This window comes from Caloramator quimbayensis (assembly GCF_900167605.1).
GTDB lineage: Bacteria > Bacillota > Clostridia > Clostridiales > Caloramatoraceae > Caloramator_B > Caloramator_B quimbayensis.
In genome coordinates this window covers 1-41,886 of sequence record NZ_FUYH01000023.1, presented here as the reverse complement: position 1 = coordinate 41,886, position 41,886 = coordinate 1, and the positions used below count along the sequence as shown (strand labels likewise).

Here is a 41,886-nt window from a genome sequence, read left to right as displayed (position 1 = left end):
TAATCATACTTTTGAGTGTTTTCAATAATTGGGAGCTTATCTACTTGGAGTTTTTGATATTCTTTCTTAACAGGTTCATCCAACTTTTTAGTAATGCTCTTACCTGTTAAGGCAATGAATAAATACATGACAACATGTTCTAAAAACTTAATGTACGTTAACAGATAAATATTAATTTCGCTCATAACTTGTACCTACCTTTCTTGTTTAGAAGTTTGTTTTTCAAGTTATAAATTACCTCAAAATAGGGAGGGGGTGCAAGTTATTATATAAAATTTAATCAAATCAAGGGGTTAAGGTAAAAGTTTAACTAAAAGCTTTTACAAAACCAGAAATTTATTAGGGGGGAGATTATGAAAAATGATTTTATACCTGATTGGTTCCATGAAGCACCACCAGAGGGTTCCTATAGGTCTATATTAAAGTGGGGAGATCCTAATGAATTTAAGCACCCAAATAAAAAGTTATATGAACTAATGAAAAATGTATTTAATATGACTGATGAAGATTTTACAAAAAAGCAAAAGATGGGCCTTGAAAAGGTATCCTATGATAAAAAAATAAACCTGACTCCAAATCAAATTGAAAAACTAACTAAAATAGTAGGTGAGGAAAATGTAAGGCTTGATGAATATTCGAGGCTTCAGGTTGCCTACGGAAAGACAATGATAGATTTAATGCGTCTTAGGGAAGGTATAGTTGAGAATGTTCCAGATATAGTTATTCATCCAAGAAGTAAAGAAGATATAAGAGAGATTGTAAAGTATTGCAATAATGAAAGGATACCTGTTTATGTTTATGGAGGAGGATCATCAGTAACAAGGGGTGTTGAGTGCGTAAAAGGCGGAGTATCCCTCGATATGAGGGTACATATGAAAAGGGTTTTAAAATTTAATGAAATAAATCAGACGATTACGGTAGAGCCTGGAATGTCAGGACCGGATCTTGAAAAGACTCTGAATAATGCCCAAAAGCTCTTTGGAGCAAAAAGAGCTTACACCTGCGGCCATTTTCCACAATCTTTTGAATATTCCTCTGTTGGAGGATGGGTTGTTACAAGAGGGGCAGGTCAAAATTCTACCTATTTTGGGAAGATTGAGGATATGGTAATTTGTCAGGAATATGTAACACCTGTTGGAGATATAGTAACCGATGAGTATCCTGCAGTTGCAACAGGACCTTCAATAGATGAGATAATGATGGGAAGTGAGGGAGCCTTTGGAATACTTGTATCTGTAACATTAAAGATTTTTAGATATATGCCTGAGAATCAAAGAAGGTTCAGCTATATATTCAAAAATTGGGAGGATGCTAAAAATGCTGCCCGAGAGATAATGCAGGGACAGTTTGGTTATCCATCGGTATTTAGACTATCTGATCCTGAAGAAACCGATGTTGTAATGAAACTTTACGGAGTTGAAGGAACAATAATTGATAAAATTATGACTCTAAGAGGATATAAACCTATGGAAAGATGCCTTCTTCTTGGTTTTACAGATGGAGAAGCTTTATTTACAAAGGTTGTAAAGAAAAATATACATAAGATATGTAAAAACTACGGAGCTATGTACACAACAGGATATGTAACAAAGGGATGGGAAAAGGGAAGGTTTAAAGATCCATATATGAGAGAAGATCTTCAGGATTTTGGAATTATGACAGATACGCTTGAGTGTGCAGTATCCTATGATAATATGCAGTATGTTTATGAGGGAGTAAGAAACTTTTGCAAGAGCAGGCCTAATACTGTATGTATGACACATATATCTCATTTTTATCCTCAGGGTGCTAATCTTTATTTTATATTTATAGCTAAAATTAATGAGATTCAGGAATATCTTGATTATCAATATGGAATTCTTGATAATATTCAAAAATACGGAGCAGCTATGAGCCATCATCATGGCATTGGCAAAATGACGGCACCCTGGCTTGAGGGACAGATAGGTAAAAATCAAATGGAGGTATTTAAAGTTTTAAAAAGACACTTTGACCCTAATAATATTATGAATCCTGGAGGAACATTAGGGCTTGATATTGATGAAGATAAAAAAAGGTTTTTAAAAAAATAATGCAGGATATTTCCTGCATTTAATTTTTTTGGCATATATATACTCCTGTGACTATAAGAAGTGCTGTTAAAAATTTTACTGGAGATATTGTCTCTCTAAGAATTAATGTTGAAAGTATTATAGAAAATATAGGAACTAGGTTAACGAATATTGCTGTTTTAGATGGCCCGATTTGCTTTATGGACATTTGCTGTACAAGGTAGCCTATAACCGATGGGAATATGCTCATGTATATGCTTGCAATATATGAATAGTAAGGGATTGTGCCTATAAGTCTCCAAGGAGCTTCATATATTACAAATGGTATTAAAAATATGCTGCAAAAAAGAAAGCTGTAATATGTAAGTATCAAAGGGGAATAGTATTGCATTACTTTTTTGCTGTAAACGGAATAGCTTGCCCACATCAAAACTGCAATAAGCATCAAAATATCGCCTTTATTAAAGGATAAATTTATTAATATTGACATATTTGCATTGGTTATTGTTAGAAATACTCCTACAAAGGAAAGTATAATACCAAATACCCTTTTTGAATTAATTTTGTCTTTTAAAAAAACGATACAAAGGATTGCTGTAACGAGAGGATTTGTTGCAGCGATAATAGAAGAATTTATGGCTGTTGTGTATTTTAGAGCGTTAAAAAAGAACACATGATATCCAAACATTCCAACAATGCCTGTAAAGGTGAAAACGGGGATGTCTTTTTTAGAGAGTTTAAATTGTGTGGGTTCCTTTTTTTTAACAACAAAATAAAGTATTAAGCTTGCAAGGGAAAACCTTAAAAAGGTTAAAGTAAAGGCAGGAATATATGGTGCTGAAAGCTTTCCGGCAATAAATGCTCCAGCCCAAAAGATGGTTGACATAATCATTAATAAATATATTTTTTTGTTATCCATTTTAACCCCCCCAAAAAACTATATAAGGAAATATAATTATGAATGTTATTTATATTTAGCTGCTATCATTCTCAAATCATAATTACTTATTATAATTATAAATCATATATAAATTAGTGCATATATTTGCATATGTATAAAAACATATGCAAATAATTCTATGTAAAGTTACTTTTATATAAACTTTATATTTTTGACTAAATTGTTTTGATAGTGGTAACTTTTAAACTGCAATTTATTAATATATTGTTAAAAAATAAAATGTGAATTATAGGCTGCTTTTTATATTTAAAAAATGCTTTAAATAGTTTACAAAAGCCAAGACGGCAGATACGAGAGTTAAATAAAGCAGGTATGTACCTAAAGTTTTGTTAAATATCAGCATAAAAATTGAAATATAAAAAAGTATAGTAGCGGTTTTACCGTAATGGTTTGCAGGTAAAACCCTTTCATATTTATAAAGGTTGATTCCTCCGATTACCATAATCAGCTCTTTTATTAAGAAAGGGAATACAATCCAGTGAGGTATTATATCTTTATATGCAAGGCAGAATAATACAGTAAGAGTCATGAATTTATCAGCAAGGGGATCTAAAACTGTGCCTATTTTTGTAACGAGGTCATATTTTCTTGCTATATAACCATCAAGCAAATCAGTAATACCTGCTATAAAGAATATTATCATAGATAAAAAAAATGAGTAATTCATATTTGAAAAGTAAATAATACAAAAAACGGGAATAAGGAGGAATCTAATTAGAGTTAAAAAATTAGGAACGTTCATATATACCTCCAAATTAAAATTATTAATACCATTATTATAAGGTATATTCATTAAATGTAAAAGAGTTTGAATTATGAACATGCTAATCATTTATCTTATTTTTAGCATTTTATATTTTTTTATAACAGTTATAAATTTTGTTTATATATAAAAGTTTTAGAAGAAATCTTTATATAGTTTTTTAGAGATAATATTATCTTCAAAATATGTTTCTATAATCAAAATCCGAAATAAATATTAAAATTTTAAATAAATGTTCGTAAAATATTTGACTGTAGGGATTAGCTTTGATAGTATAAATATGTGACCTTTGAAAGGAGGTATAGTATGGAAAAATATGATGTTATAATTGTAGGGGGAGGTCCCGCAGGAATTTTTACGGCTCTTGAGCTTATTCGTGAAAATCAAAATCTTAATATTCTTTTGCTTGAAAAGGGAAGAAGCATAATAAATAGAGGATGTCCAATAAATTCGAGCGATAAGAAATTAAAATGCCAGCACTGCGATCCCTGTGCTATAGTTTCTGGATGGGGAGGGGCAGGAGCTTTCAGCGATGGAAAGCTAACCCTTACAACGGAGTTTGGGGGAGTTCTTGATGAATATATCGATAAATCAGAACTTGAAAGTCTTATAGATTATGTTGATAAAATATATCTCGAATTTGGGGGACCGCAGGAAGTACATGGAGATATAACCCCTGAAGTTGAAAATATAATGAAAAAGGCTGCAGCTGCGGATTTGAAATTTATACCAGCGAGAATAAGACACCTTGGAACGGATAATTGTTTTAACATATTAAAGGATATGGAAGTATATCTTAGGGAAAGAATAGATGTAAAAACTCTTTGTGCTGTTAAAAAACTTATAGTTGAAAAGGGTGTTATATGCGGAGTAGAAACAGCTGATGGGGAAGTTTATAACTCTGACTATGTAGTTGTATGCCCAGGAAGAGAAGGCTCCGATTGGTTTTCAACTGAAGTTGAAAGGCTCAACATTGAAGTTACTACAAATCCGGTAGACATAGGAGTCAGGGTTGAGTGCCCTGCAATAGTAATGAAGGATATTACTGATGCAGTTTATGAATCAAAACTTATATACTATACAAAATCCTTTGATGATAGAGTCAGAACCTTTTGCATGAATCCCTATGGAGAAGTTGTTGTTGAAAATAACAGCGGCATCAATACAGTAAATGGTCACAGCTATGCAAACAAGAAGTCAAATAATACAAACTTTGCTCTTCTTGTAAGCAAGAACTTTACAAAACCTTTCCGCTCGCCAATAGATTACGGTAAGTATGTTGCAAGCCTTGCAAACATGCTTGGAGAGGGAGTTATAGTTCAAAGGCTTGGAGATCTTTTAGAGGGAAGAAGGACAACTGAAGAAAGACTAAAAAGAGGTCTTATTGAGCCTACCCTAAAGGATGCTACTCCGGGAGATTTAAGCCTTGTTCTTCCTTACAGGTTCTTAAAGGATATAATTGAAATGCTTGAAGCATTAGATAAGATTGCCCCAGGAATATATTCAAAGCACACTCTTTTATATGGAGTTGAAGTTAAGTTTTATTCAATGAGATTAAAGCTCTCTAATGTTCTTGAAACACAGATTAAAAATCTCTTTGCAGCCGGCGATGGAGCTGGAGTTACAAGAGGTCTTGCACAGGCATCGGTATCAGGTGTCATGATAGCAAGAGAAATATTAAGAAGAATTTGAGGTGGTAATATGTCAGGTGTTGTTGTAATAGGAGCTCAGTGGGGAGATGAAGGAAAGGGAAAAATAACCGATTTTTTAGCTGAAGGTGCTGAAGTTGTTGTAAGATATCAGGGTGGAAACAATGCAGGTCATACTGTTGAAGTTGAAGATAAAAAATATAAGCTTCATCTTGTGCCATCAGGAATACTTTATGATGATAAGCTTTGTATAATAGGTAATGGTGTTGTTATAGACCCTAAGGCCCTTCTTGAGGAAATAGAATATCTTGAAGGAGAAGGGGTAAAAGTTACTCCTGAAAAGCTTGTTATAAGTGACAGGGCTCATGTTATAATGCCATATCACAAAATAATCGACGGCCTTTCAGAGAAAAAAAGAGGAAAATCAGATATTGGAACTACAGGAAAAGGAATAGGACCTTGCTATACAGATAAACATGAACGTTCAGGAATCAGAATGTGCGATTTATATCATGAAGATGTTTTTAAAGAAAAGCTAAAACAGAATATAGAAGTTAAAAATAGAATTATATGTGAAATATATGATGGGGAACCTTTGAGCTTTGATAATATATATGATGAATATATGGAATATGCAAAAAGGCTTAAGGACTTTGTAGTAGATACTTCTGTTGTTTTATATGATTCTATAAAATCAGGTAAAAAGGTACTCTTTGAAGGAGCTCAGGGAACGCTTCTTGATATAGATTATGGAACATACCCCTATGTAACATCATCCCATCCAATATCAGGAGGGGTCTGCATAGGAGCAGGGGTTGGGCCTACAATGATAACTAATGCAGTTGGGGTATGTAAGGCATATACTACAAGAGTAGGTAAAGGACCATTTCCAACAGAATTGTTTGATGGGATGGGAGACTATATAAGAGAAAAGGGATTTGAGTATGGAACTACAACAGGAAGAGCAAGGAGATGCGGATGGCTTGACCTTGTTATTTTAAAATATGCTGCAAGAATATCAGGTCTTACAAGTCTTGCAATAACAAAACTTGATACTCTGTCAAATATTGATAAAATAAAGGTTTGCACAGGCTATGAACTTGATGGTAAAGTAATAGACTACTTCCCTGCATCCCTTGAAGATCTTGGCAGATGTAAGCCTGTATATGAGGAATTTGACGGATGGGACAGCTCAATAGAAAAGGCAAAAACCTTTGAGGACCTTCCGCAGAATTCTAAGATATATCTTAAAAAGATTGAGGAGTTTACAGGCGTTAAGGTTTCAATAGTTTCAGTAGGCCCTGCAAGGCATCAGACAATAGTTATTAATAAGATGTAAGGCAGCAAAAATCGCTGCCTTTTTCCATATATTTCTTAAAACAAATTTAATAAAAATGTATTGACAGTAAACTGTTTTTCTTGTATTATATAAAAGTGTCAGGCGCCAAAAGCCTGAAGAAATAATGTGGCCCCTTGGTCAAGTGGTTAAGACATCGCCCTTTCACGGCGGTAACATGGGTTCGAATCCCGTAGGGGTCACCACTTTGGGAGCATAGCTCAGCTGGGAGAGCATCTGCCTTACAAGCAGAGGGTCATAGGTTCGAGCCCTATTGTTCCCACCATATTGGCCCAGTAGCTCAGTTGGTTAGAGTGCCGGCCTGTCACGCCGGAGGTCGAGGGTTCGAGCCCCTTCTGGGTCGCCATTTGCCGGCTTAGCTCAATCGGTAGAGCAACTGACTTGTAATCAGTAGGTTATTGGTTCGATTCCGATAGCCGGCTCCAAAATTAAGACCTTGCAGTTTGCAAGGTCTTTTTCATTATCTTTTTCTATTTATATTTTTCATAATTCTTATATCATCACCAAAGAACTCAAATACAGTAAAAAGCCCGAAAATTCTTGAGGTTAGTCTGTCTGGATAGCATTGGTTAAAGCTTTCTATAGGTATGTTGGTCGATATTATCATCTTTTTCTTTTTAAGAAGTCTATTGTTTATTACGTTAAAAAGTTCAGTCTGTGCAAAGGATGTATTCTGTTCTGTTCCTAAATCATCGATTATTAAAAGATCGCAGTCAAAAAGCTCTTCAATAATATCAGAAGGGGTATTTTCATCGAAACGGGCACGTCTTAAAGTCTCTATAAGCTCAGCGGCTGTCTGATATATTACTACCTTGCCCATATCGAGAAGTTCCTTTGCAATGCAGTTTGACAAAAATGTCTTACCAAGTCCTGATTTACCGAAAAAGAACAGGTTCTCATAGGAAAAGTCAAAGTTTTTATAAAAGCTTATACATTTTGCATATATCTGCTGCATATTTTCTTGCGGGGAAATATCATGCTCGCTGTCCTTTTCTCTTGAATAAAGTGAAAAATCGAAGGTATCGAAGTTTTCGTATCTTAAAATATCCTTTAGGTTTGACTGTTTATAAAGGCTATCGATTAGTTTTTGCTTAAAGCATGAACATTTTTCATTTCCAACGTATCCTGTATCCTTGCATTTACTGCATTTATATTTTATTTCAAGATAGTCTACAGGATATCCGTTTTCAACGAGTATTTCAGCCTTTTCCATTTTAAGGTCTGTAATTTTTTTTCTCGATTCTGTAATGAGTCTGTCAGCATCTATACCCTTAAAAATAAGAGAAGCTAATTCAAAGCCTATTTTAGAAATTTCCTCATCGATTTCTTTTACCCTTTTGAATTTACTATATATTTCTTCCTGGCGTTTTCCTTGTTCTGACTTTGCCTTTTCTTGAAGGTGGTCGTATTCTTTAAATATTTCTGATATATATTTATTTTTCATTTGAACCTCCCCTTCCTAAAAGCTGTCTTTTAAGCTCAGCCATATCATATTGGCTCTCAAAGTTTTGGCCTTTATTAAAAGGCTGGGGCTTTTTCTTTGTTTTTTTAGAAACTTTATTTATATCTTCAATTTTTTTAATTCCGTTTTTATACCAATCTGAAAGTATAGCATCTATATAGCTGAAGTTTCCTTCGTTTATCCTCATAATGCATATCCTGCATGCCTCAAGGATTACATCCATAGAAAATCCCATTTTAAATATCCATTTTTCCATGAATTCTTCCTGAGGTTTTGATATATCCGAATCCTTAAGACCTATATAATTAGCTATTGTTCTATATTTACTCCACTTATCTTCATGGATTTTGATATGTTTTTGTGCATCTTCTATTGATTTTATGCCGCTGTCATGCCAGGCAATTGCTACTTTTTCTATATATCTTATGTCCGTTTTTTTTCTTGCTGTGCAGTACTCAACAAGAAGAATGACAACCTCGGGAGTAAAATTAAAATCCTCTAAAAAGCTCATATAGGTTATCATTTCCTTTGAATAAAGAGGTCTTCCTATCAGCTTTTCAATATGTTCGAACATATCCTTTGTAAAGCCATCGAAAAAAAGATTGCTGCCTTTGTTTGAGGTTGAGTTTTCATCTAAAAATTCAACACTTCCATCGTTTGATAAATGTAAAATACCTTTATCTTCCCAATACTCAAAAGCTTTGATTACATCTGTCTGAAGAAGGTTAAGCTTTGATGCTATATCTTCAAGACTTATTTCAATATTAGATAGAGCACATCTTAAACAAATAATATATACCTTTATGAATTCACCCTTAGCTTCAGGAAGATATTTATCTATAAATTTATTATCAATAGGAGTAAATTCCATTTTGGGTAAATTGAATTTTAAGTTTCCCATAATAACACTCCTTAAGAATCTGTATTATTATTATATCAAAAGGTGTATATACCCTCAACAATGGTACTTGTTATATTTATTTCAAAAGTCGAATATAATAATAACATACTTATACATGCTTGCAAAATAGAAGTTTTTAGTGTATAACTAAAATGTAGAATAAAAAAGGAGGCGATTGGGTGCAATTTAAAGCTAAATTTAATTATAGAGCATTTTTTGCCTATCTTGACAAAATTCGGCGAAATTTTAGTACTGCGGCATTAATAGGTATTATCTCTGGAATCCTTATTGCTATATGTACATACAATATATATCAGGTCAAAGCTTCTTCATATCTTATTAAGGTAAACAATAAATCTATAGGATATGTTAAAAAATTAAGCGATGTCAAAAGTATGCTTAATTCCATTAAATCCACCGAAGGAGAGGAAGCAATAAAATCTATAAATTATACTAAGACTTTAGAGCCGGTTAAAAGCCTTTTAGCTGCAAATGAAGCTGAAAAGGCTGTAAGGTATGCGTTAGGACTTAAAGTTCAAGCTGTTGCGATTTTTGCAAATGATATTGAAGTTGCAAAGGCCTATGACAAAAACTCAGCAGATAAGATTATTAAAAGTGTTAAAGAATATTATTATCCAAAGCTCTCAAATGGGACATGTGAGATACTCTCAAGCAATATAAAAGAGCAGATTACCTATAAAGATGTTTTAGCTGAGCCTAAAGAGATTTTAGATATAGATGATGCGGTTAAGAAAATAGTTAATGGAAGAGGGCTTGAAAAGACCTATACAGTAAAAAAAGGCGATACTATATGGGATATTGCTATAAAAAACAACATGATGCTTGAAGAATTAAAAGCGGCAAACCCTAATATTAATATTGATAAAATAGATATAGGTCAGGAAATAAAACTTGCGGTAAACCAGCCCTATGTAAATGTTGAGATAGTTGCAAAGATTAAGGATAGAGAAGAAATCCCTTTTGATACAAAGGAAGTTGAGGATAAGAATTTATCAAAGGGAGCAAGAAAGATAAAGGTTGAAGGGAAAAACGGACTTGCAGATTTAGAAAAAGTAGTTACGTTTTTAAACAGCGATACTTTAGATGAAGATATTGTAAAATCAACGATAATTGAGCAGTCAGTAGATGAGGTAGTTGCAGTTGGAACTAAGGTTTCAACTTATGTTGCAACAGGAAGATTTATAATGCCCTCAAGAGGATATATATCTTCAAGGTTTGGCTACAGATGGGGAAGGATGCATGAAGGAATAGATATAGCAGCACCTCGTGGAACTCCTATAATTGCATCAGATTCTGGGAAAGTTACCTTTGCTGGATGGAGAAGCGGATATGGTTATTGTGTTATGATAAATCATGGAAATGGTTATCAGACATTGTATGGGCATGCGAGCAAGCTTTATGCAAAGGTTGGACAATATGTTAAAAAAGGACAAAAGATTGCAGCGGTTGGAAGTACGGGGCGTTCAACAGGACCCCATGTTCACTTTGAAGTAAGACAAAACGGAGCTTGTAAAAATCCATTAAAATATATAAAATAGGACGGTTCCCGTCCTATTTTATTATCTTTTCAAATATGAATATCCCTTTTCCCTGAGAGTATTTATTGTCCCCAATGCTTAAAGAAGAAAGACAAAGAATTGATTTTAAATCTGATGGCGTAAGATTTGGAGTTTTTTCAAGAATGAGGGCGCACACCCCAGATATTAATGCGCAGGATATGGATGTTCCAGACATTGATGTATAGGGGTTTTTTATATCCATATCTGCTTTGCCTAAGGGAGTATAATGTGTATTTGAGGATAAGGATGTTATGTTTGAGCAGGGAGCAATAATATCCGGTTTTAAAGAACCATCGAGAAGGGGTCCTCTTCCTGAAAAGGAAGATACTGTGAAATTTTTTAATATATTATTGCTGCAGACTGCACCTCCAACAGTTATAACTTCCTTCATATTTCCGGGGAAATAAATGCTGTAAGGCTGAGGCCCAAGGTTTCCTGAGGGGGCAACAACAGTTATATTCATTTCTAAGGCTTTTTTGATTATGTCTTTTAAAGGATTTATTTTCATATCATTTAAATAAGGGAATTCAAAGGGAAGGCAGATAATCCTAAGGTTATATTTATCTTTAATAGAAAGCATAATATCTATTGCTTTTATTATATCTGACATAAAACCATGCCCTGATGAGTCAAAGGCTTTAATCATACATATTGATGAGTCAGGTGCGATTCCTGAGTAAAAATTATTTGACATAAATCCGCTTGATGCTATACATCCGCTTATGAATGTTCCATGGCCATTATCGTCATAGGGTTTTAAGCAGCCGTTTATAAGGTCATTAAAATAAGCAATTCTGTTTTTGCTGTTTATTAAATCAGGATGAGGGAAAACGCCGGTATCTATTATGCCAATACCGATTCCCTTGCCTGTTAGATTAAATTTTTTTGCATGATTTACTCCAAGGACATTGTTTGAGTTGTTAAGGCAGAGAGTGGCTTTATGATCAAAGCATATAAATGGTACTTCGGGCATTTCAGATAATTTATCAACAAAAGCAGGAGAAAGTTCACAGGAGATAGCTTTTACGTGTTTATATTCATATTTTATTTTGCCGCTGCCGTATATTATTTTGTTTTTTATTGATTTTGCATCATCTCTAAAACATACTATTACTGGTATTTTCTTTTTTGATAAGGTTCTCATGTAGGGCTTTATGATAGGATCAAATTTATTTATAAAACTAAACAGCTGCATTCTAACACCTCGAAGTATTTATGCATTATATATTATATGCCTGAAAAAATTTTTTGTTACAATATGATTTTAATTGGTTTTTGCCCTTGCTTAGATATAAATATGATATAATTAATATAAAAATGTTATATGTAATAAAATCTACTATGGAGGCGATAAAATGGCATTGATAGATTTTAAATGTAAAGAATGCGGAGAGGAATTTTTTGAAATAGTTAAAAATGAGGATGAAAATATAACTTGTCCGAAGTGCAGCTCTGATAAGGTTGAGAGGATATATAAGGGTAAGTTCTATGGAAAGGGAGGAAGCTGCAGCGGAAGTTGCAGCGGGTGCAGCGGATGCCATTAAAAAAAGCCCAAATGGGCTTTTTATTTTTCTGAAAAGGTTTCTATATGCTTTAAGAATTCCTTTGCTACTGGAGATAGCGGTCTTTTGTTATGAGTTACAACATAAATACCTCTTGTGATGTTTAAATCTTTTATTGAGTGTTCTGATAAAAGGCCTGTTTGAATATAATCCTTGCATGCGATTTGTGAAACTACTGAAACTCCTGCACCAGCCTTTACGAATTGAAGTACAGCTTCAAGACTGCTTACTTCAGCAAAGATTTTTATTTTGTCAAGTTCAATGCCAAGCTGAGATAGTGAATTTTCAAATACTGATCTTGTAGCAGAACCTCTTTCTCTTAGTATAAATCTTTGAGAAAGTAAAAGATCTATTGGTATAACATCAGGAAGGGACATATTGCTGCTTATTATAACAAGTTTGTCTTCATAAACCTTTGAATAGGTAAGTTTTGCATCCTTTACTATTTCACCGACAATTCCAACGTCTGCGTTTCCTAAAAGAATCATGTCCACAACTTCTTTTGTGCTTTCTTCTTTTATGTCATAGTTTACATTTGGATATTTATCATAAAAGGTTTTTAAAAGCTGTGGAAGCAGAAAACGGCATGGAGTTGTGCTCGAAGCAATGGTAAGGTTTCCGGTTATTTTTGTTCCAAGTTCTGAAAGCCTTGCAATTGCAATATTTCTAACGTTTGTTAGATTGATTGCATAATCTAAAAAAACGGCTCCAGCCTGTGTCAGGCGGATTTCCTTGCTGCTTCTGTCAAATAAAACTACTCCAAGTTCCGTCTCAAGAGATGCTATATGAGCGCTGACTGTCGGCTGAGATAAAAATATAGCTTCTGCTGCCTTTGAAAAACTTTTATATTTAGCTACATTTACGAAGGCTTCTATTTGTTTAAAATCCATAAAATCACCCAAACTAATGATACAATATTTTATTGAAATTATCAATATATATTATTATATATTTCTATATTTATTATATGGAAGATTGACAATTAAATACTAACAAAAAAAATAAACAATTTGTCGCATTAGTAGTTGTTAAGTGGTATAATATCAATTATGGATTATAATATGGAAATTTAGACTTTATATAAATTGTAATATGAATAGAAGGATGGGTGGCTAATGGAAAAATTATTGATAGAAGGTGGGAAAAGGCTTTTTGGCAATGTGGTTATAAGCGGTGCAAAAAATGCTGCAGTTGCAATACTCCCTGCAGCAATATTATCTGATGAAGGAATATGCAAAATTGATAATCTTCCTCAAATTGAAGATATATATTGTCTTGAAAAGATGCTTGCAGAAATTGGAGCTTCTATAAAGAAAGAAGGAAAAGACTGTATTATTATTGACCCATCAGGGATAAAATCTCACATTGCAACAGGAGAAGAAGTAAGAAAAATGAGGGCTTCCTATTATCTGATAGGTGCACTCCTATCTAAGTATGGAAAAGCCGAAGTAGTTTTTCCAGGGGGATGTCCTATAGGGGTAAGGCCAATAGATCAGCATATAAAAGGGTTTGAGGCTCTTGGGGCAAAGGTCTTAATAGAGCATGGAATAATAAAAGTATATGCAGAGGAAGGCCTGAAAGGAAGCAGCATATATCTTGACGTTGTAAGCGTTGGTGCAACTATTAATATAATGCTTGCTGCATGCAAGGCTAAAGGGACTACAATAATCGAAAATGCAGCAAAAGAGCCCCATGTGGTTGATGTTGCAAACTTTTTAAATGCTATGGGAGCTAATATTAAAGGTGCAGGTACTGATGTTATAAAGGTTACAGGAGTTGAGCACCTTAAGGGATGTGAATATTCCGTTGTTCCAGACCAGATTGAAGCAGGAACATATATGATAGCAGCGGCTGCAACAAAGGGAGATGTTACCCTTATTAATGTAATACCAAAGCATCTTGAATCAATTACAGCAAAGCTTATTGAAATGGGAGTGGATATTGAAGAAGGGGAGGATACCATAAGGGTTTCCTGTAAGGATAAAACACATGGCGTTAATGTAAAAACCCTTCCCTACCCAGGATTCCCAACAGACCTTCAACAGCCCTTATCTGTGCTTCTATCGATTTCTGAGGGAAGAAGCATAATAACTGAAAATATATGGGAAGCAAGATTTAAACATGTAGATGAGCTGAAAAGGATGGGGGCAAACATTAAAGTTGAAGGCAAAATCGCTCTTATTGAGGGAGTTGAAAAATTATCAGGTGCGGATGTTGTAGCTACGGATTTGAGGGCAGGAGCTGCTATGGTTATTGCAGGGCTTGTTGCAGAGGGATATACGACCATATCGAGTATAAGACATATAGACAGAGGTTATGAGAATATTGAAGATAAACTAAGAGGCCTTGGAGCGGAAATAAAGAGAATAAAAACAGATGAAAGGGAATTTGAGTGTGATTAGACCTGATATTCAGGTCTTTTTAATATTGTTATTTCTCTATGCAGAAAGGAGAATTTTATGGAATTTTGCTCAATATTTAGCGGTAGCAGCGGCAACTGCCTATATGTAGCTTCAGACAGGACAAAGATACTTGTTGATGCTGGGCTTTCAGGCAAGAAAATACAGGAAGGATTAAAAGAAATAGGTATAAATCCATGTGATATAGATGCTATTGTAATTACCCATGAACATGATGATCATATAAAATCAGCAGGAATTTTATCAAGAAGGTTTAATATTCCCATATATGCAAATACTAATACATGGGAAGCTATGATAGATAAATTAGGCGAAGTTAAAAGGGAGAATATAAAGATATTTGACGATTATAATTCCTTTGAAATAGGGGATGTATTTGTAATACCCTATGAAATTCCCCATGATGCTGTAAAGCCTTGCGGATACAGCTTTACAGATGGGAATGTTAAAATTTCAATAGCAACGGATATAGGATATGCAAGCGATAATGTTAAAGAAAATATTAAGGATTCTGACCTTATACTTTTAGAATCAAATCACGATGTTGAAATGTTAAAGGTAGGACCATATCCTTATCCTTTAAAGCTAAGAATATTAGGGGATAAGGGGCATCTTTCAAATGAAGCTGCAGGAAATACTATAGTTGATATATTGAACAGCAAAATAAAGAAAATAATTCTTGGGCATTTGAGTAAAACTAATAATTATCCTCAGCTTGCTTTAAGAACTGTACTTTCAATACTTGAGATGAACAATATAAGGGATGGCAGGGATGTTGATATCGATATTGCACTAAGAGATAAGGTGGGCAGGCTTCAAATAATAAAGTAGGAGGAAGCCCATGGAAAATAACGATTTCAATAATAAAAGGAAATCATCCATTTTGGGATATTTTTTTTCTGCACTATTTGGAGCAGTTATAGGAAGTTTCCTGCTGCTTACCTTTGGCCCTGAAACTATTTTTGGAAAGTTAAAGCAGGAAACAACGCAAATCCCTCAGGTTCAATTAAATACTCAGCAAAGCCAGCCTGAAACTGTAAGTATAAAGGGAAATGGAAGTATAAAATATGCAGCAGCAAAAATTATTCCTTCAGTTGTCGGCATTGTAACAACTAAAGTTCAGACGGATTATTTTTTAAGACCTAAAACTATACAGGGAGTTGGTTCAGGAGTTATTGTTGATAAACAGGGTTATATAATTACAAACAACCATGTGGCTGATATAAATTCTAAAAATATAAGAGTACTTTTATCTGATGGAAGAGAAACTCTTGGAAAAACTGTTTGGGCAGATCCCTATTTAGATCTTTCTGTTGTTAAAATAGAAAGTGAGGACTTAACGCCGGCCATATTAGGGGATTCAAAATCTGTAAGCATAGGAGATGAGGCCATTGCCGTCGGCAATCCCTTAGGGCTTAGATTTCAAAGGACCGTAACGGCAGGCATTATAAGCGCTGTAAATAGAACAATTCAAATGCAGGAGGGTTATTTTATGGAGGATTTAATTCAGACCGATGCCTCTATAAATCCTGGAAACAGCGGAGGTCCTCTTGTAAATGGAAATGGTGAAGTTGTTGGAGTTAATACTGTAAAGGTAAGCACTGCAGAAGGTATAGGCTTTGCAGTTCCTATAAACATTTTAAAACCTGTTATAAAAAGCATTGAGGAAAAGGGATATTTTATAACTCCAACCCTCGGAATAAAGGGATTTGATAGAGAAATAGCTTCATATTACGGGTATAATATAGACAGCGGAGTATACGTTTTTGATACGATTCCTAATGGCCCATCTGATAAAGCAAATATTAGGGAAGGGGATACTATAGTTACAATAAACGGGAAAACGATTTTATCTATGCTTGATTTAAAGGAAGCCATATATAACGCAGGGGTTGGGAATACTGTATCGGTAGGCCTTAAAACTCCTCTTGGGGAAAAGGTTGTAAATGTTACTTTAGAAAAAGCAGAATGAAGATTTAAATGTGCCTTTTACATCCGCTACAAAGCTTGATTTTAATTCAAGCTTATTTTTTATAGCGCCATATTCTATATAATTACTTTTAATATATTAAATAATAAAATAGGTAGTGTCAAAGTTTTATGAAAAATATTCTGACAACTTGTTATTAATCATCCTAATGAAAAATTATAAAACAAATCTTAAATTGATGTAAAGACTTAAATAAACAAGCTTTTAGCATGGTCTTTACATCAATTTAGATACGATTTTTGTGTAATTAAGAGGATACAAGTATAAATATACTACATAATTATAATTTAGTGGTGCTTAGGAATGGATATAATATATGCTTACAATGTATTGACAATACAAGGTTTGCGCATTTTTATATGTATTATCTTTGACAGTACCTTAAATTTAAGGGAGATAAAATTATGAATAATGTTAAGATAATTTGTGTTGGAAAGATTAAAGAAAAATACTTAAAGGAAGGAATAGATGAGTATCTAAAAAGATTATCAAAGTACTGCAGCATAGAGATAATAGAAGTTCCTGATGAAAAAGCTCCAGAGAACCTATCAGAAAAGCAAGAACAGCAGATAAAGATAAAAGAAGGACAAGGTATTTTAAAGCACATAAAGGAAAATACATATGTTATAGCCCTCGATATAAAGGGTAAAATGCTAACTTCTGTTGAGATGGCAGCTTTTATGGAGGATTTGGGAGTAAAAGGAATAAGCAATGCAGCCTTTATAATAGGCGGTTCCCTTGGACTTTCAAGTGAAGTTTTGCAAAGAGCGGACTATAAGCTCTCCTTTTCAAAGATGACCTTCCCTCATCAGCTAATGCGTCTAATACTTCTTGAGCAGATTTACAGGGGATTTAGGATAATGAAGGGCGAGCCGTATCATCGCTAATACATGACTCCGAAAATTCATGTGTTATGCTTAGAAGTAGGAAGACATAACACAGGACGGAGGGAGTCAATATGGGTAAGATTGCAATTTACACGAGAGTTTCATCTGCAAAACAAGCGGCAGAGGACAGATATTCATTGGCTGTTCAAAAAGAAAAATGCATTTATTATCTTAAATCGCAAGGTTACAAAGAAGAAGATATGATTTTTTTCGAGGATGCAGGAATAAGTGGAACCACGATAGAGCAGCGTGACGAACTAAAAGAACTACTTAGACAAATTCAAGAACCAGACAGCGATATAGAAGGTATTTGTTGTTACGATTTGTCAAGAATAAGCCGTTCAATAAGCCATACTTTGGATATTTTCAAACTTTTAAAAGAAAACCAATTAAAATTATACACAGTCGATGGGGCGTTTCAGGGAGATATCAATAGTCAAACATCAAAGATTATGATTTCTATTCATAGTATGTTAAACGAGTTATTCATAGACCAGTTGCGTGAGAGGGTAAAGGCAGGTTTAGAAAAATCAGTGCAAAACGGGAACTATTTTGGAGGCCCTGCACCATTGGGATATCGATACGAATTTTATTCTACAAATCAACAAGAAAATAAAGATTTTAAGGAAGATAAAAAGACAAGAAAAAAAGATATTAAGAAACGGCTTGTTGTAGATGAAAACGAAAAGCCAGTCATAGAACTAATTTTTCATCTTTTTACGAATGAAAAATACAGTATCAAAAATGTTGCACAGTATCTGAATTTGCATGGTTACAAGACAAGACAAAACAAACAATTTGCAACCGCTACCGTTCAAAAAATACTGGAAAATCCTATATACTGCGGGCGATTATTTTGGGCGAAAAGAAGACAAAAGAAAAAAACGGACAGGGGCGTAAGAATCTGGGAAAAAACGAGTATTTATGATATAAATTTTTATGATTTACCGCGGGGAAATCATCAGCCAATCATCAGTGAAGAATTTTTTCTTGAAACTCTTGAAAGGCTTCGTGGTAGGAGAAAAGTACGAAGGAATTTGAATATGGCAGAAGCCATGTCATCTATAACAAAACAAGAGTATTTCGATGCACATAAAAAAGTGTTTATTAATATACTTCGTTGCCCAAATTGCGGAGGTAAAATGACGTCAAGCCTGCAACCATCTCCTATCCTTTCAGATGGTACAAGAAAACCTGCAAAAGTTTATTACAAATGTTCAACATACAACGCAGGCAAAAATCTTTGTGATGGGTACTACAGTGTTCAGGAAGAAAAAGTTTTCAATTTAATAAAGGAAGATTTTTTTACAAGACTTAAAGAAGCGTTTACATTAGTTAAAGAATATCAAAATTATTTAAAGGAACAACATGGTGCTAATGAAGAAATGCTTTTCGATAAAGAAATAAATAAAATTAAAGATGAAATTAAAAATCTTGAAAAAAACGAAAGTAAACTTTTAACAAAATTAGATAACTTAATTAATATTCAATTAGAAGAAGAAAAAGGCTCTTTGAAATATAATCGTATAGAAAAAATGATAAAAGAAACAGAAAAAGAGATTGAAGAAGTGAAAGAATTTCAAGAGGAACTACAAAATAGGATAATTCAAGCAATAAAGCGAAGAGAAGCGTTACTTAGTGAGGCAAAAGAGCAAGAGGAATTTGAGAATATAGAAGAATATTTTAATTCGCTTCCACTTCTTCAAAAAAGGCAACTTTTAGAGAAAGTATATTCAAAAATAGTTATTGGCACTGTTTCAAATGCACGGTATGGTCCCAAGAGGCTAACATTAAAAGAGGTAGAGTATAACCAGTATTCTAATATATACGGATTATGCAAAGTATTAGGAGTTCAAGACTTTAAGTCATTTAATGAATACCTGAAATCTAAAGGAAGAAAAGAATTAAACCTGCTTTTACAGCATTATGGGGATATCGAAGAATATGTAAAGGATATAGAAAAACAAAATGTAAGCAGTAAGTTTAAAGAATATATTAGTGAATTACAAAAAGAAGTTGAAAATGATGAAGATAGAGAATTCATGGATGATTTCATAAATAGAAATATGAATTTAGACTTACAAGAATTTGAAGAAAAATTTGCAGAAGAATATCGGAAGTATAGGGAACAAAAAGAAAAGGAACTTTGTGGGGTTTTAAATTAATATAATTCTATAGATAAGGTGGTAGGCTTGTTCTAGAGAATAAGGCTATCACTTTTTTTTGTTTTGGACAAGCGTAAACTGAAAGGTGACTTTATAAATATTACTATTCTACTCCCTTTTCTACAACTTTTGGTTGTATTTTACATGCTGCTTTTTTAATGATAGTGCGCTATATTTTTATAAAAGTATATGACACTTTACAAATGTTTAAAAAATAGCATATAAACTTTTTAAAACATGATTTCCAGCAAAATTTTATTGTTTTTAAAAGTATACTTTTTTAAATAGGGGTAGAGATATGCAAAGGAATTATGCTTATTTGCGTGTAAGCACAAAAGAACAAAACTTGAACAGGCAACTCGATGCAATTAAACAATTGAACGAGTATATTGACGAGAGAGATATTTACGTAGATAAAATATCTGGGAGGGATTTTAACCGTCCTGGGTGGCAAGCGTTAAAAAGAAGTATTCGTTCTGGAGATACGCTTTTTATCCATTCCTTGGATAGATTGGGGCGTAATAAAACACAAATATTACAGGAGTGGCAATGGCTGGTTGATAATAAAATTAATATTGTAATCCTTGATATGCCATTGTTGGATACAAGAAGATATGCCCAACTCGATGGTTTTGGAGAATTGGTTACTAGTTTAGTTTTGCAGATACTGAGTTGGCTTGCAGAAGAAGAAAGGAAAAAGATAAAAGAAAGACAACGTGAAGGAATTGACGCAGCCATGCGGAGGGGGATAAGTTTTGGACGTCCTCCCGTCCCAAAACCCAAAAATTTTCATGAGGTTTACACCAAATGGAAAAACGGTGAAATTACAGCGACAAAAGCCATGCAGTTATTAGGATTAAAGCGAAATACTTTCTATAAATTTGCAAGAGAACAAGAAGAGGAAAACAAACAGACAATTTAAAAAGAATCTTTGGGAGTCATAATCCCAAGGATTTTTTTATTTAAAATTTCATTGAAAAAAATACTTGATATTAAAAAGTATCTTTCTATAAAATGCCTCAAAACCAAGAAAAAGAGGTGATTTGTATGAAAAGGCTAACAGAACAAAATAAATTAATTAATAGATTTCCTGAAATTGCAGAAGAATTTGATGCAGAGAAAAATACAATTGATATAAATAGTTTAAGTTATGGAAGCGGTAAGAAAGTCTGGTGGAAATGCCCTAATTGTGGACAGCCTTGGGAAGCGGCCATTTTTAATAGAACTTTAAATAATCAAGGTTGTCCTTATTGCGCTTCTAAAAACCCAAAGGCAAGTGCTGTAAATTGTGTTGCTACAAGGTTGCCACACTTATTGCCATTTTGGGATTATAATCGTAATGGAGATGTAACTCCTTGGAATACTTGTCATCAGTCGCATAAAAAAGTCTGGTGGATATGCCCAGATAATTCTGAACATAGGTATCTTGCAAGTGTGCAATTACGAAGCAAGGGTTTTGGGAAATGCCCAATCTGTAAAAAAGAGAAAAGAGGGCAAAGAAAAAATAAAAAGAGAAAGGGAAAAGAATAAAAAGCAAAAAATATATATGATTTTTACATGCTTTTTGCTATTTGAAGGGATATAGAAATTACCCCTTAACATACTTATCTAATTATTATATAATACTATTAAACAGTGGTAAAGGGTAAGGAGTGTTCTCAAATGAAAATAATTGACTTAAATAAAATAAGAAACATCAGAAAATACACTGTTGCGTCACTATTTGCTGGTGCTGGCGGTCTAGACATGGGATTAGAATTAGCAGGTTTCAAAACCGTTTGGGCTAATGATATTGATAAAGATGCTTGTGCTACATACCGTCTATGGAGTCAGGCAGATGTTGTGCAAGGAGATATTGCAAAAATTGATTACTCTGATGTTCCAGATACAGACGTGATAACGGGTGGTTTTCCATGTCAAGGCTTTTCGTTGGCAGGACCACGAAAAATTAATGATGAAAGAAATAAATTGTATCGTTACTTTGTTAAATTAGTTGAATTAAAGCAACCTTATGCTTTTATTGCAGAAAATGTAAAAGGCATCCTTACTCTTGGCGATGGCGAAATTATTGAAGCCATAATAGAGGATTTTGCGAGCAAAGGATATGATGTATATCCTAATCTTGTTAATGCCGCTGACTATGGAGTTCCGCAAGACAGATGGCGTGTTATTCTATACGGATTTAGAAAAGATTTAGAAGTAAAAGATTTTAAATTTCCTGAGCCGTTCCCATATAAAGTTACCTTGAGAGAGGCTATCGGGGATATGCCTGAACCAAAACAGAGTGATATATGCCATGCTTCTTATTCAAGTAGGTATATGTCGAGAAACCGAAAAAGAGGTTGGGACGAAGTAAGTTATACAATTCCAGCAATGGCGAAGCAAGTTCCGTTGCACCCATCTTCTCCAGACATGATTAAGATTGCTGAAGATAAGTGGATATTTGGTGAAGGGAAAACAAGAAGATTTAGTTGGCAAGAAGCAGCAGTTATACAAACTTTCCCTCGTGATATGGAATTCGTAGGAAATCTAACTTCTAAGTATCGACAGATAGGAAATGCTGTCCCGGTAAAACTTGCAGAAGTAATAGGTAAGAAATTATATGAAATACTTGAAGAGAAGTTAAATGCAAATGTTAAAGAATTAGAACAAAAAGTTGGTGAATGATGTGAGTATTCAAACAGAGTTAGGCAAAGCGTTTGAATACGCTTGTTTACAATCTATTTATAATGAATTAGCGGATAGTCAAGATGTAGTAATAGAACAAAACAGTGCTTTAGAAATTGCAAGACAAAAATATGAAAATGCTACACCTGATATGCAAAACAAGATGGATTTGGGAGCAGACGCAGCAATACGTGTAATTTTGCGTCTGGAACCCCAACTTACAACTCCATTAACAAATGTTCCGCTTTATCTTTCAATACAAGAGGATGCAAGAGGGCAACAGGGAGATGTGAGGGATATTCTTTGTATCCGTAGACAAAATGAATGGGAAATTGGATTATCATGTAAACATAACCACGCAGCGGTAAAACATAGTAGGCTATCAAGAACGATTGATTTTGGTGAGTTATGGTTTGGAATACCATGTTCAGAAAGTTATTTTATTGAAATAAATCCGCTTTTTGATGAATTAGAAGAATTACGAGAACAAGGCGAACTTTGGAGAAATATATCGAATAAAGAAGAAAGATTTTATGTCCCACTTTTAGAGGCTTTTATCCGAGAATTAGAAAGATTAAATCAAAATAATCAAGGTGTTATTCCTGAGAGGCTACTTCATTATTTATTGGGGCGCAATGATTTTTATAAAATTATCACAATTGATAACAGGAGAGTTACTCAGGTACAGGCGTTTAATATGTATGGAACTTTAAATAGAAATGCTGGTAGAGAGCGCCCATTAATTAATGTCCAACAATTACCAATGCCAACAAGGTTTTATAATATAGGTTTTAAGCCTGGTTCACGGAATACAGTATTAGTGGCATTGGATAATGGCTGGACAATAAGCCTACGAATACATAATGCACGCACAGAAGTGGAACCAAGCCTTAAATTTGATGTACAGTTAGTTGGAGTCCCTCCCTTACTGTACTCACATTTTGAACCTTGGGATACATAAATGAAATATTTAATAAAAACTGTTGTAACCTATACAACAGTTTTTTATTTTGCTGCAATTTGATTACATTTTAAAAAAGTTCTGGCCTTTTTCAAAGTTGCGCGCTATACTAAAGACAAGAAATAACAAGTTCCATAGGAGTGAAGTGCTATGAAAAAAGTTCTTCTTATGAATGTATTCCCGGCTTTTGTTGGATACAGTATATTTGCAATATTGCTGGCTACTTTTTCTAAGATTCCAAGCGTAGGACAACAAATATTAAACATTTGGTATATTCCGTTTTCAATATTTACTATGTATGTCTTTTTTATAATTTGGAAAGATTATCGATTAATAAAAGCAAAATAAATGAAAAATACCTCCTAAAACAGAAACAGGAACCAAACGGTTCCTGTTTTTATGTTTAATACATACAGATAAATTCCAGCATTCTTACCTTACTAATAGTTTAAAGGAATAATCTTTTTGTTACATGTATATCGTTTTCACCCGCCCCTACATAATCCTCTGGATTTTACTGGCATTTATCTCTTTAGAAATCTTTTCTCTTCGTCAACTATGCTTATCCCACTTTGATTGCTTTGTTTTTTCCATAAATTAAACACTTTACAATATTTATTTATAAAACTCTCTTGCACTTCTTATTCTTTACTTACATGTTTTACTACCTTATTGTTTTGAGGACCAGACATTTTTGTTTTTTGACGTTATATTGTTTTAAGAAAGGAGTTGGTATTATGAAATATGAGGAATTTACAAATAAAATAATAAAAGATTTAAAATCACTGTTTGACGAAGTGCGTATTGATAACGAAGACAGAATATATATTGCAAAAGGTGTCACTAATGTATCTGTGCCGATAAAGCCGATGTATCAAGAGTATCTATTATACGGGTATACTAAAAATTTAAAAAACTACCTTAAAATAATAAACAATATTCTGGATACTTACAAGTTTAAACTTGATTTATCGAATGTCTTTCCATTAATAAAGCAAAAAACAAATGATAATAACATAAGCAGAAATTTTGTCGAAAAAGATTTATTTTGTGATTTAAAAATAATGTATGTAAGCGACTTAGGGGAAGTATTCCGCTTTGTTTTAAAAGAAGATTTAAAAAACGCAAATATTAATTTAAATGAATTGGAAGAAAAAAGCATGATTAATTTAAATAAGATGGCAAACATTCTCTCAAGGCTTGATAACTCTCTTGAAATATATAGTTTGAGATTTACAACTGACTTCGCGGCTACCCTATTCCTTAGCAAACATATACAAAAACAAATTAAACAAAAAGTTGGTGATGATATTGTTTTTTGTATGCCCTCCGCGTCCGCCCTGTTTTGTGCAAGATATAGAGAATCCACCTTTTCTATTTATAAAAACATATTACAAAATTTAATGACGATAGACACAGATATAAATAAAATCAGCAACCATATTTATAGGCGTGATTGCAACGGAAATTATTCAATAGTTGTTTAAATTACCTGACATAAACGATTTAAAAAAGCGTTATTTTTTGCAATTTTTATAACAGGCTTGATTTTAAAAGAATGGCTTAGTATAAGTTATACACTTATTGAATAGACAACTGAGACAACAGAAAAAGGGCAGAGATTAACACTGCATGCTATAAATTTACAAAAGAGGCTTAAGAGAGATAGATACTATTGTTTCATTGTTACTTAATTAATTGTAAAGCAAAAAGCACCAGAAAAACCGGTGCTTTTTGCTTGGGCGTGGACTGTGGATAGCCCTTAGCCCTCTCTCAAAGACACTATACATAAATTATAATATACAAAATGATAAAAGGCTATAATTATTGATTATTTTTCTTTAATTTTTGGATTAGTTTTATAGTTTCGTCCATTTGAGGTGACCGGTTTAAAAATTTTTTATTTTTTATAGAAAAAAATTTGACATTAGAAAGAATCTTTTTATAATGCACATCGTATAGTGGGAGACAACTTCGGAAAAATTCATACATAACGTAAATAACGAATTGCGGACAATTGAATAAAAAAATACGGCTAATATCACGTCCTCCCCCTTTTTCACAAAAGGAAGGGAGATGATACGATGTTAGCCACAAACCAATTTACCAACACTATAAGCACACCTTTAGACGATTTTGATGCTTTTCTTGAAAATCCATTAGGATATAAATTAACAATTCACCAAAGCAACACGATAGGGAATGTTATAAAAGAACTTCACAAAGACAGCGAGGGATATATTGCAAGTTGCCATTTAAATAAAGATGGAAAAATGGGACAAAAATTTTATAAGATAGATGATTACGAATGTGAAACAGAAAATGCTTTTTTCTCTGTAAACACTTTTTATACAAAATGCAGAAATAGTAATTGTGTATATGAACTAAAAGGATTTTTTAGCGATATAGATACTTATAAGATAGGGTTAACGCATGAACAAGTGATATGGTTGTTAGAGGAAGACATTCTTGGTATAAAAATCCCCTACCCAACTTGGCTGATTTCGTCAGGGAACGGTTTATATTATATCCTTAAGTTCAGTAACAATATTAAAGCCAGAGAAGATAATAAAATTAATTTCGAATTAAAAGAAAAATGGAAAACTTGCATGAGATTTATATATGATGTTCTGAAGGATTATGGGGCTGATGCAAATGCAATGGATGCAAGCAGAGTGCTTCGAATAGACGGAACATATAACATAAAGAATAACAAGCAAAAGGAAGTAACAATTTTAAAAAATTACGGAAACACAATAGACGATATTGATGAATTTATAGATTTATGGCTTCCAAATGAATATATTAAAGAAAAACCCAAGACACTTCTAAAGGCTGAATATACAGTTGAAAGGGTTCAAACACTAAAAGAAAACGGTAAAAAATATGGCAAATCACTTAAAAAACTTAATTTAGAACGAATGAGAGACATAATGCGTTTAGTAGAAATGAGAAAAGGCGATTGTGCAGGAACTAGAAATTATATGTTGCTTTTATTCGCTTATCACACCCTACAAACAAATCAAGGCAATTTAGAACAAGCACTTCAGGATACACATTTACTAAACAATTCGTTTGATGAACCAGAGAGGACTTCACAAGTAAATGCAATAGTTAGAACAGCCCATAAAGCCTATTTAGGGTGGTTAAATGGGGAAAAAGTTTTGATAAATGGGAAATGGTGCCGAAAAGGTTACAACTATACAAATGAAAATTTAATAGAAAAACTTTGTATTACAGAAGAAGAACAGCGTAAACTTAAGACAATCAAATCTAAAAAACTGGTACAAGAACAAAGGAATAAAAAGAGAAGAGAAAAGAGAAGAAACGAGTATGGATTAACCCAAAGAGAGCAACAGAAACAGGAAACAATCGCTAAAATAATGGCTTTAAAGGAACAGGGCTTTAATAACACTGAGATTGCAAAGCGTTTAGGTATAGCGAGACAAACAGTTTCTAAATATGTAAATCAAAAATGATTATTTTTTATAACTTAAGTGTCACCTGAAATGGAACTTTATATAGATAGTGTATTGCAACCAACTCTACCCCAAAAAACCTTCAAATGGAGATGATGCTTTATGAAAACAAAAATTAATATAAATGAAAACTCTTCACAAAATAAACTAAAGTTAGTTAACAATTTTAAAACACTGACGGAACAAGAAGAGAACTTAATTTCATCTTCACTTTTAGATTTTTTGCTTTTTCTTAATAGTCATTTAGAAATGTTTAAGTATTATATCACTATGCTTTATAAAAGATTTAATAAAGATACAATTTACCAATACTATTTAGACCATGTAATAAAAAGTGGGCAAATAAGCAAACTTCTTGAGAATTTCCAAGTATTGGTTGATATTCGTGAATACATAAACTATTATTATGCTGAGCGTAAAAACGAGTATGGAAATAGCCTAAACAACATGCTTTCTTTGCAGATGGCATTATTCTCCGATAAGGACACAAAAATTAAACATTATTTCGAGAAATATGATTTCGTAGATGAGGTAAAAGCCATAATAAAATATTGCAGATATCACTATCAAAGTATAGAAGAAATACCTTCAGAATATAAAGTTAAGATAATAAAGAAAATAGAAACTATTCTTTATCTTAAAGATGCCCCAAACGTGATTTTAGAAATGCTTTCCTAAATAGAAAGTGAAAAAGATAAATTAATAAGAAACGGACTTTTTGCATATCTACGATATATAGAAATGATTTAGAAATACTTTATTTTAAAATAATCCTTTAAGAAACGGTTTTATTTCTGGCAAAATCTTTTTAATATCTATTGTGGAAGGAAGTGATGATATTGAAAGACAATAAGCAAGAAAAAGAACAAAAAGAACTCGAAAAACTCATGGACGAAGTGATTAAAGAAAATAAAGAGGCTTTACAAGAACTTGCAAAAAGTAAGTAAGGGTTAATTGCTTAATAACCCTTGCTTTTTTTATTATTTTTTTAAAATGGGTAAGACAACCTTACACTTTTTAAAAATTTTATAAAAAAATTTATAAAATGTTTTTAAAAGTATAAAGTACTCTTACCCATCATTAATTTGTGATTTTCTTTGTTGAATGGCTTCTTCTATTTTTGCTACACACTCATCAAGATTCTTTTTTATATCTGTTTCCCAAAATCTTAGAACTATCCAGCCGTCTGCAATTAATTCTTGATTAATTCTTTTATCCCTCTCAATGTTGCCCTCTATTTTTCTTATCCAGTATTCCCTGTTTGTGCCAATTCGTTTCTTTTTCTCTTCCCAGTTGTAGCCATGCCAGAAGGTGGAATCACAAAAAATGGCAATTTTGTATTTCGGGAATACAATGTCGGGCTTTCCAACGATTTTATTGTAGTTTTTTCTATATCTATATCCTTTTTCCCAAAGTTTTTTTCGAAGCATCATTTCTATGGTTGTATCTTTTCCCTTTATGGCTTGCATAACTTCTCTTCTTTTTTCAGGTGTAAAAATATCCATATTTATCAAGCCTCCGCTTATATTATACAAGAAAAATCATAAAAAAGTCTAAACACTCTTACCTATTTAATATTTGAAAAGAGTTACATTATAAAAGGCAAATAGGTAAAAGATGTTTTAAAGGAATATTCTAATGTATGTGTTTTTTAAAAAGTAAATGATAAAACATATGATTTAAGATTGATAATGGTGAAGTAATTATCGTCAGAACAATTAGCGGAGAAAGTTTCCGTATCATTAACAATGCTTCAATAGAATAACACAAAATAAGCGCTAAAAGCATTAATCGCACAGCATAGGTTCCAAAAACTAATTCGCACAATATAAGTGCCAAAAACCTTTATCGCACATTATATGTGCCAATAACGCTTAATCTCACACCATGCCTGTGCATTAGAGAAATCTCACACTATAAGTGCCAAAAACTGATATAATCAATAAATCTCACAGTATAAGCGCCAAAAAATAATAAAATTGATAAATCGCATAGTATAAGTGCCAAAAAAGCGCTATAATAAAAATCGCACAATATAAGTGCCAAAATGATAAATAAAATAGTAGTTCAATGATGAATGTAAATCGTTTCAGTTTTTCGAATGGATTTTAATATAAATTATCTTTTATGAGCCAATTTATGATTGCCCAATATTATCTATCCATAATGCATCTTGCCACAAATAGAATTAGAATAGTCTGTAAAATCTTATGAATTCTTGTTAAAATAAGGTCGAATTAATAAATTAAAAATTTTGAAAGGAAGGTTTTTTATGATTGATGTTTATGATTATGCTAGATATCCTACCAAAGAAGAATGGATGAAGATTTGTGGAGATAAAGCAGACGTCATAAACAGAATTTATTTGGATAACAATGGAAATAAAATTGAATTTTCACCCTCAGATTTTGAAGATGGGTACTACAATATTCAAATGCAATACTGGTTAAAAGAATTTAATAACAGGGCATTTGATTTAATTGTAAATTATACGTTGCTAAAATATTATTATGATTCAGGTATCCCTGATGAAGAATGGTACAAATCACCTGGAGAGAATGGTAAGTCGGTGCAATATTTCCCTCATTTTGAAAAGAAACATTATGGAATCTTATATTGGTTTAGTTTTTACGTTGACAGTTATTACACAAGATTTGAAGGATTAATTGATACTATTTATCATATTATTAATATAAAATACAGGCTTGATATAAAACCTTCCTCAGAGTTTAGAGGTAATGTTTTAAAGAAACTTGAGAAGAAAGATAAAGCACTTTATAAATATTTGAACTCTTTGCCAAAAAATCCTGTTTATAAGCAGATAAATAAATTCCGAAATAATATTGTTCATAATTACAGGCCTAATCAAATAGATTCAGGCTTTACAAGAACAATAAATCATGACGGTTCAGAAATTATAACAATGTCAGTTGGAAATTACACTACTTCAACAGAATTTTTAAATAACATAAAAGACAGTTTAGATTTGTTGGCGGATATTACAGATAAAATCAGAGTCAAAATAAAAGCATAATGTAGCAAGTATCTATCAATTAATATTTAAGAGTCATGTATTCGGTAAACAACGGTGAACCGTATCATAAGTAGTCGCAAAATTTTCTTTGGAATTAAGAGCCTGAATGTCTTCAACTAACAGTGCAACCCAGTTGACAAGTGACAAACTTGCCGCTGGGCGGCACTTTCCTTTTGCTTTAAAAGCAGTTACCATTACAGCCCAAGTTTAATTAACTATATGAAATACCGTCATCATTTTCAACAAAGCTTCAACAAGTTAAATAAAAATTACAACAAATTTCCGTCACCCTAATTTCAAATCTCAAACTAAACTTCAATCAAGACGCTGAAAAACTTTTCAAAATCTCTCTGAAAAACTTCTCTACAATGGCATAAAAGGGTAAAAGTCCAACTCTACAATAAATCCTACAAAAATGGCATCTAAAAATCTCGCTGAATAATCTAAATTCTGCGACCAGTCAAAGAGAAAGGAGATGCTCTCTGAAAAACAAAAACCAAAATAAAGGAAAAATCTCAAACTGGGTAATAGGAAGGTAAGCAAAGAAGAAAAAACCCCCATATTTTTGAAATCTGCAAAAGATAGTAAGGATAAAACTGACTTTCAGGGTAGAATGATGATGATTCAGTAAAAGCATTAGCTAATAATAAATGTTGAAATGTTAATAGAGGTAATTACAAATTTGAGGAAGTGGAAAAGGCTGCTTTCTCTTTTTCATTTTAAATAAAGTGGTATAGAAAAATAAAAAATGGTAAAATATTAATAAGGATAAGGGAGGTAGATAATATGCCCAAAACTAAAGCGAATGATAAACTAAAAGGTATAATAAGTGATGAAATAATCGATAAAAATTATGATTTAATACCACCAAAAATGGATTTTGTATTTAAGCATATATTTGGCAACGAAAAACATAAACAAGTATTAGTTTCCTTTTTAAGTGCAGTGTTAAGAATGCCAAAAGAAGAACTTGAAGGGCTTGAAATACTAAATAGTGAACTAATAAAAAATCATAAGAAAGATAAAAAAGGAGTCCTTGACGTAAGGGTGAGAACAAAAGATAATAAAGAAATAGATATAGAAGTGCAAATAATAGATAGCGGTTACATGGCGGAGCGAACACTCTTTTACTGGAGTAAGATGTATACTCAGCAAATAGAGTCAGGAGGAAAATACACAGACCTTAAAAAGTGCATAACAATAAACATAGTAGACTTTGATGTAACTCCATTAAAGAAGTTAAATTCAACATTTCATATATTTGAAGATGAAACAAAATTTAAACTTACAGATGTATTGGAAATACATTTTTTAGAGCTTAAAAAGCTATATAATAAGGAAGTACCAAGAGATGAAAATGACCCGCTTGTAATGTGGATGGAATTCATAGATGGTAATAAGGAGGTGATAGATGTGCTCTCAAAGAAGAATGAGGACATCAACTACGCATACGACCTTCTGAAAATAATAAGCAAGGATAAGCAGGCGAGAATGGAATACGAAGCTAAGATGGCTGCAATAAGGGATGAAATGACAAGACTACATGTTGCTGAACAAAAGGGGATAGAAATAGGAATGCAAAAGGGTAAAAAATTGACTGCTGAAAGAATGTTAAGAAAAGGAATGGATGTTGAAACAGTAGCTGAAATAGTTGACCTTTCAATAAAAGAAGTAGAAGAAATAAAAAGAAATATTTTCCATTAAAATTAGTAATCGATAAATAACAAGAGGGAGTGGTGCAATACTGCTTCCTCATTTTTCATTTTACGCAAAATAAATAGAAAAGTGTAACCGGCAAGTCCTTTTTTATAACATTCAATAACCTCTTTTATAAGCCCTCTATTAGATAAAAATACACCCATATTAAGATATGGATCTGAAGAATTCGGTATAAGGCTGGCTAAATTTTCATAACACTCAAGGCATTTATCAAATCTATCCATTGAATTAAATATAAGAGCTAAATCTTCCCATAGGTAAATATATCTTTTAGTATATGCACTTGGCATTTTTTCCTTAACATCCAATAGAATTGAGAAAAGTTCATCAGCATATCTTTCAGGATTGTAGCCGTTTATCACTTCTAAGACTCGAGCAAGTCTTTTTCGACATTTTATTTTATTTGGTAGAGGAATGTTTTCCCCTAACTTTTCTTTTGGCATATTATCAAGTATCCAGTAATATTTTTCTTTTCCGATATTGTTATTTCTAAATTCTATACAAAGCCAAATGCCTTTAATATATTTATACTGATATACCATATAAATGCTTCTAATTCCGTTTAAGAAAACCCCAGCTTGAGTCCAAGGTTTAGGTTGATAGCCAATGTTGCCAACATATCCATAATAGAATGTATTGTAGGGTTTATAATAAGGATTACCTTTCCTTGGTTGTTCAATCATCTTTATAAAATTATTAAAGCCTTCAAGGATTTTTTCACGCTCCTTTCTTTTAAGATTATCTTGGTTTAAGAGAGTATCAATTTTTAAGAGATTGACTATAAAGTTGTTTCTCTCTTCCGTTGAGTCAAATTTAATAACTACTTTTAACTTTGACATAGCAATTCTCTCCTTCTATATAAATATATACACGAGCTTTTTTGAAATGGTTACGCCTGATACTTGCTTATTACTTTTATGCAAATAATTGAAATATTTTCAATTTTATGTATTATTAATTTGAAGAATGTATGATTGGGGGGATGCTATTATGCCTAAGTTAACAAGAGCAGACTTTTATTATGGCTCTTTATTGTCTTTAATGTTATCTAATGGTGTAAAACCTCCATTGTTTGAAGAAAATGAAGAAAGAAGGATTTATTTATTTACAACAAACAAGGGAGATTATTTATTATACATGAAATATGTATCATCTCGAACAAAAAGGGAAAATAAAGATGTTCAGCTGTGGCAATTTAGTTTTAGTGGAGATGAAGTGCAAAAAATTAAGGAGCTTAAAGAGAAAGAACAGGGGAAAGAATTATTATTTGCCTTAATATGTGGTAAACAAGAATTAAAAGAGAGTGAAATTGCAGTATTAAAATTTGATGAGGTAGTTGACTGTTTAGGATTAAATAACGATGAAAGAACAAATGAGAGTTATAGAATTTCTATTAGATATGAAAAAAATGCTAAAGGATTAAGAGTGTATGGAAACGGAAGAGATGAAAAAATAAATGGAAAAGATAATACGATAAAGATTGAAAGGGATAGAATATTAGGGATTTAAGGAAGAGTTTAAATCGACTCTTCTTTTTCATTTATCAAGATAGACTAAACTAAAACATTTTTAATAATATTTACAAGTAAAAAAATATAAAGTAGAAGAAGGAATGTGACACTTTAAAAGTAGGAGTTATATACAGCTTAGATGGAAAAGAGGTTTTAGCTTCCAGCAATATGTCAGCGTTTTACTGGAGCAAAAAGGAGAAAAATTAGATAGAAAATTATTAGACTGTTAACTTGTTAAAAAAACCTATTATAGTTTAAGATGATAGGCTCAAACTATCGAAAAACCCCATTTTTCAAATAGCGAAAAGTGGGGGGTTCAACTGTCTGAAGATTAATAATAATAATTATATAAATATTTTTTTTGCGAGTGCCTTGTTGACAGTGAACCGTAACATAAGTGATTAATATTTTACTATTAATGTTTATATTCAAAATTGTTTGCTGCGAATTTTTTATATCTTGTACATGAAATATAAAGATATAAAAAATAGATTATTGGCAGTAGGTATAGATAAAAGGCATAGGGTATAAAGCCAATACTGCTAACTCCTAATGTTGTTGTTGGAACAAAGGCAGCTATGTTCCAAGGGATAAGAGCAGATAATACTACAGCAGTATTTTCTATGTCTACAGCTAATTGATGGTTATCAATTTTGTTTTTTATATAGTTTTTATTCATAAGATTGTTGGTTAAAATAATTGAAATTGACTGATTACATCCAAAGGCTGCAGTAGAAACACTTACAATTGCTGTGTATATGAATAATACATATCGAGTTTTAGCTCTTTTTAAAATCTCTTCAATCGTTTTAAGTATGTTTGTTTCATTAAAAATCCCTGACAGAGCACAGGATATAAATATAACTACAGCAGCTTTCCACATCGCTATAATTCCACCACCTTTTAAGATATGATAAAGGGGGTTAGATGGTGGAAGATTAAATCCAATTACTAAAAATTTTAAAACCTCATATAGTGTATATTTTTGAAACATTAAAGCAATAGAGGAAGCTAATATAATGCTAATTAGCATTGATATTTTTACATCTATTTTTAAAATGGAAAAGATTAATATTATTATAGCTGGTAATAAAACAATTATGTTTATCTTATAGTTTTGAAGTATTTGTGCAGATAAATTGGTTTGTATAAAATTGACTGGTTTTTCAATCGAGATAATAAAATAAATAATTATAGATAGGATAAAGGGGATTATTGCTGTTCTAAACATGTTTTTTATATTTGTATAGAGGCTTGTTTTTGTAATATTTGCAACTAAATTTGCGCTTGAGGACATAGGAGAACATCTATCCCCAAAATATGCACCAGATATAATAGATCCTGCGATTATGTTTATATTGATATTTGTATTTTTAGCCATTAAAGCTAATGCTATACCGACTGTACTTACTGTTGCTAATGAAGAGCCAAGAAGAAGGGAAACAATGCAGCTTATTAAAAAGCTATAAAGTATAAAATAGCTTGGGTTCATATATTTTATTCCATAATATATAATAGCAGGGACTGTTCCTGCTGCCATCCATATTCCAGTAATAGCTCCTATTAATACAAGTATCTTAAGCACAACGAAGGATTTTTTACCCCCGTCGATAGACATTCTAATAATTTCTTTTATTTTAAAACCTCTTCTAAATGAAATAAAGGCAAATATCAAAAAACCAAGAATTAATGGATATCCCACAAAAATCCCTTTGTAAATAGATAAGATTAACACAAAAAAAGTAATTGAAATGCTAAGTAAAATGTCCATACTAACCCTTCTTTTATATAAAAGTGTTTTCAAAATAGAATTAAGATGCAAATATATAACAAATATACTTGATTACATGTTAACATAAAGGATTGTGTTCTACAATTAATTTTACTATTTTTATTAAGCTTTGATATTATATTTATACGATAAACATCTGATTTGTGTATAGTAATTCATTAATAATAGCTACTAATTATTTTATTTTATTTGAATAGTTGATTAAACTTGTTTTCAAAATGAAGCACTGATTTTGCTGCCTTTTTATTGCAAGTAACAATATTAATAGTATTTAATTACTAATATATGAATATTTTGAATAGCAACACAATTAGACAAAATTCGATTTTTTTCTTTAAATTTATGAATTTTTATGATAATATACTTTGTATAAATTCTCATTTTTAAATTGTTAAAAAACATTATTTTATGGAGGGGAAAGTATGAAAGACTTAATTAAAAAGTGGAATCAGTTAAGCCTTGTTAAAAGAATTATTATAGGTCTTATAATCGGTATTATTTTGGCTTTAACTGTTCCAGAAAAAGCGAAAATCGTTGTTATTTTTGGTTCTTTATTCGTTGGGGCGTTAAAAGCGGTTGCGCCTATGCTCGTTTTCTTTTTGGTAATGTCGGCTATATCACAGCATAAAAGTGGTCATAAGACTAATATGAAGTCAATTTTAATTCTATATTTAGCAGGAACATTTTTAGCAGGTCTTGTAGCGGTTATAGCAAGCTTTATATTCCCAATTAAGATAATACTTCCTGGAGGGGCTGGGGCTGAGAATTTAACACCTCCTGGTGGTGTTGTAGAGGTTATTAAAGCATTACTATTGAATATTGTAGAGAATCCAGTAAAGGCGCTTTACAATGCTAACTATATTGGAATATTGTCTTGGGCTGTAATTATAGGAATCGCTTTGAGAAATGCAGAAAATTCAACAAAAACTATGATTACAAATGTATCGGACGCATTATCAGAAGTAGTTAGATTAGTTATCAATTTTGCACCACTTGGAATAATGGGCCTTGTGTTTGAATCAATAGCTGCAAATGGACTTCAATCGCTGCTAAGCTACGGACAGCTGCTTATGCTTTTAGTTGGAACAATGCTTTTTGTAGCTCTTGTTGTTAATCCAATTATTGTATTTTTATGTATCCGTAAAAATCCATATCCTCTTGTTTTTAAGTGCTTGAAAGACAGCGGCATAACAGCGTTTTTTACACGAAGTTCAGCGGCAAATATACCTGTTAATATGAGTTTATGTGAAAGATTAGGACTTGATAAGGATACCTATTCAGTATCTATTCCTTTAGGAGCAACAATTAATATGGCAGGGGCAGCAGTTACAATTTCAGTTTTATCCCTTGCAGCTGTTAACACTCTTGGTATAAAAGTAGATATTCCAACAGCATTTATATTGAGTATATTATCTGCAGTAAGCGCATGCGGTGCTTCAGGGGTTGCTGGAGGATCACTTCTTCTTATTCCTCTTGCCTGCAGTTTATTTGGAATTCCGAATGACATTGCTATGAAAGTTGTTGGAGTTGGATTTATTGTGGGTATTATTCAGGACTCCTGCGAAACAGCTCTTAACTCTTCAACAGATGTTCTCTTTACAGCTGCAGCTGAATTTGCAAAATGGCGTAAAGAAGGAAAAAATAATTAAAAAAAACCGCCGGAAAATATCCGGCGGGTTTTTTTAACTTTATTTATTTATTATCTTTGAGCTTCAAACTGTCTTAAAAGCTTAACGAACAATTCTGGAACCTTTGCCATTTTTTCTGGAGATTCTACGAAGGAAATTCTAAATTGTGTGTTTCCTGGGTTTTCTTCACCTTCTTTAACATTGTAGAATCCTTTCATTGGTGCTACAAGAAGTGTTGTTTCAACACCATCTATGTTAACTGAGCCTTCCTGAGCACAATATAAAACGAAATCTATTGAGTCAAAACCTGGTTTTACGACATTTCTAACGTCGATTACAGAATAAATCGATGCATCGGGGCTTGAAACGATTAATTCAGGTTCGAGATTTTTAAGTCCATTGTATACGTTTATTATCTGCTCTTTATAGTATTCTCTTAAGCCTTTGCACCAGTTAAGTATGTCTTCTTTGCTCTCGTGTGCCAAAGCTCCGAAAATATATTGACCTATTACGTTAGCACAAAGGTTTGCAGTATATTCAGCAACAGCACGGTTGTTAAATTCTGCATTATCAGTTATTAAAGCACCTATTCTTAAACCGCATGCATTCCATACCTTTGAAGCAGTTTCTATACTGATTCTTCTGCCTTCAATTCCAGGTACATCTGCATCGGTTAATCCCCATATGCTTACAAGTGGGCTGTCTTCTTTATAGAAGAGTTCACGGTAAGCTTCGTCACTTACCATCCACATATTATATTTAACGCATAATTTAGCAAGTTCTTTTAATGTTTCATAATCATATAATTGTCCTGTAGGATTGTCATAGGGTATAACAAGAAGAGCTCCAGGATTATATGCCTTTATAGCTTCTTCAATTTCATTTATTTCTGGAAGGCTGAATCTTCCATCTTGGTTTAATTTACGTGTTACTGTAACTATTTTACGTCCAATTCTTTCTGCAAAGGAAATGTAATTGGTGTAGGCTGGATCGATTACCATTAAAGGCTTATCATCGCTCCCAGCACCTCCGCAGACACCTATTAACAGTAATTCCATAGCAGAAGAACCGCCGTCAGTTATCTGAACGAATAATTTGCTAGTATCAAAGCCTTCGCACTTTAATATATTTTTAAAAGCATCCTGACATTCTGTAAAACCTGCAGTTGTTGAATATCTAATAACACCCTTTGAAAATGGACTTTCAGGTGCGTTAAGAGCAAACATTCTTTTTTGCATTGCAGGGTTTGTAGGGAGTGAAACATTACCAATACCTACATTTATTACAGCCTGAGGTTTGACTTTGCGCTCCTCATACTTCATCTGCGCAAGTCTAACATCTGAAGGTGTTCTTGATTGAAAGTGAGCTGAAAGAATTGGTTTACTCATATTTAAAACTCCTTTTCTAAAATATTATTTATAATATTTCGTATATTGTATATATTTATTATAGCTTTATTAATAAATCAATTATATTTTAACATGAAATTTATATTTTTTTGTATAGTTTTATTAAAAAATTCATAAATTAAAAAATTAACAAACAAATCAAATTTAATATATTTTGAAAATTAAAAACTATTCCTGTTTAAATAAATTTGCCAAAAAGTTTTTTATAAAAAAGTGTTGCACACTATGGGTATTTATGATAGTATTTAATAGATAAATGAGTTCTTTAAATCAGTCCTGTGAGGCTGGTAAGATGGTAAATGATATATTAAGCTATGTTTGTAACTTCTTACCAGTTGGTAAGAAGTTTTTTTATGTAAAGAACTTTTAAATCAGTCCTGAGAGGCTGGGAAAGAAGGAGGAGTTAAAATGGCACAAAAAGTTATAACAGAAGAAATAGTAGTACAAGAAATTTCAACCTTTGATAAGGTAAAAAGAGTTATACTTGCGATTCAGCATCTTATAGCGATGTTTGGAGCAACAGTTTTAGTTCCTATTTTAACAGGTCTTGACCCATCAGTTTCAATATTTTCAGCAGGTCTTGGAACACTTATTTTTCACTTTTGCACTAAAAAGAAGGTTCCTGTTTTCCTTGGTTCGTCCTTTGCATTCATACCAGGCATAATAGCAGTAAAACAGGCATACGGGGATTTAAGATATGCTCAGGGTGGAATAGTAGTAGCTGGTTTAATATATGTTCTTGTATCCTTTGTTGTTGAAAAAATAGGAGTTGAAAGAATAAGGAAGGTGCTTCCTGCACAAGTCGTAGGGCCTATGATTATGGTAATAGGATTAAACTTAGTCCCTGTTGCCTACGGAAGTGCAAAAACAAACTTTATGGTATCAATAGTAACCCTGTTAACTGCGGTATCAGTTACTTTCCTTGGTAAGGGGCTTGTAAAACAGTTATCAATAATAATAGGGGTTACTACTGGGTATATATTATCAGCTTTTATGGGAATAGTAGATACTACAGCAGTTAAAACATCAGCGCTTATTGCAGTACCAAATTTCACACTGCCAAAGTTTGATGCAGCAGCGATAGCAATAATAGCGCCAGTAGTTCTTGCAGTATTTATGGAGCATATTGGTGATATAACTACTAACGGGCAGGTAGTAGGTCAGGATTTTATAAAAGATCCAGGACTTAACAGGACTCTTTTAGGAGATGGACTTGCAACTATGGTTGCAGGATTTATAGGAGGGCCAGCAAACACAACCTATGGAGAAAACACAGGAGTTTTAGCAATAACTAAAAACTATGATCCATCAATACTTAGAATGACTGCGGTTTTTGCTATGATACTTGGGTTTGTAGGAAAGGTTGGGGGATTCCTAAAGACTATACCAGTTCCAGTAATGGGCGGAATAAGCTTTATGCTTTACTCGATGATAGCCCTCATAGGAGTTCAAACAATAAGAAACAGCAAGGTTGAGTTTAACATTAAGAATATAATAATAATGGCAACAGTATTAATCCTTGGACTTTTGCCAACCTATGCAAAGATAAATATAGGAATACCAGTAACAAAAACAGTAAGCATAAGCGGTCTCAGCTTTGCAGCAATAGTTGGAGTTATAGTAAATATGGTTTTAAACAGAGAATAATAAATTATAGGCAGCTGTTCAAAGTATCAGCTGCTTGTTTTTTAGAATTGATTTCTATAACTTATAAAATCAATATTTTTGCACTATGGATAAATGAGACTATCTTAGGCTCTTGTTTATTTTTGTACATAGATTATAATTTTATTATATGTTTTAAGTTAAAATATAAGGAGAATCGTTATGGAAACCCTTCACAAAATATATATTAATGATGCAAGAAACATGAACTGCATAGAGGATAATTCAATAGATTTAATAGTAACTTCTCCTCCATATCCTATGATAGAGATGTGGGATGAACTTTTTAAAAATATTGATGAAGGCATATCAAATGCCTTTGAGGAAGGTAATGGTTTCCTTGCCTTTGAACTTATGCACAGGCAGCTTGATGTTGTTTGGAGTGAGTGTTTCAGGGTATTAAAAGAAGGTTCTTATTTGTGCATAAATATAGGTGATGCTACAAGGACAATTAATAATAATTTTATACTTTACCCTAACCATGCGAGAATTATAAATGCGTGTATTAATATAGGTTTTTATCCCCTTCCTGATATTCTATGGAGGAAACAGACCAATGCACCTAATAAATTTATGGGCTCTGGGATGCTCCCAAAGGGTGCCTATGTAACTTTAGAGCATGAATATATACTTATATTTAGAAAGGGGACTAAAAAGAATTATAAAAGTGATGCAGAAAGGAAAAACAGGCAGGAGAGTGCATATTTTTGGGAAGAGAGGAATGTATGGTTTTCTGATGTATGGGATTTTAAGGGTACATCTCAAAAGATAGGAGATTCTAAATCGAGGGATAGGAGTGCTGCATATCCTTTCGAGCTTCCCTATAGGATAATTAACATGTACTCTGCAAAAAATGATGTGGTACTTGACCCCTTTGCAGGAACAGGTACTACTATGATTGCAGCAATGGCCTGTGGAAGAAACAGTATTTCTATTGAAATAGATGTGAATTTTAAAAGTATAATAGAAAGTAAAGTAATGGAATATGAAAATTTTATAAAAGAGATATATAAAAAAAGGCTTCGGAATCATATTGAATTTACAAAAACGATGAAAAATATAAAATACAAAAATTTAAATTATGATTTTCCTGTTGTTACAAATCAAGAAGTCAATTTGAAGTTTTCAGAGCTTAAATTTATAGAAAAAATAAGTGAAAATGTGTATAGAGCTGAATATTAAAATTAAAAGGCTGTTAACCATTAATTTTATTGGCTAACGGCCTTTTAATTTGTTTTGTTAATATTTCATTTACAATAAGTGAAATAAGTAACTGTCCCCAGATTTTATCTATTCAAATTCAACAATAAATCCATCTTTTGCTTTTTCATAATAGATTATTTTAACATCGATTTTTTCCATTAACATAGATTTGGTTTTGTATGATGATGGTTTTATAGAAACAGGGGTATCATCAATATATCCGTCAATGCCCTTTGATTCTTCATCAGGGTTTGATAGTCTCCATTTTTTATTTTGTTTTTCAGCAATCGTTTTAATAATTGCTTCTTGAAAATTAAGCCCTGTATAGGTTTTGTTTATTATAAGGTCTTCAACCCAATCCCTAATCATTTCCTTATCTATTTCATTTATTGCTTTTTTTAAATTTTCAACTTGTATCCAGATTTTTTCTGCTGCATTATCTATTGCATCGGGCATATTGTTAATGTACCATTCTCTCCAGGATTCAACGGATATATCCTCTGATTCTTTCTTAAACTGTGGGAAAAGTTCTGATAGCTGACCTACATTCTTAGGTCTTGTTGCCTGAGCGTTTTGATTTGATAAATTTAGTATTTGAGGTACATATTTAGGAAGGTTTATTTCATTTATATTATAAATTTCCGACAGGGTTTTTAAATTGATTTTGAACTTCATTTATTTTTCCTCCTATAAAATAAAGCTATGATTTAGATTATAGGATATTATGATACTCAAATCAACTTTAAAATTTGAAACACAGAGATTTCGCAGCAAAATTCCAGTAGAATTTTTATTTTTACTGAAATTGCATTTTATTGTATCATATTGAAGAAATGGTATTCCACCAGCTCTATAGGTTGCAAAAATAGTTATAACTCCCCCTACCCCCAAAAATTTAAATAATTAATTTCCAATTTTATTGTTTCATTAAGTTTTTTCAAATACTGGATTATTCCAGGTATCTTCTATTGTAAATCTCTCATCTCTTATATCCTCAATAATATTTATTTGAAGCATTCTTTTCTTCCTAAAACCTCTAATACATCTAAAAAAATATAACTGCATAAGAT

The 41,886-nt window shown here is 32.4% G+C and carries 36 protein-coding genes and 4 tRNA genes; 28 read left to right on the top strand and 12 right to left on the bottom strand.

Translation table 11 applies throughout. The features are described 5' to 3' along the window. Positions 1-353 precede the first annotated feature (353 nt). Positions 354-2,072, top strand: a complete 1,719-nt coding sequence (locus tag B5D15_RS12230) for an FAD-binding oxidoreductase (protein WP_078697402.1) — start codon at positions 354-356, stop codon at positions 2,070-2,072. Positions 2,073-2,091: 19 nt separating this feature from the next. Here B5D15_RS12230 and B5D15_RS12225 read toward each other — a convergent pair whose 3' ends face one another. Both B5D15_RS12225 and pgsA read right to left on the bottom strand, forming a co-directional pair. After that, entirely contained in the window at positions 2,092-2,970 is an 879-nt protein-coding gene (locus B5D15_RS12225) for a DMT family transporter (protein ID WP_078697401.1), read from the bottom strand. A gap of 268 nt (positions 2,971-3,238) precedes the next feature. Beyond that, the gene (gene pgsA, locus B5D15_RS12220) at positions 3,239-3,754 is read right to left on the bottom strand and encodes a CDP-diacylglycerol--glycerol-3-phosphate 3-phosphatidyltransferase (protein ID WP_078697400.1); all 516 of its coding nucleotides are present in this window, start codon (positions 3,752-3,754) and stop codon (positions 3,239-3,241) included. A 327-nt stretch (positions 3,755-4,081) separates the two neighbouring features. Here pgsA and B5D15_RS12215 point away from each other — a divergent pair, with 327 nt between their 5' ends. The 6 genes from B5D15_RS12215 (at position 4,082) to B5D15_RS12190 (ending at position 7,206) form a co-directional block, all read left to right on the top strand. Beyond that, a complete protein-coding gene (locus tag B5D15_RS12215) occupies positions 4,082-5,467 on the top strand; it encodes an NAD(P)/FAD-dependent oxidoreductase (RefSeq protein WP_078697399.1) in 1,386 nt (461 codons plus the stop codon). A gap of 9 nt (positions 5,468-5,476) precedes the next feature. Continuing rightward, positions 5,477-6,763, top strand: coding sequence for an adenylosuccinate synthase (locus B5D15_RS12210; RefSeq protein WP_078697398.1), 1,287 nt, complete (start codon positions 5,477-5,479; stop codon positions 6,761-6,763). A 128-nt stretch (positions 6,764-6,891) separates the two neighbouring features. Beyond that, positions 6,892-6,966 (top strand) — tRNA-Glu (locus B5D15_RS12205). 4 nt (positions 6,967-6,970) lie between these two features. After that, positions 6,971-7,046: transfer RNA gene (locus tag B5D15_RS12200), tRNA-Val, on the top strand. A gap of 4 nt (positions 7,047-7,050) precedes the next feature. Then, a tRNA-Asp gene (locus B5D15_RS12195) sits at positions 7,051-7,127 on the top strand. Between the two features lie 3 nt (positions 7,128-7,130). Continuing rightward, a tRNA-Thr gene (locus B5D15_RS12190) sits at positions 7,131-7,206 on the top strand. Positions 7,207-7,241: 35 nt separating this feature from the next. Here B5D15_RS12190 and B5D15_RS12185 read toward each other — a convergent pair. Then, positions 7,242-8,225 carry an ATP-binding protein gene (locus B5D15_RS12185; RefSeq protein ID WP_078697397.1) on the bottom strand — a complete coding sequence of 328 codons (984 nt, stop codon included), beginning with the start codon at positions 8,223-8,225 and terminating at the stop codon, positions 7,242-7,244. Continuing rightward, positions 8,215-9,144: a DnaD domain protein gene (locus tag B5D15_RS12180; RefSeq protein ID WP_078697396.1), complete on the bottom strand. Its 930-nt coding sequence runs from the start codon at positions 9,142-9,144 to the stop codon at positions 8,215-8,217. The genes B5D15_RS12185 and B5D15_RS12180 overlap by 11 nt, the downstream gene beginning before the upstream one ends. A 179-nt stretch (positions 9,145-9,323) precedes the next feature. On the opposite strand from B5D15_RS12180, the gene B5D15_RS12175 reads away from it, so the two are divergent. After that, positions 9,324-10,703: a LysM peptidoglycan-binding domain-containing M23 family metallopeptidase gene (locus B5D15_RS12175; protein WP_078697395.1), complete on the top strand. Its 1,380-nt coding sequence runs from the start codon at positions 9,324-9,326 to the stop codon at positions 10,701-10,703. A gap of 13 nt (positions 10,704-10,716) precedes the next feature. Here B5D15_RS12175 and B5D15_RS12170 read toward each other — a convergent pair whose 3' ends face one another. Then, positions 10,717-11,919 (bottom strand): S8 family serine peptidase, encoded by a 1,203-nt coding sequence (locus tag B5D15_RS12170; protein WP_078697394.1) that lies wholly within the window; start codon positions 11,917-11,919, stop codon positions 10,717-10,719. A gap of 160 nt (positions 11,920-12,079) precedes the next feature. On the opposite strand from B5D15_RS12170, the gene B5D15_RS12165 reads away from it, so the two are divergent. Beyond that, entirely contained in the window at positions 12,080-12,268 is a 189-nt protein-coding gene (locus B5D15_RS12165; protein ID WP_078697393.1) for an FmdB family zinc ribbon protein, read from the top strand. A 20-nt stretch (positions 12,269-12,288) separates the two neighbouring features. Here B5D15_RS12165 and B5D15_RS12160 read toward each other — a convergent pair whose 3' ends face one another. Then, positions 12,289-13,176 carry a selenium metabolism-associated LysR family transcriptional regulator gene (locus B5D15_RS12160; protein ID WP_078697392.1) on the bottom strand — a complete coding sequence of 296 codons (888 nt, stop codon included), beginning with the start codon at positions 13,174-13,176 and terminating at the stop codon, positions 12,289-12,291. A gap of 225 nt (positions 13,177-13,401) precedes the next feature. Between B5D15_RS12160 and B5D15_RS12155 the strand changes: the two genes are divergently transcribed. The 13 genes from B5D15_RS12155 (at position 13,402) to B5D15_RS12095 (ending at position 27,533) form a co-directional block, all read left to right on the top strand. Then, complete coding sequence (locus tag B5D15_RS12155) at positions 13,402-14,688, top strand: UDP-N-acetylglucosamine 1-carboxyvinyltransferase (protein WP_078697391.1); 1,287 nt, start codon at positions 13,402-13,404, stop codon at positions 14,686-14,688. Between the two features lie 57 nt (positions 14,689-14,745). Further along, positions 14,746-15,537, top strand: coding sequence for an MBL fold metallo-hydrolase (locus B5D15_RS12150; RefSeq protein ID WP_078697390.1), 792 nt, complete (start codon positions 14,746-14,748; stop codon positions 15,535-15,537). A gap of 10 nt (positions 15,538-15,547) precedes the next feature. After that, positions 15,548-16,678, top strand: a complete 1,131-nt coding sequence (locus B5D15_RS12145) for a S1C family serine protease (RefSeq protein WP_078697389.1) — start codon at positions 15,548-15,550, stop codon at positions 16,676-16,678. 422 nt (positions 16,679-17,100) lie between these two features. Further along, positions 17,101-17,583, top strand: coding sequence for a 23S rRNA (pseudouridine(1915)-N(3))-methyltransferase RlmH (gene rlmH / locus B5D15_RS12140; RefSeq protein ID WP_078697388.1), 483 nt, complete (start codon positions 17,101-17,103; stop codon positions 17,581-17,583). A 71-nt stretch (positions 17,584-17,654) separates the two neighbouring features. After that, positions 17,655-19,748, top strand: a complete 2,094-nt coding sequence (locus tag B5D15_RS12135) for a recombinase family protein (protein WP_078697387.1) — start codon at positions 17,655-17,657, stop codon at positions 19,746-19,748. A 298-nt stretch (positions 19,749-20,046) separates the two neighbouring features. Next, on the top strand, positions 20,047-20,670 hold the full coding sequence (locus B5D15_RS12130) for a recombinase family protein (RefSeq protein WP_078697386.1): 624 nt from the start codon (positions 20,047-20,049) through the stop codon (positions 20,668-20,670). A gap of 92 nt (positions 20,671-20,762) precedes the next feature. Beyond that, the gene (locus tag B5D15_RS12125; protein WP_078697385.1) at positions 20,763-21,278 is read left to right on the top strand and encodes a zinc-ribbon domain-containing protein; all 516 of its coding nucleotides are present in this window, start codon (positions 20,763-20,765) and stop codon (positions 21,276-21,278) included. Between the two features lie 132 nt (positions 21,279-21,410). Then, positions 21,411-22,415, top strand: a complete 1,005-nt coding sequence (locus tag B5D15_RS12120; protein WP_020457765.1) for a DNA cytosine methyltransferase — start codon at positions 21,411-21,413, stop codon at positions 22,413-22,415. After that, complete coding sequence (locus B5D15_RS12115; RefSeq protein WP_041734511.1) at positions 22,408-23,376, top strand: HaeIII family restriction endonuclease; 969 nt, start codon at positions 22,408-22,410, stop codon at positions 23,374-23,376. The genes B5D15_RS12120 and B5D15_RS12115 overlap by 8 nt, the downstream gene beginning before the upstream one ends. A 150-nt stretch (positions 23,377-23,526) precedes the next feature. Continuing rightward, entirely contained in the window at positions 23,527-23,724 is a 198-nt protein-coding gene (locus tag B5D15_RS12110) for a hypothetical protein (protein WP_020458087.1), read from the top strand. A gap of 389 nt (positions 23,725-24,113) precedes the next feature. Beyond that, positions 24,114-24,863, top strand: coding sequence for a DUF1444 family protein (locus tag B5D15_RS12105; protein WP_179122298.1), 750 nt, complete (start codon positions 24,114-24,116; stop codon positions 24,861-24,863). Between the two features lie 597 nt (positions 24,864-25,460). Further along, on the top strand, positions 25,461-26,855 hold the full coding sequence (locus B5D15_RS12100; protein WP_078697383.1) for a hypothetical protein: 1,395 nt from the start codon (positions 25,461-25,463) through the stop codon (positions 26,853-26,855). Positions 26,856-26,957: 102 nt separating this feature from the next. Next, positions 26,958-27,533 carry a hypothetical protein gene (locus tag B5D15_RS12095; protein WP_078697382.1) on the top strand — a complete coding sequence of 192 codons (576 nt, stop codon included), beginning with the start codon at positions 26,958-26,960 and terminating at the stop codon, positions 27,531-27,533. A gap of 392 nt (positions 27,534-27,925) precedes the next feature. Here the strand turns inward: B5D15_RS12095 and B5D15_RS12090 are convergent, their stop codons facing one another. Further along, positions 27,926-28,360 (bottom strand): very short patch repair endonuclease, encoded by a 435-nt coding sequence (locus B5D15_RS12090; protein WP_078697381.1) that lies wholly within the window; start codon positions 28,358-28,360, stop codon positions 27,926-27,928. 767 nt (positions 28,361-29,127) lie between these two features. On the opposite strand from B5D15_RS12090, the gene B5D15_RS12085 reads away from it, so the two are divergent. After that, a complete protein-coding gene (locus B5D15_RS12085; protein WP_078697380.1) occupies positions 29,128-29,889 on the top strand; it encodes a Cthe_2314 family HEPN domain-containing protein in 762 nt (253 codons plus the stop codon). Positions 29,890-30,675: 786 nt separating this feature from the next. Beyond that, positions 30,676-31,593, top strand: a complete 918-nt coding sequence (locus B5D15_RS12080; protein WP_242948749.1) for an Rpn family recombination-promoting nuclease/putative transposase — start codon at positions 30,676-30,678, stop codon at positions 31,591-31,593. A gap of 2 nt (positions 31,594-31,595) precedes the next feature. Here B5D15_RS12080 and B5D15_RS12075 read toward each other — a convergent pair whose 3' ends face one another. Further along, positions 31,596-32,447 (bottom strand): hypothetical protein, encoded by an 852-nt coding sequence (locus tag B5D15_RS12075; RefSeq protein ID WP_078697379.1) that lies wholly within the window; start codon positions 32,445-32,447, stop codon positions 31,596-31,598. A gap of 151 nt (positions 32,448-32,598) precedes the next feature. Here B5D15_RS12075 and B5D15_RS12070 point away from each other — a divergent pair, with 151 nt between their 5' ends. Further along, positions 32,599-33,117, top strand: coding sequence for a hypothetical protein (locus B5D15_RS12070; protein ID WP_078697378.1), 519 nt, complete (start codon positions 32,599-32,601; stop codon positions 33,115-33,117). Positions 33,118-33,534: 417 nt separating this feature from the next. Here the strand turns inward: B5D15_RS12070 and B5D15_RS12065 are convergent, their stop codons facing one another. Continuing rightward, on the bottom strand, positions 33,535-34,890 hold the full coding sequence (locus tag B5D15_RS12065; RefSeq protein WP_078697377.1) for a Na+/H+ antiporter NhaC family protein: 1,356 nt from the start codon (positions 34,888-34,890) through the stop codon (positions 33,535-33,537). Between the two features lie 443 nt (positions 34,891-35,333). On the opposite strand from B5D15_RS12065, the gene sstT reads away from it, so the two are divergent. Then, entirely contained in the window at positions 35,334-36,560 is a 1,227-nt protein-coding gene (sstT, locus tag B5D15_RS12060; protein WP_078697376.1) for a serine/threonine transporter SstT, read from the top strand. A gap of 50 nt (positions 36,561-36,610) precedes the next feature. On the opposite strand, the gene B5D15_RS12055 is transcribed toward sstT, so the two are convergent. Then, complete coding sequence (locus B5D15_RS12055) at positions 36,611-37,927, bottom strand: pyridoxal phosphate-dependent aminotransferase (RefSeq protein ID WP_078697375.1); 1,317 nt, start codon at positions 37,925-37,927, stop codon at positions 36,611-36,613. A gap of 429 nt (positions 37,928-38,356) precedes the next feature. Between B5D15_RS12055 and B5D15_RS12050 the strand changes: the two genes are divergently transcribed. Further along, positions 38,357-39,595 (top strand): uracil-xanthine permease family protein, encoded by a 1,239-nt coding sequence (locus tag B5D15_RS12050; RefSeq protein WP_078697374.1) that lies wholly within the window; start codon positions 38,357-38,359, stop codon positions 39,593-39,595. Positions 39,596-39,775: 180 nt separating this feature from the next. After that, positions 39,776-40,795 carry a DNA-methyltransferase gene (locus B5D15_RS12045; protein WP_078697373.1) on the top strand — a complete coding sequence of 340 codons (1,020 nt, stop codon included), beginning with the start codon at positions 39,776-39,778 and terminating at the stop codon, positions 40,793-40,795. 108 nt (positions 40,796-40,903) lie between these two features. Here the strand turns inward: B5D15_RS12045 and B5D15_RS12040 are convergent, their stop codons facing one another. Beyond that, entirely contained in the window at positions 40,904-41,491 is a 588-nt protein-coding gene (locus tag B5D15_RS12040; RefSeq protein WP_078697372.1) for an MjaI family restriction endonuclease, read from the bottom strand. A 12-nt stretch (positions 41,492-41,503) separates the two neighbouring features. Beyond that, entirely contained in the window at positions 41,504-41,707 is a 204-nt protein-coding gene (locus B5D15_RS15500) for a hypothetical protein (protein ID WP_179122297.1), read from the bottom strand. Positions 41,708-41,886 lie beyond the last annotated feature (179 nt).

Bases quoted from the DNA above. Each gene is read 5' to 3' on its own strand.
- sstT (WP_078697376.1), top strand. From the start codon at position 35,334: ATGAAAGACTTAATTAAAAAGTGGAATCAGTTAAGCCTTGTTAAAAGA.
- B5D15_RS12085 (WP_078697380.1), top strand. From the start codon at position 29,128: ATGATTGATGTTTATGATTATGCTAGATATCCTACCAAAGAAGAATGG.
- B5D15_RS12080 (WP_242948749.1), top strand. From the start codon at position 30,676: ATGCCCAAAACTAAAGCGAATGATAAACTAAAAGGTATAATAAGTGAT.
- rlmH (WP_078697388.1), top strand. From the start codon at position 17,101: ATGAATAATGTTAAGATAATTTGTGTTGGAAAGATTAAAGAAAAATAC.
- B5D15_RS12065 (WP_078697377.1), bottom strand. From the start codon at position 34,890: ATGGACATTTTACTTAGCATTTCAATTACTTTTTTTGTGTTAATCTTA.
- B5D15_RS12145 (WP_078697389.1), top strand. From the start codon at position 15,548: ATGGAAAATAACGATTTCAATAATAAAAGGAAATCATCCATTTTGGGA.
- B5D15_RS12210 (WP_078697398.1), top strand. From the start codon at position 5,477: ATGTCAGGTGTTGTTGTAATAGGAGCTCAGTGGGGAGATGAAGGAAAG.
- B5D15_RS12180 (WP_078697396.1), bottom strand. From the start codon at position 9,144: ATGGGAAACTTAAAATTCAATTTACCCAAAATGGAATTTACTCCTATT.
- B5D15_RS12105 (WP_179122298.1), top strand. From the start codon at position 24,114: ATGAAATATGAGGAATTTACAAATAAAATAATAAAAGATTTAAAATCA.
- B5D15_RS12090 (WP_078697381.1), bottom strand. From the start codon at position 28,360: ATGGATATTTTTACACCTGAAAAAAGAAGAGAAGTTATGCAAGCCATA.
- B5D15_RS12125 (WP_078697385.1), top strand. From the start codon at position 20,763: ATGCCTCAAAACCAAGAAAAAGAGGTGATTTGTATGAAAAGGCTAACA.
- B5D15_RS12100 (WP_078697383.1), top strand. From the start codon at position 25,461: ATGTTAGCCACAAACCAATTTACCAACACTATAAGCACACCTTTAGAC.
- B5D15_RS12225 (WP_078697401.1), bottom strand. From the start codon at position 2,970: ATGGATAACAAAAAAATATATTTATTAATGATTATGTCAACCATCTTT.
- B5D15_RS12070 (WP_078697378.1), top strand. From the start codon at position 32,599: ATGCCTAAGTTAACAAGAGCAGACTTTTATTATGGCTCTTTATTGTCT.
- B5D15_RS12160 (WP_078697392.1), bottom strand. From the start codon at position 13,176: ATGGATTTTAAACAAATAGAAGCCTTCGTAAATGTAGCTAAATATAAA.
- B5D15_RS12230 (WP_078697402.1), top strand. From the start codon at position 354: ATGAAAAATGATTTTATACCTGATTGGTTCCATGAAGCACCACCAGAG.
- B5D15_RS12135 (WP_078697387.1), top strand. From the start codon at position 17,655: ATGGGTAAGATTGCAATTTACACGAGAGTTTCATCTGCAAAACAAGCG.
- B5D15_RS12170 (WP_078697394.1), bottom strand. From the start codon at position 11,919: ATGCAGCTGTTTAGTTTTATAAATAAATTTGATCCTATCATAAAGCCC.
- pgsA (WP_078697400.1), bottom strand. From the start codon at position 3,754: ATGAACGTTCCTAATTTTTTAACTCTAATTAGATTCCTCCTTATTCCC.
- B5D15_RS12155 (WP_078697391.1), top strand. From the start codon at position 13,402: ATGGAAAAATTATTGATAGAAGGTGGGAAAAGGCTTTTTGGCAATGTG.
- B5D15_RS12095 (WP_078697382.1), top strand. From the start codon at position 26,958: ATGAAAACAAAAATTAATATAAATGAAAACTCTTCACAAAATAAACTA.
- B5D15_RS12050 (WP_078697374.1), top strand. From the start codon at position 38,357: ATGGCACAAAAAGTTATAACAGAAGAAATAGTAGTACAAGAAATTTCA.
- B5D15_RS12120 (WP_020457765.1), top strand. From the start codon at position 21,411: ATGAAAATAATTGACTTAAATAAAATAAGAAACATCAGAAAATACACT.
- B5D15_RS12185 (WP_078697397.1), bottom strand. From the start codon at position 8,225: ATGAAAAATAAATATATATCAGAAATATTTAAAGAATACGACCACCTT.
- B5D15_RS12150 (WP_078697390.1), top strand. From the start codon at position 14,746: ATGGAATTTTGCTCAATATTTAGCGGTAGCAGCGGCAACTGCCTATAT.
- B5D15_RS12055 (WP_078697375.1), bottom strand. From the start codon at position 37,927: ATGAGTAAACCAATTCTTTCAGCTCACTTTCAATCAAGAACACCTTCA.
- B5D15_RS12075 (WP_078697379.1), bottom strand. From the start codon at position 32,447: ATGTCAAAGTTAAAAGTAGTTATTAAATTTGACTCAACGGAAGAGAGA.
- B5D15_RS12215 (WP_078697399.1), top strand. From the start codon at position 4,082: ATGGAAAAATATGATGTTATAATTGTAGGGGGAGGTCCCGCAGGAATT.
- B5D15_RS12130 (WP_078697386.1), top strand. From the start codon at position 20,047: ATGCAAAGGAATTATGCTTATTTGCGTGTAAGCACAAAAGAACAAAAC.
- B5D15_RS12045 (WP_078697373.1), top strand. From the start codon at position 39,776: ATGGAAACCCTTCACAAAATATATATTAATGATGCAAGAAACATGAAC.
- B5D15_RS12040 (WP_078697372.1), bottom strand. From the start codon at position 41,491: ATGAAGTTCAAAATCAATTTAAAAACCCTGTCGGAAATTTATAATATA.
- B5D15_RS12165 (WP_078697393.1), top strand. From the start codon at position 12,080: ATGGCATTGATAGATTTTAAATGTAAAGAATGCGGAGAGGAATTTTTT.
- B5D15_RS12110 (WP_020458087.1), top strand. From the start codon at position 23,527: ATGAAAAAAGTTCTTCTTATGAATGTATTCCCGGCTTTTGTTGGATAC.